We start from the raw sequence: 56,812 nt of genomic DNA, 5'->3' as shown, positions 1-56,812 counted from the left end.
CCAATAGGCTTGCAGGCCCGACCAGGTGTACGGAGTGGCTCCGGCCGGCGGCGTGTCGAACACGAACGCCAGCTCCGAGCCGTGGCGCACGGGTCCCGACCCTGGCGCGGCGGCCTTCAGTTCATAGCGCCAGACGGGTGCGCCGGTCTCGACCTGGCGCGCGGCGACCCAGATCGCCGGGCAGCGAAAGCCGGTGTCGGCGGCGATCTGGTCGGCGGTCTGGTCGGAGACCGTCTCCCCGTCCTTGATCCCATAGAGCGCCAGGGCGCGACCCGCGCCGGGGCCGTACTCGGCGTTGATCCAGCTCCGGGCGTTGGCCGCCCCACCATGGAGCGACAGCTCGTTGGCGCTGTTGCCGATGATCAGCGGCACCCGGGCCTGGCGACCGGCGGCCAGGGCCTTGGCGGGCGCCTCGCGGATCACCGCCCCGTCGACCACCGCCTGCAGCCAGATGAAGCCGTCGTCCGCGATCGGCGGCTTCAGGCCGTCGGCGGCGTCGAGCACGGCCGGACCGGTCGCCGCGCGAAGCCCGGCCAGGTCCTTGACGCCCAGCGCCCGCGCCAGGTCCTCGCCCAGCTTTTCGTTCCGCGCCAAGGATCGCGGCGGCAGGCCGAAACCCGCCGTGCCGCTCTGCTCGATGGCCTTGTGGAACAGGCCGCGCGCCTCGGGCGCCAGCATCAGCAGGCCCACGTCCTGGCCCCCGGCCGAATGGCCGAAGATCGTCACGTTGCCGGGGTCGCCGCCGAACCGGGCGACGTTGTCGCGCACCCAGCGCAGGGCGGCGATCTGGTCCATCAGGGCGTAGTTGCCGGACGCGCCGCCGCCCTCGGCGGTCAGGCCGGGATGCGACAGGAAGCCGAAGGCGCCCAGGCGGTACTGGATCGAGACCAGCACCACGCCCTGCTCGACCAGGCTGGACTCGACCGTGCCCCGCGCCGACCCGGCCCGGTTGGCCCCGCCATGGATCCAGACCATCACCGGCAGCGGCGCGGCGGGCTTCAGCGCCGGGGTGCGGATGTCGAGATAGAGGCAGTCCTCGCGGCTGTCGGCGGCGTCCCTGGCGTTCCAGCCATAGGAGCGTTGCAGGCAGGGCGCGCCCGACACCGTCGCGTCGCGGGCTCCGGTCCAGGGCTGGGCGGCCGCCGGCGCTTTCCAGCGCCGATCACCGACCGGCGGCGCGGCGAAGGGCAGGCCGCGAAACACCGCGCCGACGCCCCGCGCCTCGCCCCGGATCGTCCCTCCGGTGACCGTGACGTCGACGCGGTCATCGGCGAAGGCGGTTTCCGCCGACCCGAAGGCCAGCAGGGCGGTCCAGAGGACCAGGGGGGCGAAGGTGCGGCGGTCAGGCCGCGGCATGGCCGGCGGCCTCGGCCGGGGTCCAGAGGCGGGCGGCGCCGCGCACGCCCGAGGAATCGCCCCACTTGGCCGGGGCCAGCCGCGCCCGCCAGCCGTCGGAGAACACGTGCGGCTCGATGAAGGCCGGCAGGCGCTCGTACAGCTCGTCGACGTTCGACAGCCCGCCGCCAAACACGAAAGCGTCCGGATCGACGATGTCGCAGATCACCGCCAGGCCGCGGCCCAGACGGTCGAGATAGCGGTCGAAGCTGGCTTGGGCCTCGGCGCCGCCGGCCCGAGCGGCGGCGATGATCTCTTCGCCGGTCAGGGCTTGGCCGGTGCGTTCGGCGTGGTCGCGGCGGAAACCGGTGCCGGAAATCCAGGTCTCCAGGCAGCCGTGACGGCCGCACCAGCAGGCCGGGCCCGGCGATTCTTCCGGATTGGGCCAGGGCAGGGGCGTGTGGCCCCACTCGCCGGCCACGCCGTTGGCGCCCTCGACCAGCTTGCCGTCGATCGCCAGGCCGCCGCCGCAGCCGGTGCCGATGATCACCGCGAAGACCCCGGCCAGGCCCGCCGCCGCGCCGTCGACGGCCTCGGACAAGGCCAGGCAGTTGGCGTCGTTGGCTAGACGCACCGAGCGACCCAGGCCCGCTTCCAGGTCCTCGCGGAACCGGCGGCCGTTCAGCCAGGTGGAGTTGGCGTTGCGCATCACGCCGTTGCGCGGCGACACCGAGCCGGGCGCGCCGACGCCGATCGTGCCGCGACCGCCGGCCAGTTGCTCGGCCTGGCCGATCAGGTCGCGGACCGTGGCGATGGCGGCGTCGTAGGATCCGGGATTGGGGGCGCGTACGCGGGCCAGGAACCGACCGTCCGGCGACAGGGCGGCGGCCTCGATCTTCGTGCCGCCAAAATCCACGCCAACCTGAATCAAACCCGCAGTCCTCCAGCCGCCCATTCGCCGCTTTTCTTGTACGCGCGCCTCGGCGCGCTTCCAGCTTGCCTCATAGTCAGCAGCCTCGAATAAAGAAAGCAATTTAAATAATTCGCGGATATCGGCGCCGCTATCGCCACCACCCGCGCCGCGATGCTACTAGGGCCTCTGGCCGAAGGTTGTCGAATGCCGTCCTTGGAAGTCTCGCGGAAATCGAACCGGAAGCGCACCGCCGGCGCCAGCCTGTCGGGCGCCAATCTCGAGCGGGTCGGCGACCACAATCAGCGGGTCATCCTGCAGGCCATCCGGGTCAACGGCCCGATCACCCGCGTGACCCTGGCCCAGATCAGCGGCCTGACGCCGCCCGCCGTGGCCAACATCACCAAGCGCCTGCTGGACGACGGCCTGATCCTGGAAGCCGGACGCGTGCAGGGCGCGCGCGGCCAGCCGGCCATGAACCTGACGATAAACCCCGACGGCTGCCTGTCGATCGGCGTCAATATCGACCGCGACCACATCACGATCGTCATGCTGGACCTGCTGGGCGCCGTGCGGGCCCGGGCCAGCCAGGAGATCGAATTCCCGCTGCCCGCCGACGTGGCCAAGTTCTGCAAGACCCAGATCCGCAAGATGCTGGCCGCGTGGAAGGGCCAGCCGCCGCGCCTGTCGGGGATCGGCGTGGCCCTGCCCGACGACCTGGGCCGGGTGGACCTGCCGCATCGGCCCGAGAACTACGACGTCTGGAGCACCGCCGACATCGGCAAGCTGATGGCCGACATCCTGCCCCTGCCGGTGTTCCTGGAGAACGACGCCGCCGCCGCCGCCCTGGGCGAGCTGCAGTTCGGGCACGGCCTGCGCCGGCCCAGCTTCTTCTATGTCCTGGTCTCGTCGGGCCTGGGCGGCGGCCTGGTGGTCGAGGGCGACTATTTCCGCGGGGCCCAGGGCCGCAGCGGCGAGATCGGCTTCCTGCCGGTCAGCTCGCCCAAGACCAAGGCCCGCTCGCTGCAGGAAGTGGTGTCTCTGTCGGCGCTCTACGCCCACCTGGAGGCGGGCGGGATCGTGGTGACCCGCCCCGACCAGCTGACCGACCTGACGCCGCAGGGCCAGGCCCTGGTCGAGGACTGGATCGCGCTGAGCGCCGAGCTGCTGGTCCAGCCGTTCGTGGCGATCAGCTGCGTGGTCAATCCCGAAGCCATCTATGTCGGCGGCCGCCTCCCCGACGACCTGATCGATCGCCTGGTGGCCGCGGTCAACGCCCGGCTGGCCGGGATCGCGGACGTGCCGGCCCTGGCCAAGGTCGAGCGGGCCGCCACCTCGGCCGACGGACCGGCGGTGGGCGCGGCCCTGCTGCCGTTCATGGCCCAGTTGCTGCCGTCTCGCGCCGCCCTGATGAAGACCGGCGCGAGATAGTCGTCAGTCTGCGGATTAGATGGCCCGCTGAGCGGTCACTGGCTGGCCCTTGCGGTGCTGCGCGTCGAGCATGACGATGGCGCGGTGGGCGGCGCGGATCGCCCCCTCCTGCCAGGCGCCGACGTGGCTCAGATACTCGCCGGCGAAATGGATCGGCCCGTCCGGCTGGCCCAGCAGGTGGTAGTCCGGCTCGTCGTCGCTGGCCCAGCCGACCCCGATGCCCTGGGTGTAGGGCACCTGGGCCCACTGCACCTGCATCGGCTTTTCCAGCAGCTTGCCGCAGCCCGGGTGCATGGCCTCGATGACCTTGCGGGTGTGCTCGATCTGCTCAGCCCGGGAAAGTTTGGCCAGTTGGTCCGCCGCCCGGCCGCCGGCATAGGCGCCCAGGAGCACCCCGGTCTTGGAATGCAGGCCGTAGCTGGGATACCAGACCATGTTGCTGGGGCCCTTCACGAACGAGAGGCCGCCATAGATCTGGTACTTGGGCCCCTCCCAGAAGCGCGGGGCCTGCCAGGCGATCTTGATGCTGTCGCGATAGGGCGTGCGGGCGATGGCCGTCTTGTAGGCCGGGCTGAAATCGGCGTCGATCTTGGCCAGCACTGGCAATGGAATGGTCGAGATGCAGTAGTCCGCCTCGATGGTCAGGTCCTGGTTGGCGACCTTGTCGTGGTAGGCGATCGTCACGCCCTTCCCCGTCTTGCGGATCTGGCGCACCTCGCACTGGCGCTTGATGATCTTGGGGCCCAAGGCCTTGGCGAAGGCGTGCGGGATCATGTCCATGCCGCCCTTGGGCTGGAACATGGTGGCCTGCATGTCGATGGTCTCCTCGAACAGCACGCCGTTCCAGAGATCCTCGTCCAGCAGCGCCTTCAGGCTGATCGGATCGTAGGGCGTGGCGCGTTCGTCGCCGGCCCCGGGCTCGATCTTCAGGCCGGCCCGCTCCGAGCCCTTGTAGAAGAGGTCCGGCGACAGGTCGCCGTAGGTCTTGAGGAAGGCGACCATCCGCTGCTTGTCGTCGGCGGTCAGCTCGGCGTCGAGCGCGCCCTTGTTGATGGCCTTGGCCAGCAGTTCGGAGACGTGGCCGCGGGTGTCGTTGATCGCCGTCCGCATCTGGATCGGCTTGCCGTCATTGGCCATCGGATTGAGCAACAGGGCGCTGCGGCTGGAATTGACCTCGACCTCCAGCTCCACGCCCAGCTCGCGGCAATAACCCAGGACGATCTGGTGGTGGCTGGGCAGGCGCGCGGCGCCGGCGTTCATGTACTGACCTTCGTCCCACTGGCAGACCTGGCGCGAGCCGTCGGCCATCTCGATCTTGTCGCCCTTGCGCACCGTCCAGACCCGGCCGCCGGTGCGGGCCCGGGCCTCGAGGATCGTGCAGTCGTAGCCGGCCTTGCCCAGCTCCCACGCCGCCGCCATGCCCGCTACGCCGGCGCCCAGGATCACCACCTTGGCGCCCGCCCCGCCGCCGCCCTTGGCCAGGTCCGGCGGGGCGCCGGCGAAGGCCGTCGCGGGCGCGAGCAAGCCCAGCGCCTGCATGGCCGTGAAGGCGGCGCTGTAACCGCCCGCCGTACCGACGGCCTGAATGAAACTGCGACGGCTGACCGGCATGCGTGACCCCTCGTTGCCTGTTGTTGGGGCTATGCGAGACGGCCGCTTCCGGTGGGTCAATCAAACACGACGGCGCCGCGCGTTTGGCCGCGCGGCGCCGCTGGAGCTTGCGGACGGCGCCGCATTTCTCGGCGCTGCCCCCTGTCCGTGCGTGATCGTGCAAGCGTTCGGGCACGTGAGGACAAGCGACTCGGCCCCTCAGACGGGCGGCGGATTGACCATCTTGAAGCCGCCCTCGCGCCAGTAGGGATAGTGCGGATAGGCCGGGGTCGCGGCGCTGGCGGCGTCCAGGCGCGCCACCTGCTCCGGCGTCAGGCTCCAGCCCACCGCGCCCAGATTCTGGCGCAGCTGCTGCTCGTTGCGGGCCCCGACGATCACGCTGGACACCGTGGGCCGGCGCAGCAGCCAGTTGATGGCGATCTGCGGCAGGGTCTTGCCGGTTTCCTCGGCGATCTCGTCCAGGGCGTCGACCACGGCGTAGAGCCGCTCGTCGTCGACCGGCGGGCCGATGTCGGCGGTCTCGTGCAGGCGGCTGACCTGCGGCAGCGGTTGGCCACGACGGATCTTGCCGGTCAGTCGGCCCCAGCCCAGCGGGCTCCAGACCATGGCCCCGACCCCCTGGTCGATGCCCAGCGGCATCAACTCGTGCTCGTAGTCGCGGCCGACCAGCGAGTAGTAGACTTGGTTGGCGACGTAGCGCGGCCAGCCGTGCTGGTCGGCCAGCGCCAGCGATTTCATCAGCTGCCAGCCGGAGAAGTTGGAGACGCCGACATGCAGCACCTTGCCGGCCCGCACGAGGTCGTCGAGCGCCGACAGCACCTCCTCGATCGGGGTGAAGGCGTCGAAGGCGTGCAGTTGCAGCAGGTCGATGCGGTCGGTGCGCAGGCGCTTCAGCGCCGCCTCGACGCCCTGGACCAGGCGTGGACGCGAAGTTCCCCGATCCAGCGGCCCGTCGCCGGTCGGCAGGCCCAGCTTGGTCGAGATCAGGGCCCGGTCGCGCAGGCCTTCCAGGGCCGCGCCGAGGATCTCTTCCGAGGCGCCGTTCGAATAGACGTCGGCGGTGTCGAACAGGTTCACCCCGGCTTCCAGGCAGATCTCGATGATCCGGCGGGCCTGGGCGGCGTCGGTGTCGCCCCAGGCGCTGAACAGCGGCCCCTGGCCGCCGAAGGTGCCCGCGCCGAAGCTGAGGGCCGGGACCTTCAGGCTCGATTTTCCGAGTTGGCGGTATTCCATGATCCGACGTCCTTTTTAGATCAGAGGGCGGCGACGCGGGGGGCGCGGCGCTCAACAGAGAGGCTGAAGGCGGCCAGGGCAAGGGCCGACAGGGGCACGGCGGCGGCGATCAGGGGAACAGAAGCCAGGCCCGGGCCATGGGCGATCACCGCCCCGCCCAGCCAGGCGCCGAACGCGTTGCCCAGGTTGAAGGCGGCGATGTTCAGGCTGGAGGCCAGGCCCTGGCCCGCGCCGCCGGCTTGCGACAGCACCCGCATCTGCAGCGGCGCGACGGTGGCGAAGGCGGCCGCGCCCAGGCCGAAGGCGGCGACCACCGCCCCGATCCGGTCGTGGAAGCCGAAGGTCGAGGCGACCAGCACCACGGTGAGGATGGCCAGGGTTCCCAGCAGGGCCGGGGCCAGGGCCTTGTCCGCCCAGCGACCGCCGACCAGATTGCCGCCGACCAGGCCCGCGCCGAACACCAGCAGGATCGGCGAGACGGCTTCCTTCGAGAAGCCGGCCAGCTCGGTCAGGATCGGCTGGATATAGGTGAAGACCGCGAACACGCCGCCGAAGCCCAGCACGGTCATCAGCAAGCCCATCTGCACCTGAGGGCGGGCCAGGACGGCGAACTCCTCGCGCAGCGGGGCCGGCTCGGCGGTTTCCTTCTCGCGCGGCACGAGGGCGGCCAGCACGGCGAAGGCGACCAGGCCGATCGCGCCCACCGCCCAGAAGGTCGAGCGCCAGCCGAACGCCAGGCCCAGCCACGAGCCGAACGGCACACCCAGCAGGGTGGCCAGGGTCAGGCCGGTGAACATGACGGCGATGGCCGAGGCCTTGCGCTGGGGCGGAACCAGGCTGACGGCGACCAACGAGCCGACGCCGAAGAAGGTCCCGTGGGCCAGGGCGGTGACGATCCGCGCGGCCATCAGCAGGCCGTAGGTCGGGGCCAGGGCGGCGGCGATGTTGCCGATGGTGAAGATCGCCATCAGCACCAGCAGGGTGGTCTTGCGCGGCAGGCGGCGGGTGGCGATCGTCAGGATCGGCGCGCCGACGAACACGCCCAGGGCGTAGCCGGTCATCAGCAGGCCGGCCTGCGGGATCGAGACCCCCAGATCGGACGAGACCTGCATCAGCAGACCCATGATGACGAATTCGGTGACGCCGATCCCGAAGGCGCCGACGGTCAGGGCGTAGAGGGCGAGAGGCACGGCCAGGGCTCCGGAACGATTTCGAGCCGCTGAGGTAGTCCCTTCCCGTCCTATGAATTAGACTGGCGGAAAGACATGCATCTGTGAGTTCAAGTCAAAGATGGCCAGGCTGGAGATCAATCGCTCGGGCGAGATGGAGGTGTTCGCCCGGGCCGTCGAGCTGGGCGGTTTCTCGCCGGCGGCGCGCGAGCTGAAGATGACGCCCTCGGCGGTCAGCAAGCTGATCAGCCGGATGGAGGCGCGGCTGGGCGCGCGGCTGATCAACCGCTCGACCCGCAAGCTGACCCTGACGGCGGAGGGCCAGCTGTTCCATGAGCGGACGCTGCGCGTGCTGGCCGACCTGGACGAGGCCGAGAGCGCCGTGGCCGCCAACACCAGCCCGCGCGGCCGGGTGCGGATCAATTCCAACGTCGCGTTCGGCCTGCACCACCTGCTGCCGCTGGTCCCGAAGTTCTCGGCGCTGTATCCGAAGGTGATCCTCGACATCGTGCTCAGCGACACGGTGGTGGACCTGATGGACGCCCGCACCGACGTCGCCATACGGGTCGGGCCGATGCGGGCCTCGCAGCTGATGGCCCGAAAGCTGGGGGAAAGCGCCTCGGCCGTGGTCGCTTCGCCCGCCTATCTGGCCCGCCACGGCGTTCCGAAAACACCCCACGACCTGGCCGCCCACAACTGCATCGGCTTCAACTTCAGCCGCCACTGCGACAAGTGGCCGTTCGTCGAGGACGGCGAGCGGGTGTCGCTGCTGGTGCATGGCGACGTCACCTCGGGCGACGGCGAGACCTCGCGCCATCTGGCCCTGGTCGGCCAGGGCCTGACCCGGCTGGCCCGTTTCCACCTCGGCGACGACCTCGCCAGCGGCCGGCTGGTCCCCGTGCTGGAGGCCTACAATCCCGGTGACGTCGAGGAGGTCCACGCGGTCTATGTCGGCCATGGCGGCCAACTGCCCAGCCGGGTGCGGGCGTTGATCGACTTCCTGGTCGCGGAAGTCGATCTGCACAAACCGGCTAGGGCTTCGGTTTAGGCGCGGCCGCCGGATCGGCATAGACCGTGTCGGTCGGACCCTGGCCGAAGATGTAGACCACCACCGGCTCGTCCCGGGTCAGGGCGAAGTGATGCTCGCCCGCCGGCTCGGTGTAGAAGCTGCCCGGCGGCAGCGCCTTGACCTTGGCCTCGTCGGCCTTGTCGCCATAGCCGAAGAACCAGGTGCCCGAGACCACCACCGCCGTACGCTCGTCGCGATGGCTGTGGGCGGCGATCCGGGTGTTGGCCGGAGCCGACAACCGGATCGTGTAGGGCCCGGGCTTGGTCGGGTCGCCGGCCAGGACCGAGGTCTGGATGCCGGCCACGCCTGAGGATCCGGGACCGGCCCCGCCCTGGGCCAGGGCGGCGATCTCGGTCGGGGTCAGGCGCAGCTCGGCGCTGGGCGCGGCGGCGGCGCCCGACGCCGCCAGCAGGACCGCGATGGCGCCTAGAGCGGCCGCTCTCACAGGGGCTTGTCCAGGAACGGACGCACCAGGCCGATGGTCGCCTTGGGGTTCTCTTCCATGATCCAGTGGCCCGAGGCCGGGACCACGCCCTCGGTGACGTTGTCGGCCGCCGCGCGCATGACCGTGGCCATCATCGGGCCGAACGACTTCTCGCCGCCCAGGGCCAGCACCGGCATGGTCAGCTTGCCGTACTGGGCCAGGAAGGCTTTGTTGTCGACGGCGTCCTGGTCGAAGGCGTGGAACTGCTCGAAGCCGGCGTGCATGGCGCCCGGCCGGGCGTAGAGCGCGGCGTAGTGGACCCGGGCGTCCTCGGTGAAGTTGGCCGGCGTGGCCGAGAACTCGTTCCAGAAGCGGTCCAGATAGATGCGCTCGCGGCCGGCGACCAGGCGCTCCATGTCGGGTCCGCCGAACCGGAAGTGCCACAGCAGCGGGTTCTTGAGGATCTCTTCCCACGGCCCGACGCCGGGCACCGGGGCGTCGATCAGCACCAGGCGCGTCACGCGCTTCTGGTTCTGCACCGCGAAGGCGTAGGCGACCATGTTGCCGATGTCGTGGGCGACCACGTCGGTCTTGTCGATCTTCAGGGTGTCCAGGACGCCCGCCACGTCGCCGGCCTGGGTCTTCTTGTCGTAGCCGCCGGCCGGCTTGGTCGACAGCCCCATGCCGCGCAGGTCGGGCACGATCACCGTATGGTCGCGGGCCAGGTCGGCGGCCATCGGCGCCCACATGTCGCCGGTCTCGCCGTAGCCGTGCAGCAGCACGACGGCCGGGCCCTTGCCGCCGACCCGGACGTGGATGGTCGTGCCGTTGGTGGTGATCTCCTGGGTCTTGAACGACGCCGGGAAGGCCGGCATCTCGGCGTGGGCGACGCCGGCCAGCGCGAACAGCGCGGCGACCCAAAGGACAAGACGTTTCATGGTAGGGCTCCAGACTAGGGCGCCAACCTGGGCCGCGACCGCCTGCCGGGCTTGAACATTTCAGCCGGGACGCACGATTTCGGATCGCGGCGTTATCCGCCTCCGACCGCCCCGATATAGCCCAGCGTCGCCGCCCGGTGGACGGTCTGGGAACGGCCGGCCACACCCAGCTTGTCGGCGGCGTTGATCATGTGGAAGCGGACCGTCGGGGTGGCGATCTGGACGATGGCGGCGATCTCGCCGTCGGTCTTGCCCGCCGCGGCCCATTTCAGGCACTGGATCTCGCGCCGGGTCAGCCGGGCCATGTCCTTGCGCGCGCCCAGCGCCGCCTCCTGGTAGGCCCCGGTCAGGCGCAGGGCCAGCAGGTGGAACTCGCAGGCCCGCGTCGCGAAGACCTCGGCCACGTCGACGTTCGCGTCCGGCGAGGCCCAGACCACCGCGCCGATCACCCCGCGCGGTTGATAGGCCGGGGCGACGATCGCGGTGGCGACGCCGAACATGTCGCCCGGATCGATCGCCCCCATCGCCTGGGTCCAGCCGGTCGGCCGCCAGGTCTGCAGCCGGCCGTCCTGGAAGTAGAACGGCTCGGACGTCAGGCGGGTGGCGAAGACGAACGGCGCGCGTAGGGCGAAGGCCCGGTCGCGCCAGTATTCCAGCGTCGGGTCGATCCAGCGGAACAGGGTCTCGGCCAGGGGCCTAGCGTCAATCCCGACCATGGGTCGGGGACTAGAAATGTCGGCGCTGACGGCGATGAACGGCAGGCCGACCTCGCGGCCCAGCGCGTCGATCTCGCGCGCCAGCCGTTCGACCAGCTCCAGATCCGCAAACCCCGTGGCCCCGGGCGCGCGCTCGGCGCTCATCGTCCCACCCTTGCTCATCGCAACGCCGAGACGATGATCCCGCCCGGCGCGGGGCGCAACGATCCCCCTGGGGAAGCCCCCTATCAGTTCCGATAGCTTGCGCCGGCCGGCGCCCTTGGCGAGCTTTCCGGCGGGCGGCAGCGGCGCGCCCGCGTGGCGAGGTGCGTGGGGTGGAGCTTGAACTGTCGGCCGAGGACCTGGCCTTTCGCGACGCGGTCCGCGCCTTCCTCGCCGCCCACCTGACGCCGGAGCTGGCCCAGGCCGGGCGGCGGATGACCAGCGTCTTCTGCGACAGGACCCACAGCCTGGCCTGGCAGAAGATCCTGCACGCCCGGGGCTGGGCCGCGCCGTCCTGGCCGGAGGAACATGGCGGTCCCGGCTGGAACGAGATGCAGCGCCACGTCTTCGCCGCCGAATGCGCCCGAGCCGGCGCGCCCGCCCTGGCGCCGATGGGGCTGAAGATGGTGGCGCCGGCGATCATGGCGTTCGGCACGCCGGCTCAGAAGGCGCACTACCTGCCGCGCATCCTGTCGGGCGAGGACTACTGGTGCCAGGGCTATTCCGAACCCGGCGCGGGGTCGGACCTGGCCGCCCTGTCGCTGCGCGCGGACCGAGACGGCGACGACTATGTCCTGACCGGCTCCAAGCTGTGGACCACCCACGCCCACTGGGCCAACCGGATGTTCTGCCTGGTCCGCACCGCGACCGAGGGCCGCCCCCAGGCCGGGATCACCTTCCTGCTGATCGACATGGACAATCCCGGGATCAGCGTGAAGCCGATCGTCACCCTGGCCGGCGAGCACGAGGTCAACCAGGTGTTCTTCGACGCGGCCCGCACCCCGGTCGCCGACCGGCTGGGCGAGGAGAACCAGGGCTGGGCCGTGGCCAAGCACCTGCTGACCTTCGAGCGCGGCGGCGGCTACGCGCCCGGCCTGGAAGCGGCTCTGGAGCGCCTGCGGACCTGCGCCGAACTGGAGGCCGGCGACGAGACCGACCGCCTGCTGGACGACCCGCATCATCGCCGCCGCCTGGCCGAAGCCCAGATCGCGACCCTGGCCATCGACATCTCCGAACGACGGGTGCTGAGCGCCCTGGCCGGCGGCGGCAGTCCTGGCCCGGCCTCGTCCCTGCTCAAGCTGCAAGGGTCCGAAGCCCTGCAGCGCCTGGACGAGCTGGCGACCGACACCCTGGGTTCGTACGTGGCTCCGCATCAGCCGCAGGCGCGGGCGGCGGGCTCGAACCTGGCGCCGATCGGCCCCGAGCACGGCCTGACCACCATGGCCCGCTACCTGAACAACCGCGCGGCCTCGATCTACGGCGGCTCCAGCGAGATCCAGCGCGACATCATCGCCCGCCAGATCCTTGGCCTGTGATGTGGGGCCTCTGACCGAGCCCCCTATCATTTCCGATAGCTTGTTCGCCCAACGCCGGACCCGCACGCTCCGTCCCAAAGCCAGCGTCCCATGAAGGCGCGGCGATCAGGGAGGAACTAGGATGTCCGGACCATCGCGTTTGGCGCTGACGCTCGGTGCGTCGGCGCTCGCCTTGCTGGCGGCCGCGCCCGCCTGGGCCCAAGGGCAGGCTCAGACCCAGGGCCAGAAGGCCGAGCCCTTCACCATCGAGACCCTGGTGGTCACCGCCCAACGGCGCGAGGAGACCGCCAACAGCGTCGGCATGCCGATCCAGGCCTTCAGCGGCGAGACCCTCCAGCAGCTGCGGGTCACCGACCCCAAGGACCTCTCGGCCATCGCCCCCAGCTTCACCGTCTCGCAAAGCTATCAGGGCGTGCCGACCTATACGCTGCGCGGCATCGGCTTCAACACCATCAACCTGTCGGCCACCTCGACGGTCGGCGCCTATGTCGACGAGGTCGCCTACGCCTATCCGTTCATGAACACCGGCCCGATGTTCGACCTGGAGCGGGTCGAGGTGCTGAAGGGACCGCAGGGCACGCTCTACGGCCGCAACACCACCGCCGGCCTGATCGACTTCGTGACCAGCAAGCCCAGCGAGACCTTCGAGGGCTCGGTCACCGGCGAGGTCGGCAACTACCAGACCCACAATTTCGAGGGCCATGTCAGCGGACCGCTGGCCAAGGGGCTGCAAGCGCGGCTGGCCTTCCGTTCGGAGGACAGCGACGAGGGCTGGCAGGTCAGCAACACGCGCGGCGAACGGCAGGGCGAGAACCACCGCCTGGGCTGGCGCGGCGCCCTGGCCTTCCAGCCGGGCGACAAGGTCGAGATCGACTTCTCGTATTCCGGCTGGACCAACACCTCAGACACCGTGGCCGCCCAGGGGATCGGCTTCACCCCGGCCACGGCGGCCAGCCCGTTCAACGCCCCGGGCCTGGTCAACTACATCGCCACGCACCAGCCGACCAAGGCCAGCCAGGCCGACTGGGCCTCGCCCACCGCCCGCGGAACCGACATCGGCACGGGCCTTGGCATCGCCGGCCCGGCCCGCGAGGATGATCGGATGGACGCCCTCAAGCTGAAGGTGGTCTGGGACCTGACCGACTCGGTGCGACTGGTCTCGCTGACCAGCTACAACGAGCTGACCCGCGACGCGGTGTTCGACTGGAGCGGCGCGCCCTACGAGATCCTGGTCCAGAAGGCCCACGGCGCGATCGAGTCCGCGGCCGAGGAACTGCATTTCGAGGGCAAGACCGACAAGGGCGCCTGGCTGGTCGGCGGCTATATCGCCCACGACGAGATTCTGGACAGCAATCGCACCCTGCTGGGCCAGAACGCCAATGTCGGGCTGGTGCGCTTCGCCGGCTCGACCCTGCTGGCCACGCCGTTCAACAGCGGCGGGTATACGGCCCTGCAGATGAGCCAGGCGTTCCGCACCTATGAGGACGTCGGCAACATCCAGACCGACACCTGGAGCCTGTTCGCCAATGTCGACCACCGGCTGACCAACGATCTGAAGCTGACCCTGGGGGTCCGCTACAGCCAGGACAAGCAGGACTACGCCGGCTGCTCGCGCGACTTCAACGGCAACATGCTGCCCAACGTCAATGTCGTGAACCGGGCGCTGTTCTTCGCCGCCTACGGTCCGGTCGCGCCGATCAGCCAGGGCCAGTGCAACACCTTCGACCCGGCCAGGAAGGCCTTCGGGCTGGTCGCCTCGACGCTCGACGAAGACAATCTGGCCTGGCGCGCGGCCTTGGATTGGCACGCCTCGGAAGACGTCCTGCTGTTCGGCTCGATCTCGCGCGGGGCCAAGGCCGGCATGACGCCGATCAACGCCGCCAACATCTCAACCCAGAACGCCCCGGCCACCCAGGAGCTGCTGACCGCCTACGAGGTCGGCATGAAGGCGGCTCTGCTGGACCACAGGCTGCAGGCCAATGTCAGCGCGTTCTACTACGACTACACGGACAAGCAGCTGAGCGTCTATTTCGCCGACCCGATCTATACGGCCCTGGCCCGCCTGGCCAACGTGCCCGAGTCGATGGCCTACGGCCTGGACGGCGACATCACCTGGCGGCCGCTGCGCGACCTGACCCTGATCGCCTCGGCCACCTGGCTGCATACCGAGGTGCAGGGCTATACCGGCATCAACGCCGCCGGCCAGCCTCAGGACTTCGACGGCCGGCCGTTCCTCTACAGCCCCAAGTTCCAGGGCGGGCTGACGGCGCTGTTCGACCACGACCTTTCGAGCGGCCTGAAGCTGCGGGCGGCGCTGAACGGCCGCTGGCAGGACAAGTCGTCCGCCGATCTGGAGGGCAATCCGTTGTTCGCGATCGACAGCTACGGCCTGCTGAACGCCAGCGTCGGCCTATCGGACCCGGCCAAGGGCTGGGAGCTGTCCCTGTGGGGCCGCAACCTCACCGACGAATATTACTGGAGCGCGGTCAGCAGCAACGCCAACGTCGTGGTCCGCTTCCCTGGCAAGCCCCGCACCTATGGCGCGTCGCTCAGCCTCAGGTTCTGACGAAGCCATCGCTTCGGCGTGATGGCCGCCGAGACGACCTCCCGCTCGCCATCGACCTCGGACACTTGGAGCGTGGCGGCTCGCCGCCACGCTCCTTCTTTGTCGGTCGAACCTAGGCCAGCGCCTTCTTGTACAGGGCCAGCAGCTCGGCCCAGGCCTTTTCGGCGGCGGGCTCGTTGTAGACGGCGCTGCCCTTGACTGTCCAACCGTGGGCCGCGCCTTCGTAGACCTCGACCTTGGCCGGACGCTTGGCCTCGGCGAAGGCCGCCTTCAGCTTGTCCTTCACGGTCGGGTCCTGCTTGTCGTCGTTGTCGGCGACGCAGATCAGGTAGTCGGCGTGGGTCTTGGGGATCAGCAGGTGCGGGCTGGTCGGCTGGTCGGTGACCAGGCCGCCGCCGTGGAAGCTGGCCACGGCCCCGATGCGGCCCGACACCGCCGCGGCGGTGCGGAACGACAGCGGACCGCCCATGCAATAGCCCTGGACGCCAACCTTCTTGGCCTTGTTGGTCTGGGGCTGGGCGTCCAGGAAGGCGACATAGGCCGCCGCGTCGCGGTCGGTGCCGTCGGGCGTCACCGTGGCCCGCATCGGCGCCAGCTTGGCGCGGTCGTCGGGCTTGGAGAAGTCGAAGCTCTGCTCGATCACCGGCGCCTTCTTGACCCGGTAGTAGAGGTTGACGACCAGCACCACGTAGCCGGCGGCGGCCAGGCGCTTGCCCATGTCGCGGAACGCCGGCCGCAGGCTCAGCACATCGGGCCAGACCAGCACGGCCGGCCAGCTGCCCTTGCCTTCCGGATAGAACAGGGCGGCGTCGGCCACGCCGTCGGCCGTCTTGATCTCGACGTCCTTCTCGACCACGGGGCTCTGGGCCTGGGCGGCGGTGGCGGCGACGCCGCCCAGCGCGGCGGCGGCCAGGCCGAAGGTCCGGCGCGACAGGCGGGGGTCGTAGATCAGGCCGGGGTGGATGTCGTCGTCACACATGCGGGCAGTCTCCGTCAGGACAGGCGGGGGAGCGGGCGGGCGCGAGCCTGCGTGCGCCCTTGGGAGTGAACCCATTACCGCATGACCCAACACCGGAAATGTTTCAACGGGGAAACATCGTTCGACGAAGCGGGTCTAGAACGCGACCAACGCCTCGCCGGCCCGCGGGATCATCCGTGTTCGGCCAGATCGTAGATTCGGGTCGCCGGCGTCCATTTCTCGCCCGGGGCCGCCCAGGGCAGGGTCTTCTGGAGGCCGCCCATCAAGGCTTCCCAGGCCTGCACGTCCGGATCGGCGGCGTCCGCCGCGGCCTTGGCCTCCGGCGAGAAGTCCGGCCCGGTCTCCATGATCATGAACAGCCGCGAGCCTGTCAGCCAGATCTGCATCTCCAGGATGCCCGCCGCCCGGATCGAGCGGGTGACCGCCGCGGGCGGTCCGCCGGGCGCATGCCAGCGCACATAGGCGGCGATCGTCTCGGGGTCGTCATGCAGGTCCAGCGCCAGGCAATGCCGCATTGAATGCTCCCTTTCCCGTGCCGCTATTGTTTTCATATTTGACGCGACACATCACATGTGATGGTTTTGGTTCCAGACAAACGGGGTCGGGTCAACCGTCCTCAGGGAGGAACCATCTTGGAAAAGACCCCATCGGGAAGGACCGCGTTCGCACCGCTGGTTCTCATCGTCGCCCTGTTCTTCCTTTGGGGCGTCGCCAACAATCTCAACGACGTCCTGATCCCGCACTTGAAAAAGGCCTTCTTCCTCAACGACCTGCAGTCGGGCCTGGTGCAGATGGCCTTCTATCTGGGCTATTTCTTCCTGGCCCTGCCGGCCAGTGTCGTGATGCGACGCTACGGCTACAAGGCCGCCGTGATCGTCGGCCTGTTGCTGTTCGGCCTGGGCGCCCTGTTGTTCTATCCGGCCGCCGAAGTCCGGCAATATTCCTGGTTCCTGGCCGCCCTGTTCGTCCTGGCCTCGGGCCTGGCCTTCCTGGAGACCTCGGCCAATCCGCTGATCACCGTGCTGGGCGATCCGGCCAAGGCCGAGCAGCGCCTCAACTTCGCCCAGGCCTTCAACCCGCTGGGCGCGATCACCGCCGTGGTGGTCGGACGCCAGTTCATCCTGTCGGGCGTCGAGCCGACCAAGGCGCAGTTCGCCGCCATGACGCCGGCCCAGCTGGACGCGTTCCAGGCCGCCGAGGCTCATTCGACCCAGGGCCCGTACCTGATCATCGCCGCCGTGGTGCTGGCCTGGGCCCTGCTGGTGGCCTTCACCAAGTTCCCCCATCAGGCGGGACGCCCCGACCCCAATGAGGTCGACGCCGGCCTGCCCGCTCGCCAGGCGATCCCCGCCCTGCTGGCGCGTCCCCGCTTCCTGTTCGGCGTGGCGGCCCAGTTCTTCTATGTCGGCGCCCAGGTCGGCGTCTGGAGCTACATGATCCGCTACGCCCAGCACGAGGTGCCGGGCATGGGCGAGAAGGCGGCGGCGGCCTATCTGTCGTGGTCCCTGGTCGGCTTCATGGCCGGGCGCTTCATCGGCACGGCCGCCATGAGCCGGGTCAGCCCCTCGCTGCTGATGGGCGCGTTCGCGGCGATCAATGTCGGCCTGACGCTGGTCGCGGTCGTGGCGGGCGGAAAGGTCGGGCTCTACGCTCTGGCCGCCACCAGCTTCTTCATGTCGATCATGTTCCCCACCATCTTCGCCGGCTCGCTGAAGGGGCTGGGGCCGCTGACCAAGACCGGCTCGTCCTTCCTGGTCATGAGCATCATCGGCGGCGCGATCCTGACGACGGTGATGGGCGCGGTCTCGGACGCCAGCGCCATCAACCTCGCCATCCTGGTGCCCTGCGCCTGCTTCGCCGTGGTCGGCCTGTTCGGCTTCACGGCCGGCCGCACCACCCGCGCGGACCTCAAGACCGCCCCCGTGGGAGCCCACTAGTCATGATGGACGCCCTGATCTGCGCCGCGCCCGGCCGACTGGTCCTGGAACGTCGCCCCATCCCGACGCGGGCGGCCGACGAGGTGCTGATCCGGGTGCGGCGGGTAGGCGTGTGCGGCACCGACATGCACATCTTCCGGGGCACGCAGCCGTTCCTGGCCTATCCGCGGGTGATGGGCCACGAGCTGGCCGGCGAAGTCGTCGAGGCGCCGACGGGCGGCGACCTGGCGCCCGGCGATCCGGTCTATGTCATGCCCTACATGTCGTGCGGGACCTGCGCGGCCTGCCGCAAGGCCAAGCCGAACTGCTGCATGAACATCCAGGTGCTGGGCGTGCACCGCGACGGCGGCATGGCCGAATATCTCACGGTGCCCGCCGGCTTCGTCCGCAAGGCCGAGGGCGTCACCCTGGACGAGGCGGCGATGATCGAGTTCCTGGCCATCGGCGCCCACGCCGTGCGTCGGGCGCGGATCGTCCCCGGACAATCGGTCCTGGTGGTCGGCGCCGGCCCGATCGGCATCGCCGCCGCCCTGTTCGCCAAGCTCCAGGGCGGGATCGTCACGGCCCTGGACGGCCGCCAGGACCGCCTGGACTTCTGCCGGGACCATCTGGGGAGCGATCACATCGTCTCCTTGAGCGACGACACCCGCCAGGCCTTGTCCGATCTCACCGACGGCGACTTCTTCGACGTCGTGTTCGACGCCACCGGCAACGCCAGGGCCATGGAGGCGGGCTTCGGCTATGTCGGTCACGGCGGGACCTATGTGCTCATCTCGGTGGTCGGGGCCGACATCACCTTTTCGGATCCCGAGTTCCACAAGCGCGAAACCACCCTGCTGGGCAGCCGCAACGCCACGCCCGAGGATTTCGACGCCGTGGTCGAGGCCATGCGTGCCGGCAAGGTCCCGACCAAGGCCCTGAACACCCACGCCGCCACCCTGGCCCAACTGCCCGAGGTCCTGCCCGGCTGGATGGAGCCCCAGGCCGGCGTCATCAAGGCGATCGTGTCGTGCTGATCGACGCCCACCAGCACTTCTGGCGGGTGGCGCAGAACGGCTTTGCCTGGCCGACGCCGGACCTGGCGGCCATCCACCGCGACTTCGGCCCCGCCGATCTGGCGGCGGTCGGCGCGCCGGTCGGCCTGAGCGGCTCGGTGCTGGTGCAGTCCCAGGCCGACGACCGCGACACCGACTGGCTGCTGGAGCTCGCGACCGACACGCCGCTGGTCCTGGCCGTCGTGGGCTGGACCGACCTGTCAGCGCCCGACGCGCCGGCCCGCATCGCCGAGCTGGCGCGCAACCCCAAGCTTCGCGGCCTGCGGCCGATGCTGCAGAACCTCGACGACGACGCCTGGATCGCGTCGTCTATTCTGGATCCGGCGCTCGACGCAATGGTCGCCCACGACCTGTCGCTGGACGCCCTGGTCCTGACCCGCCACTTGCCGCATCTGCTGACCCTGGCCCGCCGGCGGCCGGACCTGGCCTTCGTCATCGACCACGGCGCCAAGCCGCCGATCGCCACCGGAGAACAGGCCGACGCCTGGGCGCGCGGCATCGAGTCCCTGGCGGAGTTTCCGCAGGTCTTCTGCAAGCTGTCGGGACTGCTGACCGAGGCCGCGCCGGGCCAGCCGACCGACGCCCTGTCGCCCTATGTCCAGCGCCTGGTTTCCGCCTTCGGACCCGACCGCCTGATGTGGGGCAGCGACTGGCCGGTGCTCGATCTGGCCGGCGATTATGGCGGCTGGCGGGCCCTGGCCGAGGCTCTGAGCGGCCTGACCGATCCCGCCGATCTGGCGGCCCTGTTCGGCGGGACATCCCGTCGCTTCTATCGGATATAGGGCCATGACCGATCCCGAAGAAACGCTCTCCAAGTACCGCGCCCCGGCCCTCGAAAAGGGCCTGGACGTCCTCGAACTGCTGGCGGCGCGCGGCGAGCCCATGGGCATGGTGCAGATCGCCGCGGCGCTGAACCGCTCGGTCAGCGAGCTTTTCCGGATGGTCCAGGTCCTGGAGCACCGGGGCTATGTCGCCAACACCCCGACAGGCGACGGCCTGGCGCTGACCAACAAGCTGTTCTCGTTGGGCATGGCGCAGGCGCCGACCAAGACCGTGCTGGAAGCCGCCCTGCCGGTGATGCGGCGGCTGTCCGAAACGATCGGCCAATCCTGCCACCTGGCCGTGGCCAGCGCCGACCAGATGGTGGTGGTGGCGCGGATCGAGGCGCCCGGCAACCAGGGCTTTTCGGTGCGGGTCGGCTATCATCGGTCCATCGTCGAGGCGACCTCGGGCCTGGTGCTCTACGCCTTCCAGCCCGAGCCGATCCGGGCCGAGTGGCGCGCCCGGCTGGAGCCGACCGTCGCCCAGGCCGTCTGGACCGTCTTCGAAGCCAGGGCCAAGAAGGCCCGCGCCGACCAGCACGTGCTGGCGCCCAGCGACGTGACCCGCCTGGTCGTCGATCTCTCGGCGCCGATCTTCGGGCCCGACGGCGTCGCCGCGGCCCTGACCTCGCCCTATGTCGAGACGCCCACGGCGATCAGCGTGGTGGACACGATCGCGGCTATCCGGGCGGCGGCCGACGAGATCTCCGTGGAACTCGGAGGCCAGGTCCAGTGACCTTGGCCGATCCTTCGCGCCCCGCCACATCCGGAAGCCGGCTGGACCTGCCGCCGCTGGGCTTCGGCGCGGGCGGGATCGGCAACCTCTACGCCGCCATGAGCGACGAGGCCGCGCGCGAGACGGTAGAGGCGGCCCTGGCCGCCGGCCTCGCCTATTTCGACACCGCGCCCCACTACGGCTTCGGCCTGAGCGAAACGCGCCTGGGCGACGCCCTGCCCCCGAACGTCAAGGTCTCCACCAAGGTCGGTCGTCTGTTGCGTCCGGCGCCCGAGGCAGACCCGACGGCCGAGCGACACGGCTTCGTCGCCGCCGCGCCGTTCGAGCCGGTGTTCGACTATTCCTATGACGGGGTCATGCGCTCGTTCGAGGCCAGCCTGCAGCGCCTGAAGCGCGACCATGTCGACGTGCTGCTGGCCCACGACCTGGGCCAACGCACCCACGGCGCCGACGACGAAGCGCGCCGGCGTCAGTTCTTCGACGGCGGCTACAAGGCGATGCGGCGCTTGCGCGACAGCGGCGCCGTCGACGCCATCGGACTGGGCGTCAACGAATGGGAGATCTGCGACGCGGCGCTGGACGAGGGCGACTTCGACGTCTTCCTGCTGGCCGGCCGCTACACCCTGCTGGAGCAGACGGCGCTGGACCGCTTCCTGCCGCGCTGCGCCGCCCGCGACGTGTCGATCATCGTCGGCGGCCCGTTCAACTCCGGCGTTCTGGTCGAGGGAGTGAAGCCCGGCGCCCACTACAACTACGGCCCGGCCTCGGCGGAGATCCTGGGCCGGGTCCGCAAGCTGGAAGCCGTCTGCCAGGCCCACGCCACGCCCCTCGCGGCGGCGGCCCTGCAATTCCCGCTGGCCCATCCGCGGGTGGTCAGCGTCATCCCCGGACTGTCCAGCCCGACCCAGGTGCGCCAGGCGCTGGCCTGGGCCGCTCACGCCATCCCAGACGCCCTGTGGGACGACCTGCGCGGCGAGGACCTGCTGCATCCGGAAGCGCCGACGCCCCTCTCCGCCAAGCTTGGGGGCGCGCGATGAGCCTGATCCTGCTCCACCCCGACGACAACGTGCTGGTGCTCAGCGCGCCCGTTCACGCCCCGCGGGGGCCCACGTCCACCTGCACAACATGAAGAGCGACTACATCGCCAGCCACACCCGGCAGGCGACGGGTTCGGAAGGATGACGACCATGGCCCAGACGCTGCAGGGCTATCTCCGGGCCGACGGCCGCAAGGGCATCCGCAACGTGGTGGCCGTGGCCTATCTGGTCGAGTGCGCCCACCACGTGGCCCGCGCCATCGTCACCAAGAGCGACGACGCCGACGTCCACCTGATCGGCTTTCCCGGCTGCTATCCCAACGCCTACGCGCTGAAGGTCATGCAGGCGATCACCACCCACCCCAATGTCGGCGGGGTGCTGCTGATCTCGCTGGGCTGCGAAAGCTTCAACCGCGAGCAGCTGCGCGCCACCATCGAGGCCAGCGGCCGGCCGGTCGAGACCCTGGTGATCCAGGAGAGCGGCGGAACCGCCAGCACCATCGAGAAGGGCCGCGCCGCCGTCGCCCGCCTGCGGGCGATCACCGCCCAGACCCCGCGCGAGCCGATGGCGATCTCGGAGCTGGTGATCGGGACGATCTGCGGCGGTTCGGACGGCACCAGCGGCATCACCGCCAACCCCGCCGTCGGCCGCGCCTTCGACCGCCTGGGCGCCGAGGGCGCGGCCTGCGTCTTCGAGGAGACCGGCGAACTGGTCGGCTGCGAGACGATCATGGCCAGCCGGGCCCTGACGCCGGAACTGGGCCTGGAGCTGGAGCGCAGCGTCCAGAAGGCCGAGGCCTACTACACCGTGATGGGCTACGGCAGCTTCGCTCCCGGCAACGCTGAAGGCGGGCTGACCACCCAGGAAGAAAAGTCGATGGGCGCCTATTCCAAGTCGGGATCCGCGCCGATCGTCGGCATCCTCAAGCCCGGCGACCAGCCGCCCAGCGGCGGGCTCTACCTGCTGGACGTGGTCCCCGACGGCGAGCCGCGCTTCGGCTTTCCCAACATCTCCGACAACGCCGAGATCGTCGAGCTGATCGCCTGCGGGGCCCACCTCACCCTGTTCACCACCGGCCGCGGCTCGGTGGTCGGCTCGGCGATCTCGCCGGTGATCAAGATCTGCGCCAATCCCGAGACCTACCGCAAGCTGGCCGGCGACATGGACGTCGACGCCGGTCGGATCATGGAAGGGCGCGGCACGCTGGACGAGGTCGGGACCGAGATCCACGACCTGGTGCTGGCCGTGGCCGGCGGCGCGCGCACCGTCTCCGAGGCCTTGGGCCACCAGGAATTCATCCTCACCTACAAGGCCTTCGACCCGATCGGTCCGGCCTGTCTTCCGCTTCGGCGGGCCAGTTAGAGAGCATCGAGATGGGAAGACTTTCCGGCAAGACCGCCCTCGTCACGGCCGCCGCCCAGGGCATCGGCAAGGCCAGCGCCGAGCTGTTCGCCCGGGAGGGCGCGCGGGTGGTCGCCACCGACATCAACGAGGCGCTGCTGGCCGAGGTGGCGGGATGCGAGACCCGACGCCTGGACGTGCTGGACCCCCAGGCCATCCTCGACCTGGCCGCCGAGTTGGGTCCGATCGACGTGCTGTTCAACTGCGCCGGCGTGGTCCACAGCGGCGCCATCCTCGACTGCGACGAGGCGGCCTGGGCGTTCTCCATCGACCTGAACGTCACCGCCCAGTACCGGATGATCCGCGCCTTCCTGCCGGCCATGCTGGCCTCGGGCGGCGGCTCGATCGTCAACATGTCGTCGGTGGCCAGCTCGATCAAAGGCGTGCCCGGCCGCTTCGCCTACGGCGCCACCAAGGCCGCGGTGATCGGCCTGACCAAGGCCGTGGCGGCCGACTTCGTGGGCCAGGGCGTGCGCTGCAACGCCATCTGCCCCGGCACCGTCGAGACCCCGTCGCTGAACCAGCGCCTGGCCGACACCGGCGACTACGAAGCCGCCCGTCAGGCCTTCACCGCCCGCCAGCCGATGGGCCGCCTGGGCAAGCCCGAGGAGCTGGCGCAGCTGGCCCTGTACCTCGCCAGCGACGAGTCGAGCTTCACCACCGGCCAGATCCACATCATCGACGGCGGCTGGATCAACTGATCCAGGCCGGGCGGAGATCTAGGGATTTTGGAGAAGCTGGCGCGCGGATACGGATGCTACGGAGAACTATGAGTGGCGCTGGCGATACCAAGAGCTGGCGGGCCCGCAATCGAATGCGAGCCCGCCCGCCGGTTATTGGAAGTTGGCGCGGAACCGCACGCCGATGGTCCGGGGCGTCGGTCCCGAGCCGCCTTCGGGGGTATTGTTGCGAATGGTCGGGCCCCGCTCGTCGGACAGGTTACTTCCGATCAGCGCCAGCTCATAGGCGCCCTTGCTCACACCCACGGTGGCGGTGAACCCGCTGTAGGGATCAGCGATCCGCCCGTTGGTCTGCAGACGGTCGCCCGAGCGGCTCCAGGCGACGTTGAAGAAGCCGTCCACGCCGTTGGCGAAGGACTTGGCGTAGGCCGCGTCCAGGCGCCAATTGTGCTCGATGGTGTTGACGATCCGGCTGCCGGGCTTGAGGTACGGCAGGGCCGCCTGGATCGCCGGATCGACGCGATCGAACTTGCCGTCGTTGAAATTGGCCACCGCGCCGATCGTCAGACCTTCCAGCGGGGTGCGCCAGCGAAGGTCGATGTCGATCCCCTTGGTCGTGGCGTCCCCGAAATTGGAGAAGCCCGAGACGTTCGGATCCAGCGTGGGCGTGGAGGTCTGCAGGTCCTTGTACTTGGTGATGTAGCCGTTGAGCCCCACCGACAGGTTGCGGTCGGGGGTGCGCCATTTCAGGCCGACCTCGTAGTTTCTCGATCGCTCGGGGTTCAGCTGCGTGCCGGCCGGGATGCCGATGTCCTCGAGCAGATCGGCTTGGATCTGCGACTGCACGATGCCGGCGCGAAAGCCTGTCGCGCTGGTGATGAACATCGTCAGGTCGTCGTTGGGCAGATACGAAAGGTTCGCGCGCCAGGTCGTGACGTTGGTGGTGTTGGTGTTGGACGTGCTGGCGTCTTCGAAGGTGCGCTTGTCGTGGTAGTAGCGCAGACCCACCAGCGGCACGAGCTTGCCGCCCAACAGGTCGTAGCTGACTTCGCCGAACACAGCCGAGTTCTTGGTGATGGTGTTGTTGTCGGCGTTGACGAGAACGGCCGGCGGGATCGCCAGCTGATTGGCTTGCGGCCCCTTGCCGTCTTGGTAGGCGCCGCCGACCAGCCAGTGGAACGGCCCGGACGTGGTCGAGTTCACCCGCACTTCCTGGCTGAACATCTTGGGATAGAACTGGCTGGAGAACTTCCCCTGGGGGGAGAGGGGAATATAGATCCCGAAGTTGCCCGACAGATCGCTCGTGGCGCTGGTCACGGTGAACGCATCGAAGTCGACGGTGGCCGTCAGGCTGTAGAGCTTGAAGTCGCCGTTGCCGAAGCTGGGCTGAGCCGCGGTGTTGGCGTAGTAGGGCGGCTGAACCGACGCCATGCCGCCCAGGAACTGCTGGCGGGGCTGGAAATGCCAGTACTGGGCGCGGATGGCCACGTTGTCGGCGGGCTTGAAGAGGCCGACCACGCGAATGTCGTCGTTACGGACGGCGTTGACGCCCTTGCGGTCGGGCGTTCCGTCGTACGCGCCGTAGTACTCGTCGGCCCAGCCTGGATTGTAGGAGTGTCCGCCGCTGACACGGATGGCCAGGACGTCCTTGATCAGGGGCACCGAAACCACGCCTGAAACGCCATAGTTCAAGCTGCCGGCGCCGCGGGTCTGGGAGGTTTCGGCCTCCGCGCCAAACTCCATGTCGCTCAGGTTGGGATCGCGGGTGTGGAAGATGAACACGCCCCCGGACGAGCCCTGGCCATAGAGGGTGCCCTGCGGGCCGCGCAGGACCTCGACCCGGTCGATGTCCAGGAAACGGATCGGCGGCGCGATGCCGAAATTGGTGACGACGAAGGGGACGTCATCCAGGTAGTAGCCGATCGGAGAGTCGCCGTTGGCGTTGCTGCCGCCGGCCCCGCGCAGGTTGTAGGAGCGCGACGCCACCGACTGGCGCTGGCCCTCGTAGGCGCCCGGGACCGTCGACACCAGATCGTCGACCGATCGGATATTTCGCTTCTTCAATTCCTCGCCGCTGAACGCCTGGATGGCGAGCGGAACCGATTGCAGGGACTGGGCGCCGGACTTCTGCGCCGTGACGAGGACCTCCTCGAGGACGGCCTCGTCGTTGGCTGGGGTCGAAGGCGCGGCGTTCTTCGCGGGCTCGGGATTGCTCTGGGCATAGACCGGCGCGCCGAGCCCGGCGGTAAGGGCCAAGACTGCGGCGGTAGCGAACAGGCGATTCATAGATTCCTCCCACTTTTTGCTTGTTAATCGATTGCCTACACGCTCCCAGCTTGGCTGCCAAGACCCCTAAATTCTGAATTGATATCGATTGCCTAACTTCGGATGCCCTCGTTTCTGGAACGTCCGGACAACGGCGCGCCGGCGCGAGCCTGCGGCCGGTCGCCGCCAAGCGGGCCGTCGACGCGCGGGATCGCCGTTGAGCCCACTCGACCGCGAGCCCGGCCCGGCGGGCGCGAACGCCTCATCGCGGACTCCTGGGCGCGCGACGTAAGACGGCCCCGCGGCGTCGCGGGGCCGTCTTGCGGACCATCGGCTTTCCAATTTCGGACATGTGAAGGCCCACGCGCCGCGGTCGAACCCTCGTCGGCGGGTCGGCGCGTCAGGCGGTGGAGCCGCGGATGGTCAGCGTCGGCGCCAGCTGGACCGAGCCGGCGGGCTCATCGCGCATCAGGCGCAAGAGCGTTTCAACCAGGACCTCGGCGCCCTTGCCCAGATCCTGACGTATCGAGGTCAGGGGCGGCAAGGTGTGGCGGGCGATCTCCAGATCGTCGAAACCGACCACCTTGACGTCGGCGGGGACCGAACGGCCATGATCGGCCAACGCCTGGATGGTCATCATCGCGATGGTGTCGGACGCGGCGAAGATACCGTCGACGCGATCGGCCACGCCCAGATAGTCGGAGATCGCGGTCAAGGCCATGTCAGCGACGAAGTGAACAGGGAGCAACGCGCCCACCGCGCCGTCGCCCGCGGCCTTCAGGGCCTCGCGGAAGCCCTTCAGCCGCTCTTCGACCTCCGGGACGGTCGCGTCGCCAAAGAAGGCGAGCTTTCGACATCCCTGCGCCAGCAGATGCTCGGTGGCCAACCGCCCGCCCAGCCGATTGTCGCTGCCGACCGTGCTGTAGGCGCACCCCTCGATCTGGGCGCCCCAGACCACCATGGGCCTGTAGTCCTGGGCCGTGCGATCCAGGACCAGCGACTGGTCCGACTGCCCCACCACGATGATCCCGTCCACGCGGCCAGACTGCACGATGCGATCGAGCCATTCGGGGTCGCTGGGCACGACCCGGCTCAACAGAACGTCGTAACCGTGGTCGGCCAACCGGTCCGCGATATGACTGATCAGCGTCATGAAGAACGGGTCGGACAGATGCTGGGTGCGCTCATGCCCCAAAGGCACCACCACCCCGATCGCGCCCGTGCGACCGGTCCGCAGGTTGCGCGCGGCGCTGCTCGGCTTGAACTGGAGGTCGGAAGCCAGCTTCTGGATCCGCTCGCGGGTTGCCGGGGAAAGATGGCCGGCGCCCGTGAGGGCTCGCGACACCGTGGCCGTCGAGACGCCCGCGATCTTCGCCAACTCCTGGATGTTCTGGGGCTTGGCGCGGATTTCCGTGGAATCCGACCGAGACTTGCGGGGCAAAAGCGACCTCGATCTTAGAAGCAAAGACGGCGCACCGGACGCCATCGACGTCAGCCCGTCAAGGTCGCCCCGCCAAACAGGCCAGGAAGTTCTTACTGGCGTTGAGCTTCCTGCTCCAGGTCCAGGAGCCCTTCTATAATAGCCGTCTCCGCGCAACCCTGCTTGAGCTTGGACGACACCACCTCGAAGGTGTTCTGCGCGTAGGCTTCGTCATTGGGAATGTAGCCCGAAGGAGCCCAGCCATTGGTGAGCGTGGCCATCATCGCGCGGCTGGAGCCCGAGCGCGCCTTGAAGCGCTGGGCGATCGGGTTGAACACCTCGGCGTTCACGCCGGCGATCTCGATGTTTCCGATCTTCAGGAAGCTCAGGCGAATCGGCACCGGCGCGCCATCGGCATAGGTTCCTGGGTATCCGGCCCGTCCCTGGTCGGTTCGCGTCCGCCCGGGGCACGACACCGTCTTGGAGGCCCCGTAGATCTGGGGATTGGCCTCGGGCCGGTCCAGGACATCGCGGCCGACGCGCAGGACCTCTTCACCGAGCATCTGCCCCATCGACACGACCATCTGCCGCTGCTGGTCCATTAGCTTGACGACCTGCGGGTCCTGCCTGTTGAGGCCATGCCCCCCGGGCGGCATCGCATTGCTGATGTCCTCGCCCCGCTTGGCGTAGTCGGCGATGCGGATGTTTCTCAGGTCGTAGGTCTGCTGGAAGAAGATCGGGTTCTGGTCGCCCGCCGCGCCCTCGCTCCAAAGGGCCACGGCCTCGCCCCCCAGGGCGCCTTCGATATAGCGCGAGGCCGAACCTGGAATGTCGCCGCTCACCTGATCGAGTTGTCCGTTGATCACCGCGTGGACCGCATAGTTGTAGTAGACCGCGATCGGCTGACCCGAGGTCGAGGTGATGTTGACCACCGCGACCGTCTTGTCGGACGGCCCCTCATAGTTGGGGCCTTCCCACCAGCGGCGGGTCTTGGGGTCGATGATGTTGCGATTGACGTTGATGTAGGAGACGCCCTGACCGTAGGCGATCGTCGCCGGCTGCAGCTTGGAGACGGCTTGGCGAAGGGCGGCCAGGATCTTCTCGTCCAGCTTGACGATCCCGCGCGGCACGCTGTGGGAATGGGTGGCTGTCAGCACCAGGTTGGCCGAGGGAATGCCCAACTGGGTCTGCGCCGCCTGCGTCACCGCGGCCCAGATTTCGTCGGGCATGCCGCCGATGTCCACGCTCACCAGGGCCGCGCGCCGCCCATCGTGCTCGAGCACGGCGGCGCGGACATAGATGGGATCGTTGACCCCGTCGAAGTCCTTGGGCAGCTGTGATTTGGAAGGCGTGATGTCGACCCGCGCCGCACCGGCGCTCAGCGGCGACCCCTGCGCGGGAGCGGCGAGCGACGGAGCGGTCTGCAACGCCAGGAACGAGGCCGCCAGGGCCGTAAGGGTGTACTTCACGCTTCTCTCCCAGATCTTTTTTATGGCGCCGAGCATAACGATCGGACAATCGATTGCAAAACTACGGTTCGGTTCAGTTCAGGCCTCCGCGGCGTGGCCGCCGAGGTCCGCGATCCCACGCGGCGACGCCGCCGAACGGCTCGCCCTGATCGCCAGGGCGATGGCGCCCAGCGGTCCGGCGTCGACGCCGAGCGCCGGCGCGGCGATCATCTCTTCCAGGCTCGCGCGGGTGACGAAGGGAAGGTACGACCCCAGGCGCTCCAGCACCTGGGCGCGGATCCGCGCCAGCAGATGCGGCCGAGCGGCGGCCACACCCCCGCCGATCAGGATGCGGTCCGTCGAGGTGGTCAGCAGCAAGGTGCCGGCCAGCTCCGCCAGGGTGTAGGCGACATGCTCCCAGCGCGGGTCGCTGTCGGCGATCCGCGCTGGGTCGCCGTTGAAGAACCGCTCGAGCGCCGGACCGGAGACCAGGCCCTCGACGCAGTCTGCGTGGAACGGGCAGGCGCCCTGGAAGGTGTCGCCAGGCGCGCGCCGCAGCTTGAGATGTCCTATTTCCGGATGCATGGCGCCGTGGACCGGGCGCCCGTCGATGAGGAGCCCTCCCCCAACGCCCGTTCCGAGCGTCAGGTACCAGAGCGATCGACGCCCCCTGCCCGCGCCCCAGTCATGCTCGGCCAGGGCCGCGCCGTTCACATCGGTGTCGATGATCCAGGGCGCGCCGATCACGCTCGTCAGGGATGGCGCGACCGGCGCATGGCTCCAGCCCGGCTTGGGGGTTGCCAGCATGAAGCCGTGGTTGCTCGCGCCGACGTCGAGTTGGATGGGGCCAAACGAGGCGATCCCAAGTCCCGCGATCGAGCGATCGCGACCCCATTGCTCCAGGACCCGCGCCAAGGCGCCCAGCGTGGCCTGCGGGGCCGTCGTCGGCACGACATGACGCTCGATGATCTCACGTCCGACGGCGAGGACCGCGATGGACTTGGTGCCCCCAAGCTCCACGCCGGCGAAGACGAGGCCTTCGTCCATGGCCTAGACCTCCAGCTCGCCGACCGCGCCCGCCAGATGCAGGCGCAGGGTCGGCGCGAAGGTGGCCCCGAAGCGACGAGGACCCGCCTCGTGGCGGCCGCGCCCCCAGTCGTCCACGAAACTGATCACGGAAAGATCCGGGAGGACGAGCCAGCTATAGGCCTGGCGCGGCGCGGCCGGCGGATTGGCGAAGACCAGTCCCGTGCCGTTCAACGGCTGCCATCCGCCCGCCAGACTCGAGGAGACCATGCCGTAGAGGCCCGTCGGCGCATGCCGCGCGTCGGGCGCGAAGACGTGGGTCTGGGTCGACCAGAACATGTAGTACAGGCCGTCGGCCTCGATCACATGCGGCCGCTCGAGTTCATTGTTGACGCCGGTCGCATCGATCAGGGGCGGCAGGAGCCGCCAATCGTCGGGCCGACCTGACGTGGAGATCGCCGCCCCGATCACGCCGTTGAATTCCGAAGCCGCGCCCGCCGCGGACCCGGCGAAGAACAGGTGGTGATGTCCGGTCACGGGATCCTGGAAGTAGGCCGGATCACGGAAAGCCTTGATGGTGCCCACCGCACCCGTGCCGCCATCGCTGGCCATGTAGTATTTCGGGTCGCGGCCGACGATCTCACGAAGGTCGCGCCAGGCCGAAAACGCCAGCCTATCGCCTGAAACCTCAAGCGTCGCGGTGGCGCTGAACAGCCTCTGCTCGAAGGTCAAGGCCTCCTCGCCACGACGCCCCGTCGCGGTGAAATAGAGCGACAGCGTGCGCCCGTCGGCGTCGAGCACCGCCGAGCCCGACCATTCGCGGCTGCCGGGCGAGAGGCCTTCGGGCATCAGCGGGCCAAGGTGCGACCATCCGCTCCGGTCGTGCTGCAGCAGGTGGATGCGCGCGTGACCATGCCGAGCGTCCGGATCGTCGAACTGGGGCGCGCCCAGCGCCATCCAAAGCGTGACGTCTTCGCCAAAATCGACCGGTTCGCCGGCGCGGTTCTGAACCGGCCAGGCATCCCAGATGTCGAGATCGTCAGACACACGGACAATGTCGGCCTCGACGATCACCGGAGCGGCGGACACGCGCTTGTCGTCGATCAACCCAACCTGGCCGGACTCCCACCTGACCGATGAGGCGCGCGGTTCGGCGGTCGCCGAGGAAGAAGGATTGGTCATGCGCTCTCCTGGTCTATCTGCAAGCAAGCCTGCTTCACACCAGCCGGGTGTAGAAGAAACTCGCCGCGCTGGCAAACGATTGCCTTATCGTTTCGCATGATGCCCTTGAGGTTCTCGGAATGGCGCCTCGGCGGCCACCGCGTCGATGCGGGCGTCCTTCGCCCAGTCACGCCGTGCGGCGTCTTGGCCAGTCACATTTCACTCCAGGTCTGTTGGGTCCTCCCGCTGAAAAAAACCCCCAGTGAGGGCCACCTTGGTGACCTTCACTGGGGAAGCACGCCTAGCAGGGGGAGGCGATCAGTCGAAAGCGGCGCGCAACCGCACGCCGATCGTTCTGGGGAACGGGCCGGCCAGAAGCGTGGGGCCGTTGGCCGCCGTCGGGCCGCGCTCGTCGGAAAGGTTCTGGCCAAACAGCGTCACTTCGTAGGCCCCGCGCTTGAGGCCGACGCTGGCGTTGAACAGGGAGTAGGCGTCCAGGGTCCCGACCGTGGCGTCCTGGACCTTGGCCTTGCCGTTGCGGGACGCCGAAGCCGCAGCCGTCAGCTTCAGGCCGGAGTCGTTGAGCTCACGCTCGTAGGTGGCGTCCAGCCGCCAGTTGTAGGGCGGGGTGTTGAACAGGCGCTCGCCGTCGGCCGCCCTGGGGATCGCCGAGGCGAACGCCGGCACGACGTTTTCGAACTCCGCGTTGTTGACGTTGCCGATGACCGACAGGGCCAGGCCGCGAACGGGCGTCTGCCAGGTCACGTCGACGTCCAGCCCGGTGGTGCTCGCATCGCCGAGGGTGGCGAAGGCGGCAAGGCCGATGGAGGTGTTGAAGGCGCTCTGGAAGCCGGTGTACTTGATGTTGTAGACACTGGCGGCGAACCGAACCGTCCCGTCCGCCAAGATCGCCTTCACACCGACCTCGAGATTGCGCAACTTGTCCGGCTCCAGGGCGGGGCCGGAGGGAACGCCGTCGGCCACGACCGCATCGGCCTGGGCCTGCGACTGGAGGATTCCGCTTCGGAACCCCGTGCCCGCGTTGAAGAACACGGTCCAGTCGTCCGACGGATAGTAGGCCAGGTTGGCGCGCCAGGTCAGGATGCTGGGATTGGATCGCGAACTGGTCGGAACACCGTTGGACACCGAGTTCGACGTCCGCTTGTCCTCGAAATAGCGCAGACCGACCAGCGGAACGAGCTTGCCCCCCATGAGATCATAGCTGATCTCCCCGAACAGGGCCTTGTTGCGGGTCTTGGTCAGCGTCGACCCGGCAAGGTTCAGGGACGGGAAGTCGATGGCGAAGCCGTAGGGCGAGGTGGCGTTCTGGTAGAAGGCGCCGGTCACCCAATGCAGCGGCCCGCCGGAATTGGACGCAAGCCGCACCTCGTTGACGAAATTTTCCGCCTCGTAGGTGTTGGTCAGCCGGCCGATGCCCAGCGGCGCGCCGAGATTGAGACCGACGGTGAAGCCGCCCGCCGTGTCCTGGTACGAGGTGGCGTTGGTCAGGGTCACCGGCCCGAAGTCATAGGCCACGGTGCTCGAATAGTATTTCGTGTTGGCCCGTTCGTTGGCCGGCACGGTGTCCTGGTAGGCCGAGTACGGCGGATCGACGGAATTGGAGACCTGCAGGTAGTCCTGGTTGAACTTGAACTGCCAGGCCTGCAGGCGCACCGAAAGCTTGTCGGTCGGCTTCCACAGCAGCACGCCGCGGATGTCGCGGTTGCGGCTGTCATTGGCGTCCTTCTTGTAGGGCGTGCCGACCGGGGCGTTCTGGTAGACGTCGATATAGCCTTCCCGGTAGTCGTAGCCGCCGCTGATCCTGAGCCCGAGCTTGTCTTCGACCAGTGGAATCGAGATCCCAAGCGAACCGGTGTAGTTGGGCGCGCCGGCGTCCTTGGTTTGCGAAACGCCCGCCTCCCCTTCCGCCGTGAACGTCGTCAGGCTCGGATTCTTGGTGTGGTAGATGATGGCGCCGCCCATCGACCCCTGACCATAGAGCGTGCCCTGCGGCCCGCGCAGGACCTCCACGCGCTCCAGGTCAAAGTACCGGATCGGCGGCGCGTTCTGGAAGTTGGGGACGCCGAACGGCGTATCGTCGAGATAGTAGCCGATCAGGCCGTCGCCGACCGAGCCGCCGGCGCCCGAACCGCGCAGGGAAAAAATGCGGAAGGCTCCGCCGACCTGGCTCTGCTGGGACGCCCCCGGAATGGTTTCGATAAGATCGGCGGTTTCGTGAACCTGCTTGCGCTGAAGCTCGGCGCCGGTGAACGCCTGGATGGCCATGGGCGCGGAGGTGAGCGTCTGATTGCCCGTCTTGCTCGCCGTCACGACGACTTCCTCGACCGTCTCGGTCGCCGACGAGGCCTTGTGATCGACCGCGCCGGCGTCCTGCGCCAGCGCCTGGCCGGCGCCGCACGCCGCGATCGTCATGGCGCTCGCGGCGGCATACTTCCAATGTCGCATCTTTCCCTCCCTTGAACGCGGCGCGTTGGCCGCCGACTTCCGAGTGCTGACCCGTGCGCCGGGTTGCACTTCTCGCGATCTCGCGGCGCCTCCCTTGCTGGGATGAGCGACCGATTCGACATTTTCATGCAATCGTTTGCCTGTCAACGCAGCTAGGCCGTGAACAGCTTCACTTGCGCCTTCGTCGCTTCCGCGAGACTTGACTCTCGCCACACGACGCCAAGGGTTACGCAACCGATTGCGAACCGGATGATGACCGTCGTAGGGTCAACGGCAGGCGCAACCAATCGCCCAGCCGGCCCGCGGGGGGACCGGCGCGCCGCATTTGGAAAGGAAACGATGAGAGACACCCTCACGCGCCGCGGCCTGGCGGGCCTGACGCTCGCCCTGGCCGCGCTGGCGCCGCGCGCGATCGCCCAGACCCTGCGGGCTTCGCGGACCGGCGCCGGGCTGGACCTGGTGGACCCCGAACTTCGCGGCCCGCTGACCCACCCGGAGCGGGTCAGGATCCCTTCGATGACCGAGGCGGACATTCTGGCGTTTCGAGGACGCACGCCCCCGCCGTCGCCGCCCCAGCGCGCCGGCCCGCCCGTGTCGGTGCGCCAGATCGCCGGGCCGACGGGGGCGCCCCTCAGGATCTTCGTCATCAACGCCGTCGGCAAGCGCGGCCGGCCGGCCATCCTGCATATCCACGGCGGCGGCTACATCCTCGGCTCTCCCACCACCGAAATTCCTAATCTCCAGCGGATCGCGGCGGCGCGGGATTGCGTGATCGTCAGCGTCGACTACCGCCTCGCGCCAGAAACGAGATTTCCCGGCGCCCTCGAGGACAACTACGCCGGCCTGGCCTGGCTCTTCGCCCACGCCGAGGACCTGGGCGTGGACCGGCGGCGTATCATCGTCATGGGCGAGAGCGCCGGCGGCGGCCACGCCGCTGGCCTGGCGATCGCCGCGCGCGACCGCGGCCAGTTCAGCCTGGCCGGGCAGGTCCTGGTCTATCCCATGCTCGACGACAGGACGGGCAGCGTGCGCCAACCGCCGGACCACCAGGGCGGCTACGTCTGGACGCCCGAGCAGAACCGCCTGGGCTGGAGCGCCTTGCTCGGGATGAAGGCCGGGTCGGCCGACCCGCCGTACGGAGCGGCGCCGGCGCGGGTGGAGAACCTGAAAGGCCTGCCGCCGACGTTCATTGGCGTCGGCGGCCTGGATCTCTTCCTGCAGGAGGACATCGACTATGCGCGCCGACTGCTCGACAGCGGCGTATCGACCGAACTCCTGGTCGTCCCGGGCGCCTATCACGCCTTCCCGTTCATCGTCCCCGAGGCCAAGGTCTCGCGCCAGTTCCTCGGCGCGATCGACGACGCGATCGCCAGGCTGCTGGCGCCGCCGCCCTAGCGGCGACGGCCAGAGGCCAGGCGCTCACCGCTCGGGGGGCGCCTGCGGCGCGGCGTAGTCTTCGCTGTCGCGCTCGGCCAGCCGAACCCGGGTCGGCTCGACAAGGGCGTTGACCCCCGCCAGCACCGCGAGCAGGGCGGCGAAGGCCGTGGCGAGATAGAGGCTGTATCGGGCGTCGCCCATCAGGTCGCTGAGCGCGCCCATCGCCAGCGGCGCCAGCACCGCGCTCGCGCAGGTGAAGAACAGCAGCAGCCCGGCGATCTCGCCGTGCTGGGACTTGGCGAAGCAACTGATCCCCTTGGAGTTGATGGTGGGATAGAGCACGGACATGAACAGGCCCGACAGCGGCAGGGCGACCGCGGCGACGCCGCGCGGGCCGATCGCGCTGGCCAGGAAACAGACCAGCACTCCGCCCGTGCACAGGGCCAGAACCAGCGACCAGCGCAGACGGGAGAGCAGCCAGGCCCCCAGGAACCGTCCCGCCGCGCGCAGGACAAAGAAGATCGACACCACATAGAGGGCGAACCAGGCCGCGCCGCCCTCATATCCGCTCAGATAGGTCGGCGCCCAGACGTACACAGCCGCCTCCGCCGCGACGTAGAGCATCAGCGCGGCGCTGAACCCCAGGGCGAAGGGATCGCGCAGTAGGCCGAGGGTCTGACTCAGCCGAGGCTGGCGATCCTTGGCCTGGACCGGCGCGCGGGGATATCGGGCCACCGACGCGGCCAGCACCAGCAGGCCGCAAAGCCCCGCGGCGATGACGTAGAGCCACTTCCACTCCGCGCCCGAGGCCAGCAGCTTGGCGACGATGAACGGCCCGATGATCGCCCCGACGCCGAAGAAACCCTCGACCGTATTCATCGTCGCCGCGTGCTCGCGCGTGGATCCGGAGATGTCGCCGATCAGCGCCAGGGCTCCGGCCTTGAACACGCCGATCCCCACGCCGGAGACGAACAGCAGACCCACGAAGAACAGGAAGTCATGGCCCGCGGCAAACAAGGCCGAAGACGCTCCGAAAAGCACGAGCCCAGCGATGATCGTCCATTTGCGCCCAAAGCGATCGGCCAGGAAGCCCAGCGCCAGCGCCGAGATGGAGATGCCCGACATCGTGGCGTATTGGAACGCGCCGCCGGCCGTCATCCCCAGCGAGAACTGCTTGATCACCTGGGGAATGATCACGCCGACCGAGTCGGTCGTCATCGCGAACATCGCGAACATCAAATAGGTCAGAAGCTTTAGGAGCCGCTTGTCCCTGGAAGCCGGCCCGCTCATGACCCGGCCTTCCAACGATCTTGGCCGAGTTGGCCGATCGCCAACATCTGGTCAGGCGCGCGCCTGCGCTCGCAATGTTCCACGGTATCCTCCTTGGCCGGCGCCCGCGCTGCCGGCCGAACAAATCACCTGGCGCGACGCCAGTCGCCGTCAGTGCTCGAAGGGCGCCAGATCAATCGACGCACCCATGGCCTCAGTGCCCGCGTCGTTGGGATGGATGTGATCGCCAGGATCGAACGCGGACCGCAGGCGGCCCGGCTGGGCCGGATCGCGCACCGCCGCGTCGAAGTCGGTCACCGCGTCGAAGCGGCCGCTGGTGCGGATCCAGCGGTTGACCGCCTGGCGCATCGCCTCGGCCTGCGGCGTGTACAGCCACAGTCCCTCGAAGGGCGTGATGGTCATGCCCATCACCTTGACGCCGTGCAGGTGCGCCTTGTCGATGAACTGGTTGTAGCCGTCGATGATCTGCTCGGCGGTGGTGTGTTCGGCGGGAGGCGAGCCTGGGATCACCGTCATGTTGATGTCGTTGACGCCTTCCAGCAGCGCCACCCAGCGCACGCCGGGCCGGCTGAGGACATCACGATCGAACCGAGCCAGGGCGCTGGAGCCCGCGCCGTCGCGGAGAACGCGGTTGCCCGAGATCCCGACATTGATGACGCCCCATCCCTGGGTTCTGGGATCGGCGCGAAGACGGCGGTCCAGAACCTCCGGCCAGGTCCTGTGCGCGCCCGGCGTCGTGGCGAACCCATCGGTGATCGAGTCGCCGAAGGCGACGATCACGCCTTTTGGGTTGTCGGCCAGGACTTCCACGCCGGCGAGCCAGAAGTAGGATCGCACGGTGTTGGGCGCGTTCAGCGTGAGCGCGGCCGTGGCGTCGCCGCCGACGATATAGGTCGGGTTCAATCCGACCGGGTGCACGGTCAGGCCTTCGGTCTTGCCGGGCACGTACAGCGACACGGCCAGTTCCTGGCCCGCGTCGACGGCGAGGGGCGCGGGATCGCTGACGAGCATCGCGCCGGGCGGGATCGTCACCGACGTCTTGCCGCCGAAGGTGACGGACCGGTCGCTGCCCGGGACAATGCCGGACCCCGCACCCCTGAGCGCGACGTGGGTCGCCCCGATGACCAGAGGCGGACGGCCCTGGGCGTTGGAGAGCTGAAGGCGAACGGCCTTGCCGCCCAGGCTGGTCCGCACGACCATGCGAACGGTCTGGTCCGCCAGGTTGTCAGGATAGGGGATGATCGGCGGCGGCGTCTTGGCCATCGCCTTCAGGACGCTTTCGGGGGGCGGGGGCAACTTGACGACGGGCATGGGCGCCAGCTCCAAGGCCGTGCCCCAGCTGCTGACCCAGCGCTCCGCGCTCCGGGTCTCGGCGGCCCGGCCGGCGGTCGCGCTCAGGAGCGTTGCGACGACGGCGGCGGTGACTAGCGGTTTCCACATGTCTTGCACCCTGATTCAACCTAGCGGGAGAGCATCTTGTCGAAGAAATCGGCGATGACGTCGTAGGCTTCGCGGGACTCCGGCAATTCTGAATTATAGATAAAGCCATGAAAGAGCCCGTCCCAGACATGCAGTCGGGCGTCCACCTTGGCCTTCACCAATTGATTGTGAGAATAGGTCGCCGCGCTGAACTCCATGGATCGCGTACCGGTGATCAATAGGGTCGGCGGAAAGCTTGCGAGAAGTTCTGGAGATACTTCGGGATAGGCTCGCGCATCGGTGTCGGTCACCTCGCTGAGATAGGCGAAGTCCATGCCGCCGCGGGGCCGTCCATCGCTCGAGGCGGGCGGGGCTGGAAACCCGTTCAGCGGACCGGCCAGAAAGGCGGCGTCACCGCTGACCAGCTTTCCCAAAGAGGCGCAAAGGACGCCGATGGCGCCGGGGCGCGGCAGGCCGTGGGTTCGAAACCAGCCGATCGACTGACCGGTCAGCATGCCGCCGGCCGAGCAGCCGTAGACGCCGATCTGCGAGGGTTTGTAGGTTTTGAGCACCTCGGCGTAGACGGCGGCGATATCCTCGGTCGCGGCGGGAAACTTGGCCTCGGGGCTCATCCGGTAGTCGATGCTGATCACCTTGACGCCCATCCTGGCGGCGATGGGGATCGACTCCGCGAGCGCGGCGGTATGGGCGCCCGACAGGAAGCCGCCGCCATGGATGTTCAGCAGAACCCTGTGCGCGTTGCCCGGCGCCACGCCCTTGGCCGGCGTGACCACGTCCGTGAGGATTCCACCGATGCGCCGCGCCTCGACCTTCACGGCGTAGCGCCGCCGCATCGGCTCCAGAAACGTCTCCATGATCTGGTCCTGGTGGCGACGATAGCCGCCGATGTCGGCGGTGGCGCTGGGGCCGCCGGCGAACGGTCGATCGACCAGAAGGTGGCGAACATAGGCTTGCGCCTCGGGGCTGGTGCGGTCCGAGAGCGGAACCGTGACGCCGTCCAGCCTCACCGATCCCTGAGCGTCGGGGGCCCCGGCGAAGGCGACGCCGGCCAGGGGGAAGGCCAGCATCGCCCCGACGGCGGCGGCCACGGCTTTTCCGATCATTGGGCGATTTCCAGTGCACGCTTCGGCGAAAGGGACGGCGTCGGCGTTCGGGTCGCGGCGACCCGCGGACGGCGTCGCGGACGACGATGTTGGAACGACGCTTTCTAGGCGGGGCGGGCGGTTTCGCCCGGCGTTCGGCGCACGGGATGCGCCGGTGTCGAGCGCGCGGCGCGGCGTGGTGATCCATGAATTTTCGATGCCGCCCTCCCCTCGCGCGCCCTGGCGCCTGGACGCCTTCCTCTGTGAGAAGGCTGTCCTGCCAGGACTGCATAATCCTATTTGGCGGACCTGTGCAATCGTTTGCTTAAAATGACCCGGTCGGGCTACATCTCGCCCAAAGGGCAGGGAGGAAGCCTCATGAACGATGCGCGCATGCCGGAAGAGCTGTTGGCCAGGGTGCTGAGCGACCCTCAGTTTCAGTCGCTCGTTCAGCGACGCGGCCGGTTCCGCTGGCTGCTGACGGCTTTGATGCTGACGGCCTATTTCGGCTACATCGGCCTGATCGCCTTCGACAAGTCGGTCCTGGCGCGCAAGGTCGGCGGCGGCGTGATGTCGGTGGGCATCCCCGTAGGTCTGGCCCTGATTGCCTTCACGGTCGCGCTGACGGGCATCTATGTCGTCCGCGCCAATGGCCAGTTCGACCGCCTGACCCGCGAGATCGTCGAAAGGGTCTCGCGATGAGCCGCCGCGGAATGTGCGCGGGACTGGCGGGCCTCGCCGGCCTGGCCGTCGCCGGCGCGGCGGCCGCCGCGGGCCTTGAGGGTCAGGCCGAGCGCCAGCCGCTGAACTGGACGGCGATCGCCATCTTCGCCGGCTTTGTCGCCCTGACCCTGTGGATCACCGGGTGGGCGGCGAGCAGAACCAAGACCGCCTCGGATTTCTACACCGCCGGCGGCAAGGTCACCGGCTTCCAGAACGGCCTGGCGATCGCCGGAGACTTCATGTCGGCCGCGTCGTTCCTCGGCATCTCGGCCCAGATCTTCACCGACGGCTATGATGGGCTGATCTACTCGATCGGGTTCCTGGTGGGCTGGCCGATCCTGATGTTCCTGATGGCCGAGAAGCTGAGAAACCTCGGCCGCTTCACATTTGGCGACGTGGCGTCCTACCGCTTCGCCCAGGCCCCAGTGCGCGCCTTCGCCGCCTCCAGCACGCTGATCGTGGTGATCTTCTACCTCATTGCCCAGATGGTCGGCGCCGGGCAATTGATCCAGCTGCTCTTTGGCCTGCCCTATCGATACGCGGTGGCGGTCGTTGGCGTGCTGATGATCCTCTACGTCCTGTTCGGCGGCATGACCGCCACGACGTGGGTGCAGATCACCAAGGCGGTTCTGTTGCTCGGCGGCGCGAGCTTCATGGCCTTCATGGTCATGGCCTCCGTGGGCTTTTCGCCTGACGCGCTGTTCGCCCAGGCCGTCGAGGTGAAGACCCAGCTCGCCGCCAGGGCGGGAGCCGATCCCCAGGAGGCCGCCCGGCTCGGCGGCGCGATCATGGGTCCAGGCGGGTTCTTGAAGGACCCGGTCTCGGCCATTTCCTTTGGCATGGCCTTGATGTTCGGCACGGCCGGCCTGCCGCACATCCTGATGCGCTTCTTCACCGTTCCCGACGCGCGCGAAGCGCGCAAGTCCATCCTCTGGGCAACGACCTGGATCGGCTATTTCTACGTGTTGACCTTCATCATCGGCTTTGGCGCCATCGTCCTGGTGGCCAGCGACCCGGCCTTCCTCACCCCGGCGGGCGGGTTGCGCGGCGGCGGCAACATGGCCGCCATCCATCTGGCCCAAGCGGTCGGCGGCAACCTTTTCCTGGGGTTCATCTCGGCGGTGGCCTTCGCGACCATTCTGGCCGTCGTGGCGGGCTTGGCGCTGTCTGGCGCCTCGGCCGTCTCCCACGATCTCTACGCCACGGTGTTCAAGCGCGGCGCGGCCGCCTCGCGCGACGAACTTCGCGTTTCGCGGGCCACCACCCTCGTCCTGGGCGTCGTCGCCGTCCTGATGGGGATCGTCTTCGAAAAGCAGAACGTCGCGTTCATGGTTTCGTTGGCGTTCGCGCTGGCGGCGTCCGGCAACTTCCCGGTCTTGCTGCTGGGCTTGTTGTGGCAGGGATGCACCACGCGCGGCGCCGTCATCGGAGGGTTTGTCGGCCTGACGACCGCGCTGGTGCTGATGGTCTTGTCCCCGTCGATCTGGGTCACGGCCTTGGGCCATGCAAAGCCGATCTTTCCCTTCACCTCGCCGGCCCTGTTCTCGATGACCGCCGGGTTCGTGAGCATCTGGCTGTTCTCGATCCTGGATCGCAGTCCTCGCTCGGTCCTCGATCGCGCCGGCTTCGACGAACAGCTGGTTCGCTCAGAAACCGGCATCGGCGTCAGCGCCGCGGTCGACCACTAGGCCTTGCCGCATCGACCTTTCGGCCGGGTCGGATTCCAGGGCGTCGCCGACGGGGTGCTGCAGGCGGCAAGCGCCGTCGAGCGGTCGCCGGCGCAGAAGGGGCGGCCCCGCAGGAGCCGCGGAACGCGGCGGGACCAAACACGGCCGGCGGCTCTCAATAACGGGGGCGTTGCGGGGGCCGCCCTGCTCGAAGGGGTCGAGCCAGACGCCAGCGGCTCGCGCGCAAGGGAAGGACTCCCCCTCGCCATCACATCGACCAGCCTCGGGATCAAAATTCCCGCAACCCCTCAGGCGGACGTCACCCCGTCTTCCGAGGTGATCACCACCATGTAACCCAGCCCGCGCAAGGCTCGGATGGAAACGTGCGCGCCGATATCCGTCAGCTTCCGGCGCACCCTGTGAACGTGAACCTGGATGGAATTGTCGGTGAAGTCCGCTTCCAGCGAGTGGAGACTTTCGCCGAGTTGGGCCTTGGTGATCACCCGGTCTGGCGCACGCAGGAACCGCTCCAGGACGACGCTTTCGCATCGCGACAGGCTGGCTTGCCCGCCGCCGACCGAGAGTTCCCGGGCCGCGCTGTCGTAAACGACGTCACCATACCGGATCACCGCATCGGCCAAGGGAAGCGGTCGCCGTCCCAAGGCCCTCAACCGCGCCACAAGCTCCTCGATCGCGAAGGGCTTGACCAGGTAGTCATCCGCGCCGGCGTCCAAGCCGCGCACGCGCTCGCCGATGGTCCCCAGGGCGGTGAGCAGGAGCACGGGCGTGGATAATCCCGAAGCGCGCGCGCGAGTCAGCAGGTCGAGTCCGTTTTCCTCCGCCAGCATGATGTCGAGGATGACGACGTCATAGGGCGCCACCTGCAAGGCATGCCACCCGTCCTCCGGTGTTTCGAAGAGATCGACCGCGAACCCCATTCGGGTCAGCGACTTCCGGGTCGCCTCGCCGAGCTTGGCGTTGTCCTCGATGAAGAGCACCTTCATGCGTGTCCAACCTGGTGGACGGCGGTCAGCGCCACGGCTGGCGACGTCGAACGGGGCCATAGGCCCGAGGCGCGCAGCCTGTATGCGTTCGCATGCGCCGCATTCCCACGCTCGGAGAAGTCCAGGACGAACCGCGCCCCGACGGGCGAGGGCGCCAGTCGCACCTCGCCGCCATGGAGCATCATCACGCGGTCGACAATGGAGAGCCCGAGGCCCGCCCCGAAACCCTGGGCGTCGGCCTTGCTGAACCTTCGAAAGAGCCGGTCCTGAAAACCTGGCGGCACGCCGGGTCCGTCGTCGCTGACGACGAGTTGGCCGGAGGGATCGATCGAAACCGTGACTTCGCTGCCGGGCGGGGTGTGGCGCATGGCGTTCTCGAGCAGATTGCGGAGCGCAACTTCCACTAGGCCCGACGATCCATAGCAGTCCCAGCGCTCGTGAGCGCTTTCGAAGGCGACGTCTCGACCGCTCGCCAGGATGGCGCCGGCCATCTCGCTGGTGAGGATCCGGGCCATTTCGACCAGGTCGAAGGGACCCTTGCTTGCCTCCTCGCCGCTGTCCGCCTCCGCCAGGGTCAGCAACTGGGCGATCAGGCGCGAGAGGCGGTCGAACTCCTCGATGGCGTCCTTCCGCTCTTCCGGCTCGAGCAAGCTTTCGACCTGCGCGCGCAAGGTCGCCAAGGGCGTCCGTAGTTCGTGCGCGGCGTTTGCCGAGAATTCCTGTTGAGCGCGCCATCCGGCCTCCAAACGGTCGAGAGCGGCGTTGAAGGCGGTCACGAGGGGCGCGATTTCCCTGGGGGCCGAACCCAAGGGCAACCTTTGGCTGATCGTGGCGGGCCCGATGCTGGCGGCGCGCTCGGATATCTTCCGCAGCGGCTGTAAGCCAAGATGCAACGCGGCCAGGACGCCCACCATCATCAGCAACACAATAAAGGCGAGCACGGACAGGATTTCGTTCGCCTCGCGGGCCAGTCGACCCACGTCCAAACGCTCCGCGAGCGGCAGTTTTCCCCCGTCTGGATCGATGCCCAGCACCTGGACCGCAATGAACGCCGCCGCCATGACCAGGACGACCGAGGGCAACAAGGCCCAGATCAGAGAACGTCCGCTTCTCTGACGGCCCGGCCTGTGGTCCAGAATCTCCAAGCGGATGGACATGATGCGTCTCCTGACAACGGGACCTGCGATGGATCGCCGCCCCGCACGCCGTCCTGACCGACCAAACTTTCACGAACCTTTCGCCCTGGTCCATGCGTAGGGCGACAGCAAGTTGGCGAGCTGATCGCGACATTTGCGGGACGACGCGAGGATGAGCGGTCGTTTGGCTTGGTTACGGCTCCGCGACATAGCCCGGAGTTCCCTTGGGCCGCACTGGTCCTAGGGCGCCAACTGTCTCGGTACGTCACCCTCTTGGGGCCTTCCCGGCGCGACGATACGACGGCGCCAGGAAGACCGGCCCTCCTATCTTGGACGAGCGAGATAGCGTCGCCWGCAAGGCGAGGCGCGCTGACGCGGCGGTTATTTGTGACCTGAAAGGTTGGCGAAAGATTGGGGCTCAAGGTTGCGGTCGGGGCCAAACGGAGACCGACATGCATCTTAAGTCTAGCGATAGCGCTCAATCGCTAAAATCCCCGATCCCGGCAGGTAACCCGCTGGGCTATTGTGTGATTTACAGCTTCCACAGGGAAAAATTTATTGGGCGAAGCGGTCGCGTCGAGGGGGGGCGGCCCCTGGTGGCGGCCTGCGCCTTGGTCCCGTTGGTGCTCTTGGCGGCCTGCGCTTCGGCGCCGACGACCCGCAGCGGATCGCTAACGTCGTATGAAGGCCTCGCGCCCTCGGACGGCGTTCAAACAAAATCGCAGCTCCTGGTGAACAAGGACAACGTCCTGGCCGCGAAGACCGTGCGAATTGCGCCCACGCGCTTCGCGCACGACATTGGGTCGGGTCTTTGGGAGAAGGATCGCGAGCTGGTCGCCAATCGGGTCGATCGCGCTCTGTGCGAGGGGTTGAGCAAGCGACTTGATGTGGTTGACCCGGTTGGCCCCGCCGATCTGAGCGTGCAGGCGACAATCACCCACCTCGGAACGACGAACAGGCTGGCGGCGGGCGCCTCTCTCGTCGTGGGTTTTGTTCCCTCGGCGCTGAGCAGTGTTCCGGGGCTCAGTCCACGCGTCCCGTTTGGGGTGGGCAGCCTCACGATCGAGGCCGAGGCGCTGAACCCGGCGGGCACGCAAGAAGCGGCGATCATTTGGTCGCGCGGCGCCAGCTACGTCTTGAGTTCCTCGACCATATCCGAGGTTGGGGACGCCTATCAGCTGGCCTCGGATTTCGGCGGCAATTTCAGCGAACTCCTCACGACCGGGGAAACGCCCTTCGGCGGCATGCCGCGCATGGCGCTCCCCAAGTTTGGCGGCAAGAAGGACGTCGACTGTGACGCCTATGGCCGCGGCTCGGGGGTGGTCGGCTTCGTCGGGGGCAATCTTGGAATGCCTCCGGGCTGGACCGACAAGGGCGCTCAAAAAGGCGCCAAGCCGAAGGGCAAGCCCGCGGAGTCGATCAACCCTTAGCCCGACATCCGCTCGCGGCTGGTCGACTCAATGTCACTAGGCGACGAGGGCTCGCGGCGCGCGGGGGCAAGGGCTCGGCTTGCCGCTCATCAATGACGACAGCCGGGCCCCCTCGATGGGCGTCCCAGGCGAGTAGGACCCTGAAATGCCAAGATGTGTTGCGAGGTTCGCGCTCGCGCCCCTCGCGTTGCTCGGCGCGTGCGCCACCCAGCCTGCATATCAAAGCCCGCCGCTCGTGACGCCCGGCGCCTGGGCGAACGCCGCGGCCGGACCGCCGCTGACGGCTACGCCCACGATTGTTGATCGTGATGGGTGGTGGACCCTGCTCCAGGACCCGGCGATCGACGACCTGGTGGCGGCTGGGCTGCGCGACAACCCAACCCTTGGCGAGGTGGCGGCCCGAGTCGATCAGGCGCGAGCCGCGCTGACGCTTGAACGTGCGCGGCGCCAGCCCAAGGTCGACCTGAACGCCAGCGGCTCGCGGTCGCGGGACGGCGCCGGTTCGGGTGGCGACACCGTACGCCAAACCTCGGCGGGTATCGGGCCGAGCCTGTCGTGGGAACTCGACCTCTGGGGCAGGGTCCGCGAGACGACCCTGGCGGCCCACAGCCGGCTGGATGCGCGCACCGCCGAGGCCGAGGACGCCCGCCTGTCGATGGTCGCGCAAATCGCCGACGCCGTGCTGCGGCTTCGCAGATGCGACTACTCACTCGCCGTCCGCGACCGCGACATCGCCTCGCGCGAGGTGGAATTGTCGATCACCCGCGCCCGCTTGGCCTATGGCGCCGTGGCTCCGGTTGCGGCGGCGGCGGCGCTGAGCAATCTGGCCTCCGCCCGAACGGAGCGAATTGCGCAGCATGAGTCTTGCCTGCGCCTCGTCGATGCGCTCGTCGCCTTGAGCGGCCTAGACGCCGCCGCGATCAGAACCCTGCTGCCGCCCAATCCGACAACGCCGGCCGCTGGCCGGGGGGCGGCGGCCAGCCCCGATTTCGCCGCTCTGACGCCCTCCGCTCCGCCATTTACCCCAACTCTGCCTGCCTCCGTCCTCGCCGTGCATCCCGGCGTCGTGGCGGCCGAGCGCGAAGTGGCCGCGCGATGGTCGCAGATCGGCGTCGCGCGCGCCGAACGGCTTCCCCGTATCAATCTCGCAGCGGCGCTAAGCGGCCAATGGCTGCGGGTCCTCGGCGCCAGCTCGTCCTATGAATCCAACTCCCTCGGGACCGACCTCACCCTTCCGCTGTTCGACGGCGGCGCCGGCGCGGCCAACGTCAAAGGCGCGGAGGCCGGCTACCGCGAAGCCGTCGCGACGCTCGCCTTGACCCTGCGCGCCGCCGCCCGGGATATCGAGGACGCCCTGGCGGCGCAGCAGTCAGCGGCCGCGAGAGTCGAAACCTCGCGAGAGGCGGTCGAGGCGGCGCGGTTCACCTTCAGCGCCAACGAAGCCCGCTGGCGAGCCGGCTCGATCGCCCTCTTCGAACTGGAGGACTCGCGCCGCCAACTCAACCGAGCCCAGGAAGACGCCATCACCGCGGCCACGGACCGGGCTCGAGCCTGGGTCGAACTCGTGCGTCGAACCGGACCGGCGTGGAGGGCTCCTCCAACCCAGCTCGACTCGATCGTCGCCCCAGCGCGGTCGTCGCCAACAAAGACCAGGAACCGACACGGATGACCTTCGCGAAAACCCAGATCGTGGCGATCCGGCGCGCCCCGCGCCACGCCTCCGCGCCGTACCCGCCCCCGCGGAAGACGCGACGCAACCTTATCGGGGCGCTCGCCTTGGCGGCCGTGCTCGGCGTGGCTGGCGCCGCTCTGCTTTTGAAGTCCGGCGGCGCCCCGGCTGCACCGAAGGGCGCTGTCCCGGCGCTGACGGTCACCGTCGGCACACCGCAACGATCGATCTGGCCGATATCCGTGTCGGCATCCGGCGCGATCGCGCCGTGGCAGGAAGCCATCGTTGGAACGCAGATCGGCGCCTATCAGCTGGTCGAGGTGCGGGCCAATGTCGGCGACCAGGTCAGGCGGGGACAGGTGCTCGCCCGGCTCAATCCCGCCTTGCTGCGCGCCGAGGAAGGACAGTTGGTCGCCGCCTACGAGCAGGCCGAGGCCAATCGCAAGCGTGGGCTCGAGCTTCAAGCCAGCGGCGGGATCAGCGAGCAGGACCTGCTGCAACTGGTGACGGACGCCAAGACCTCGGCGGCGCGATTGGCCGCCAAGCGGCTCGAGCTCCAATACACCGCCATCGTGGCGCCCGATGATGGCGTGATCAGCGCAAGGAGCGCAACGCTCGGCGCCGTGGCGCCCGCCGGCGAAGAGCTGTTCCGCCTGATCCTGCGGAACCGGCTGGAGTGGCGCGGTGAGTTGACCGCCGAACAACTCGCCAGGGTGAGCCCGGGACAATCGGCGGTCCTTGAGCTTCCCGACGGCTCCCATGCCGAAGCGATGATCCGCCAGACCGCGCCGTCGCTGAGCGGCTCGTCGCGCATGGGCCTCGTCTATGCCGACATCCGAGCCGCCGGTCCGGCGCGGGCGGGGATGTACGCCAAGGGCGACATCGTCGTCGGCCAGGGCTCAGCCCTGATCGTCCCGGCCGAATGCGTCGTCATCCACGACGGCCGCAGCTACGTCGTGGAGATGACCGACACCACGGAAACCCAGAAGGTCGCCCTGCGCCGGGTGACGGTGGGCCGTCGGCGCGGCGACGCGGTCGAGATCATCGAGGGCCTGAGCGGCGCGGAAAGGCTGGTCCTCCAGGGCGCGGGCTTCCTGGACGACGGCGACATTGTACGCGTCTCCGTGCAGCGGAAGGCTCGGTCATGAACTTCGCCGTCTGGTCGATCCGCAACCCGATCCCCGCCATCCTCCTGTTCGTCCTGCTGACGCTGGCAGGCATTCGCGGCTTCCTCATCCTGCCGATCCAGAACTTCCCGGACTTCGCCCTGCCCACGGTCAGCATCTCGGCCGCGCTGCCGGGCGCGGCGCCGGCCCAGCTCGAGACGGAGGTGGCGCGCCCGATCGAGGACTCGCTCGCCGCGCTCGACGGGCTTGAGCACGTGACCACGTCGATCACCGACGGTCTCGTCAGTATCCAGGCCTCCTTCGACCTGAAGAAGCCGCTGTCTGACGCCCTGATCCAGACCAAGGACGCCGTCGACGGTGTACGATCCGACCTGCCCGATGACCTGCTGGCGCCGACCGTCACCGCCGGGACCGAGTTCGCGGCGGAGCCGACGCTGGTCTATTCGGTGGCCTCGTCGCGGATGAGCGACGAGGAGCTCTCCTGGTTCATCGACGACAAGCTTGCCAAGGCGGTGCGCGCCGTCCCCGGCGTCGGCCGGATCGATCGGGCCGGCGGGGTGCAGCGCGAGGTGCGCGTCGAGGTCGACCCTGCCCGCCTCGATAGCCTGGGCGTGACCGCGGGCGATGTCTCGCGCGCCCTACGGCAGGTCCAGCAGCAGTCGTCCGGCGGGCGCGGGCAACTTGGCGGCGCGGAACAGTCGATCCGAACCGTCGCCCTTGTCGAGCAGGCGTCGGCGCTGGAGACCCTGCCCATACCCCTGTCGGGAGGGCGCCACGTGCTGCTAGGTCAGGTGGCGAGTGTGCGCGACGGCGCCGGCGAGCGCACTCAGGCGGCGTTGCTCGACGGCAAGCCCGCCATCGGCTTCTCGGTCTACCGCGCCAAGGGGGCCGACGACACCAAGGTGGCGCGCGAGGTGGTGGCGGCGTTGAAGCAGCTCGAGGCGCGCGATCCTGCGCTGAAGCTGACCCGGATATCGGGCTCCGTCGAATATACCCGCGAGCAGTACGAGGGATCGATGTCGATGCTCTACGAGGGCGCGATCCTCGCGGTGCTGGTCGTCTGGCTGTTCCTACGGGACTGGCGCGCGACCCTGGTCGCCGCCGCCGCCTTGCCGCTGTCCATCCTGCCCACCTTCGCCGCCATGCAGGTGTTCGGCTTCTCGCTCAACACCCTGACGCTGCTCGCCCTGGCGGTCATCGTCGGCATCCTGGTCGATGACGCGATCGTCGAGGTCGAGAATATCGAGCGGCATCGACGCATGGGAAAACCGATCGTCAAGGCGACCGAGGAAGCCGTTACCGAGATCGCCCTGGCGGTGATGGCGACCACAATGAGCCTCGTGGTCGTCTTCCTGCCGACCGCGCTGATGACCGGCGTCGCAGGCCTGCTGTTCAGGCAGTTCGGGTGGACGGCCGTGATCGCGGTGCTCGCCTCGCTGCTCGTGGCCCGGGTGCTGACGCCGATGATGGCGGTCTACATGCTGACGGGCGACCCACCGCCTGAACGGGCCGATGGAGGGGTGATGCGGTGGTATCTGTCCGCCGTCCGCTGGGGACTCGCCCATCGCAAGATCACGATCGGCGCGGCGACCGCCTTTCTCGTCGGCTCGTTCGCCCTTGTGCCCCTCATTTCAGCCGGGTTCCTGCCCGTCGACAATCGCGGGGAAACCTCGCTGTCGATCGAGCTTCCGCCGGGGACGCCGCTGAGGACGACCCTAGCGGTCGCCGAGGAGACCCGCGCCACCCTGAAGGAGATCGCGGGGATCAAGAGCGTCTTCACGACGGTTGGCGAAGGCTCGCAGGGGATGGACGCCGACGCGGCGGGTGAAGTCCGCCGCGCGTCCCTGACCCTCATCCTCGCGCCAGCCATGGAACGACCGTCGAAATCGCAGATCGAGACCGCCGTCCGATCCGGGTTGGCGACTATTCCAGGCGCACGCTTCACCGTAGGCGGCGACGGCGATGGCAAGCTCGCACTGGTGCTCGCCGGCGACGACGCAAGAGCGCTGAAAGCGACCGCCCAGACCTTCGAGCGTGAACTTCGCAACGTCGGCAGCCTGTCGAACGTCCAATCGACCGCCAGTCTCCAGCGGCCCGAGATCATCATTCGCCCGGACCCGCAGCGGGCCGCTGAGCAAGGCGTCACGGCCGGCGACATCGGCGATGTCGTCCGCATAGCCACAAGCGGCGACTTCGACGCCCAAGTGGCGCGCCTCAACCTCGACAACCGCCAAGTCTATATCCGGACCAGGCTTCCCGACGAGGCGCGCCGCGACCCGAACACCCTCGCTAACTTGCGCGTGCCTGGCCGCGAGGGACCGGTTCCGTTGGCAAGCGTAGCTCATGTGTCGGTCGAGAGCGGACCTTCGAAGATCGACCGGTACGACCGTCAACGCTACGTCACGGTGTCGGCCGACCTGAACGGCATGGCCCTGGGAGACGCCGTGGCGGCGGCGAACGCGCTCCCCTCGATTCGCACCATGCCGTCGAGCGTCGCGCTGAGTCCGGCGGGCGAAGCGGAGTTCGCCGGGGACCTGATCTCCGGCTTCGTCACCGCGCTGGTGGTCGGATTGCTCTGCGTGTTTTGCGTGCTGGTCCTGCTGTTCAAGGACTTCATGCAACCCCTCACCATCCTGTCGGCCATACCGCTGGCGGTCGGGGGCGCCGTCGTCGCCTTGCTGGTGGCCCGCAGCCAACTCAACGTGCCATCGATGATCGGCCTCGTGATGCTGATGGGCGTCGTCAGCAAGAATTCGATCCTGCTGGTCGAGTACGCCATCGTCGGGAGGACGCAGCGAGGCCTGACGCGCTTCGATGCGTTGATGGACGCCTGTCACAAGCGCGCCCGGCCGATCGTGATGACCACCGTGGCGATGATCGCGGGCATGGCGCCGATCGCTCTGGGCTTCGGCGCCGACGCCAGCTTTCGCCAACCGATGGCGATCGCGGTGATAGGCGGGTTGCTGACCTCGACCGCGCTCAGCCTGCTCGTCGTGCCGGTCGTATTCACCCTGATCGACGACTTGGAGCAGCGCCTTCGGAGCACGTTCGGCAGGCATAAGCACGCCGCGGCGCACGCGTGACCAACACGCACATCGGGTTCCTCTTCAACCACGCCCGGATCCATCAGGTCGCGCACAGCCTGCCGATCGCAATCGCCCTGGCGCGCGGCGCGCCTGATGCGGACATCGTGGTCGCGACCACCAAGCCCCGGCTGAGCGCCGAGGTGATCCGCCTGGGCGAGGGACCGATCGGCTCGCGCATCCGTTTCGTCGAGCTTGGCCTGACGCGCTGGTCGAGCCGCGTCCTGGAGGGCGGCTTAGCTATCACTCGCTTGCGCGGGACGAGCGCCGGCGGTGTGGAGCACCGATGTGGAGCAGTTGGGACGGGGCGCGAAAGCCCGGCCAATCCAGCGTTTGATTTATAAGGAGAAATGCCAAAATTTGGCGCACCCGACACGATTCGAACGTGTGACCTTTGCCTTCGGAGGGCAACGCTCTATCCAGCTGAGCTACGGGTGCTTCCGCCTTGCGGAAGCGCGGTCTTAGCCGAAAGGCCGCGCTGGCGCAAACGGGTCTTTGTTGGTTCTGGTCAGCCTTTCGCCAGATAGACGAAGCGGACCACGAACAGCGCCGCCAGGATCAGCAGCAGCCAGTCGCCCTTGCCGATCTTGCCGGTCAGCAGGCGCAGCACCGCGTAGCTGGTGATGCCGAAGGCCAGGCCGTTGGCGATCGAGAAGGTCAGCGGAATGGTGATCAGGGTCAGGAAGGCCGGGATCGCCACGGTCGGATCGGCCCAGTCGACGTCGACCAGCGAGCCGACCATCAGCGCGCCCACCAGGATCAGGGCCGGGGCCGTGGCGGCGGCCGGGATGGCCTGGACGAGGGGCGCGAAGAACAGGGTGACCAGGAACAGGATCCCGACCACCACCGCCGTCAGGCCGGTGCGGCCGCCGGCGGTGACGCCCGAGGCGCTCTCGATATAGCTGACCACGGTGGAGGTGCCGGCGGCCGCGCCCACCATGGTGGCGGCGGAATCGGCCAGCAGGATGCGGTTGAGGCGCGGGATCGAGCCGTCGGGGGCCTGCAGGCCGGCCTTCTTGGTCACCGCGACCAGGGTGCCGACATTGTCGAACAGGTCGACGAACAGGAAGACGAAGATGATCTCCAGCAGGGCCAGGCCAAGGCCGCCCTGCAGGTTGAAGGCGCCCGGCACGTCCATCTTGAAGGCCGTGGCGGTCAGGTCGGCGAGGCTGGAGGTGGCCGGCGCGATCTTGGCCAGGCCCAGGGCCCAGCCGGCGGCGGTGGCCAGCAGGATGCCGATCAGGATCGCGCCCTTTACCCGCCAGGCCTGCAGCACGGCGATCAGGATCAGGCCCATGATCGCCACGGCGGCGGTCGGGGTGGTCAGGTCGCCCAGGGCCACGGTGGTGGCCGGGTTGGCGACGATGATCCCCGCTTCCTTCAGGCCGATGAAGGCGATGAACAGCCCCACCCCGGCCGCGACGGCCGAGAACAAGGGCTTGGGGATGGCCGCGACGATCATCTGGCGCACGCCCACCAGGGTCAGGACCAGGAAGGCCACGCCCGACAGGAACACGCAGCCCAGGGCCACTTCCCATGGCACGCCCATGCCCTTGACCACGGTGTAGGTGAAATAGGCGTTCAGCCCCATGCCGGGCGCCAGGGCCAGGGGGTAGTTGGCGATCAGCCCCATCAGGATCGAGCCGAAGCCGGCGGCCAGGCAGGTGGCGGCGGCCACGGCGGCCACCGGCATGCCGGCCTCGCCCAGGATCGCCGGATTGACCACCACGATATAGGCCATGGTCATGAAGGTGGTGACGCCGGCCAGCACCTCGGTGCGGACGTTGGTTCCGTTGGCCTTCAGGCCGAAGAGGCGTTCGAGCATGGCTTAGCGGCTCCGGCCGGACTTGGAGGCAAGGGGGGCGGCGGTGGGGATTTCGGACGCGTAGCGGTCCCAGTGGTCGGTCAGTTCGCGCACCACGACGCCGCCGACCCGGAACGCGGAGTCGAAACTGGCCTTCAGGCTGTCCTCGTGGAACACGTGGGGCAGGCTGGTCCGCCCCTGCGGCGCGCGCGAATAGTTGCTGCCGGTGCGCAGGACCAGGACGCGCTTGCGGTCGATCTTTCCGGACGCGGCGTAGACGTCGAGCACGTCGAGGATTCCCTGGTCTTCGCAGTCGGTCATGGTGAAGGTTCCGGCCCCGTCGGTCCAGAGCTTGACCCAGTCCCGCGCCCACTGGGTGCGCTTGTGGCCGTGCCAGAAGCGCACCGTGCCCAGGGCGTCGCCCTGCAGCACGAACGGCGGCCGCTGGCCTTCCGGGTCGCCCACATAGGGCGCGCGCACCGCTTGCAGAGCCGGAGAGTCAGGCAGCTTGACGTCGCGGGTCAGGGCGTAGGCCCAGTCGACCAGGCCCCGGTCCAGGGTCCAGACCATGGCGCTGGAGCCCTCGGCCTTGCCCTTCACGTTGGGGCGCTCGGCGTCGTTCGAATAGAGGCCGTAGGGCCAGCCGTCCGGGATCTCGCGGTCGTCGACCTCGTAGATCGGATCGGCGTCGACCACGTAGCGGGCCCAGGCGGCGCTGCCGACCGAGGCGGCGGCGGGATCGACCCCGGCGATGCCGCTGACAATCCAGTAGGCCTTAGAGAGGTCGAACTGGTCCGACAGGATCAGGGCCGCGACGCTCTCGCGCGTGCGGCCGCGCATGTCGCTGACGATGGCCAGGACGCCGTCGTCGGAATAGCGGGCCACGTGGCGGACGCCGGGAATGCGGATCTCGTGCTTCAGCGGCCAGGCCTCGACCCAGGGCTGGAACTCGCCGGCGAAGTCGCCGGTGTCGGCCCCGATCTCGAAGGTGGTGACGACCACCACCTTGATCGGCAGGGGTTTGCCGAGCGAGGGGGCGGCATGGGCCGAGGTCAGGCCAAGGCCGAGCGCGAAGCTCAGCGCCAGGACGATCCGAAACCACAAAGCGCGCATGCCAGGCCCCACCAGAAATCCGGCGGTGAACCTCCACCGATGCGGCCCGCGACGCAATCGGGGATCGCCACGAGCACCGAAGCGGGTTCGCGGTGCGCCCGCACGAGGCGGCGGCGCCCGATCCTTGCCTTTCGCACGGCGAAGACGGCTCGAAGCCTCGCCTCCGGGCTGGGACCGCGGCTAGGGTGCCGGCGAATCGCCCCTGTTCGAAAGCCGCCCATGCGCCTCCTTCTATCTCTGCTGATCCTGGCCTGCGCCCCGCTCCCCGCCCTGGCCGCCGACCTGCTGGACGCCAAGCCGCGCACGGCGGTGATCAGCGCGTTTCCGCCGGAGATGGCGGCGCTGGAGGCGGCGACCTCCGACAAACACGCCTACACGGCCGCCGGCACGCGGTTCGTCACCGGCACGCTGGAGGGCAAGCCGGTGGTGCTGTTCCTCAGCGGCATCAGCATGGTCAACGCCGCCATGACCACCCAGAGCGCCCTGGACCGCTTCAAGATCGAACGGATCGTGTTCTCCGGCGTGGCCGGCGGGGCCGATCCGGCGCTGGAGGTCGGCGACGTGGTCGCCCCCGAGCGCTGGGTGCAATCGTCCGAGATGGCCTATGCCCGCGAGGTCCCCGGCGGCTTCGCCCCGACGCCGGGCCTGACCGACGGCCGCGCGAACTTCGGCATGATGCATCCGCGCGCCGTGACGGTGACCCGCGATCCCGCCAAGCCGGAAGATTTGAAGGAATTCCCAGTCGACCCGGCCCTGCTGGACCTGGCCCGCCGCAGCGTCGAGGGGCTGACCCTGAAGCGCTGCGCCGCCGACCAGTGCCTGACCAAGCCGCCCAAGGTGGTGGTCGGCGGGGTGGGCGGCTCGGGCCCGGTGTTCGTCGACAACGCCGCCTTCCGGCAATACGCCCACGACGTGTTCGGGGCTCGGGTGCTCGACATGGAAAGCGCCGCCGTCGCCCAGGTGGCCTATGTGAACAACACCCCGTTCATCGCCTTCCGCAGCCTGTCGGACCTGGCCGGCGGCGATCCGGCGGGCAACCAGTTCCCGGTGTTCCTGAAGTTCGCGGCGGAGAACTCGGCGACGGTGGTCCGGGCGTTCGTGAAGGCTCTGCCTTAGCGGCGACCACTTGCCCCCTACGGGCCTTCGGCCGTCTTCCCCCAGAGGGGGAAGAGGACGGTGCGCGCGTCCTCCGCCCCCTATGGGGGCGGACAGACCGCGAAGCGGTCAGGTGGGGGCAAGGGGGTGAGCCACGACTACGTCTTCAGCGGATCCTTGGCGTTCGGATCGCCGTAGGTCAGCGACACGAAGACGTCCTCCAGGTCCGGGTCCTCGGTGGCGATGTCCTTGATCTTCAGGCCCTCGGCGCGGACCGCCGCCAGCACCTGCTCCACGCTGGACTGGCCCGTCCTGTACGAGACAGAGAACGCCCCGGCCCCACGCAGCTTGGTCTCGAAGCCCGGCAGCAGCGGCGCGGCCGTCACCGGCTCCTCCGGCGTGACCACCACGTTGCGGATGTCCATGCGGCTCAGCAGCTTGGCCGTCGGCTCGTTCACGACCACCTCGCCGCGATTGACGATGGCGATCTGGTCGCAGAGTTCCTGGGCCTCTTCCAGGTAGTGGGTGGTCAGGACGATGGTCACGCCCAGCTGGTTCAGGCCGGTGACATAGCTCCACAGCTGGCGGCGCAGCTCGACGTCGACCCCGGCGGTCGGCTCGTCGAGGATCAGCACCGGCGGCTGGTGGACCATGGCTTTCGCCACCATCAGGCGACGCTTCATGCCGCCCGACAGCTGGCGGACATAGGCGTCGGCCTTGTCGCCCAGGCCCAGGGCGTTGAGCAGCTCCGCGGTCCGGCGCTCGTTCTTGGGCACGCCGTAGAAGCCGGCCTGCACCTCCAGCGACTCGCGCGGGGTGAAGAAGACGTCGGCGGCCAGCTCCTGCGGCACCACGCCGATGGCGGCGCGGGCGTCACGCGGCCGCTCGTCGATGTCGCGGCCCCAGATCCGCACCGTGCCGCTCGACTTGCGGGTCAGGCCGGCCAGGATGTTGATGAAGGTCGACTTGCCCGCCCCGTTCGGCCCCAGGAGCCCGAAGATCGAGCCGCGCGGCACCTTCAGGTCGATGCCGTTGAGCGCCCGCTTCTCGGGCGCGGTCTTGCTGGCGGGATAGGTCTTGAACAGGCCTTCGGCTTCGATCGCGTACGCGGGCAGGTCCATGGAGCGTCCAGATGTGGAAAAGGAACACGCCGCGCGAATTGACGGCGCCGCGACAGGTCGCATAGGTATGCCTGCATCGCCGCCACGCCAAGGCCGCGTCTGGATTTCAAGGGTTTTCGAACATGGCGCGCAAGGCCAAGACCACCGCTCCCACCGCGATGGAGCCGACTGTCCTGGACGTCGGCGCCGGTCCCGCGCCCGAAACGATCATGGTCCGCTCGCACCGCATCGCTTGCGACGGCGTCGGCGGCGCCCTGGGCCACCCGCGCGTCTGGCTGGAGATGGGCGCGGCCGGCTTCGTCGACTGCTCCTATTGCGACCGCCGCTTCGTGGCCTCGACCGCCGCCGGCCACGACGAGGACGAGCAACTGGCCCCGGGGGTCTACGAAGGCTCCGGCGGCCACTAAGCGGTCCGCGTCTCCATGACTGAAACCGTTCCGACGGCCCAGCGCGCCGAATCCCTGGCCAAGGCCTGGGAGGCCGCCGAGTGGCCGCACGAGGCCCCGGTGCTGCGGGCCATCGCCATGCCGTCCGACACCAACCCCGAAGGCGACATCTTCGGCGGCTGGCTGTTGTCGCAGATGGACCTGGCGGCGGCCTCGATCGCCTTCCACCGCGCGGCCGGCCGCTGCGCCACCATCGCCATCGACGGCATGACCTTCATCAGCCCGGTGTTCGTCGGCGACGAGGTCAGCCTGTTCGCCAAGGTCGTCCACGTGGGCCGCACCTCGCTGAAGGTCGAGGTCGAGGCCTGGCGCCGCCGCCGCGACGGCGAGCAGGCCCACAAGGTGACCCAGGGCGTCTTCACCTTCGTGGCCATCGGCGAGGACCGGAAGCCGCGGCCCCTGCCATAGGCGACGGCTCGGCGCGAAAGCTCCGCCCCCTATGGGGGGCGGACAGGCGGCGAAGCCGCCAGGTGGGGGCAAGTGTTAGCGGGCACGATCTCTCGCTCTCACGCGGAAATCCGCTGAGGTGATGGAAAGGGTCGCGGAGCGCCGGACGACGTCCGGAGATCTTTGAATGAATACCGTTTCGACGAAGCCGACCGCTCCGCGCCATCGTTATCCGCCAGCATCCGGTGGGCAGCCCTGTTGAGGCTTAGCCGGACCCGGTCCCGGTCGTTTCCRACCAGTCCCAGCCGCCGAGGGCGCGGGCCAATGGGCAATACACGCGCTTTRTCCCCGTTCGACGCCGACGGCGGGCGGGCTCCCCAACGACAGGAGTCCCCGGACACGCTGAAGTAACCCCCTCCAGCCCAGTCCCGCTCGATCGCCCCCCGCCGCCGCATCGGTCGCTGGCC

46 protein-coding genes and 1 tRNA gene (1 of these 47 cut by a window edge) are annotated in these 56,812 nt (G+C 68.7%); 22 read left to right on the top strand and 25 right to left on the bottom strand.

Annotated features, from left to right (window positions below; translation table 11 throughout):
* On the bottom strand, positions 1-1,356 hold the 5' portion of the coding sequence (locus AC1DYP_RS15415; protein WP_477047066.1) for a carboxylesterase/lipase family protein. 156 nt of this gene lie to the left of the window's left edge; the window shows 1,356 of its 1,512 coding nt (coding positions 1-1,356); its start codon is at positions 1,354-1,356; its stop codon lies off the left edge, out of view.
* Complete coding sequence (locus AC1DYP_RS15410; RefSeq protein WP_477047065.1) at positions 1,343-2,266, bottom strand: ROK family protein; 924 nt, start codon at positions 2,264-2,266, stop codon at positions 1,343-1,345. Before AC1DYP_RS15410 ends, AC1DYP_RS15415 begins: the two co-directional genes overlap by 14 nt.
* 186 nt (positions 2,267-2,452) lie before the next feature.
* On the opposite strand from AC1DYP_RS15410, the gene AC1DYP_RS15405 reads away from it, so the two are divergent.
* Complete coding sequence (locus AC1DYP_RS15405; protein WP_477047064.1) at positions 2,453-3,676, top strand: ROK family transcriptional regulator; 1,224 nt, start codon at positions 2,453-2,455, stop codon at positions 3,674-3,676.
* A gap of 15 nt (positions 3,677-3,691) precedes the next feature.
* Here the strand turns inward: AC1DYP_RS15405 and AC1DYP_RS15400 are convergent, their stop codons facing one another.
* The 3 genes from AC1DYP_RS15400 to AC1DYP_RS15390 form a co-directional block, all read right to left on the bottom strand.
* Positions 3,692-5,287: a flavin monoamine oxidase family protein gene (locus AC1DYP_RS15400; RefSeq protein WP_477047063.1), complete on the bottom strand. Its 1,596-nt coding sequence runs from the start codon at positions 5,285-5,287 to the stop codon at positions 3,692-3,694.
* 198 nt (positions 5,288-5,485) lie between these two features.
* Positions 5,486-6,520 (bottom strand): aldo/keto reductase, encoded by a 1,035-nt coding sequence (locus AC1DYP_RS15395; protein ID WP_477047062.1) that lies wholly within the window; start codon positions 6,518-6,520, stop codon positions 5,486-5,488.
* 20 nt (positions 6,521-6,540) lie between these two features.
* A complete protein-coding gene (locus AC1DYP_RS15390) occupies positions 6,541-7,710 on the bottom strand; it encodes an MFS transporter (protein ID WP_477047061.1) in 1,170 nt (389 codons plus the stop codon).
* Between the two features lie 100 nt (positions 7,711-7,810).
* On the opposite strand from AC1DYP_RS15390, the gene AC1DYP_RS15385 reads away from it, so the two are divergent.
* Positions 7,811-8,737 carry a LysR family transcriptional regulator gene (locus AC1DYP_RS15385; RefSeq protein ID WP_477047060.1) on the top strand — a complete coding sequence of 309 codons (927 nt, stop codon included), beginning with the start codon at positions 7,811-7,813 and terminating at the stop codon, positions 8,735-8,737.
* Here the strand turns inward: AC1DYP_RS15385 and AC1DYP_RS15380 are convergent.
* The 3 genes from AC1DYP_RS15380 to AC1DYP_RS15370 form a co-directional block, all read right to left on the bottom strand.
* Positions 8,721-9,203: a cupin domain-containing protein gene (locus tag AC1DYP_RS15380; protein ID WP_477047059.1), complete on the bottom strand. Its 483-nt coding sequence runs from the start codon at positions 9,201-9,203 to the stop codon at positions 8,721-8,723. The two genes, AC1DYP_RS15385 and AC1DYP_RS15380, sit on opposite strands and share 17 nt — an antisense overlap.
* Complete coding sequence (locus AC1DYP_RS15375; RefSeq protein ID WP_477034594.1) at positions 9,200-10,120, bottom strand: alpha/beta fold hydrolase; 921 nt, start codon at positions 10,118-10,120, stop codon at positions 9,200-9,202. The genes AC1DYP_RS15380 and AC1DYP_RS15375 overlap by 4 nt, the downstream gene beginning before the upstream one ends.
* Positions 10,121-10,212: 92 nt before the next feature.
* Positions 10,213-10,980 (bottom strand): helix-turn-helix transcriptional regulator, encoded by a 768-nt coding sequence (locus tag AC1DYP_RS15370; protein WP_477047058.1) that lies wholly within the window; start codon positions 10,978-10,980, stop codon positions 10,213-10,215.
* Between the two features lie 170 nt (positions 10,981-11,150).
* On the opposite strand from AC1DYP_RS15370, the gene AC1DYP_RS15365 reads away from it, so the two are divergent.
* Positions 11,151-12,353: an acyl-CoA dehydrogenase family protein gene (locus AC1DYP_RS15365; RefSeq protein ID WP_477047057.1), complete on the top strand. Its 1,203-nt coding sequence runs from the start codon at positions 11,151-11,153 to the stop codon at positions 12,351-12,353.
* A 121-nt stretch (positions 12,354-12,474) separates the two neighbouring features.
* A complete protein-coding gene (locus AC1DYP_RS15360; RefSeq protein WP_477047056.1) occupies positions 12,475-14,919 on the top strand; it encodes a TonB-dependent receptor in 2,445 nt (814 codons plus the stop codon).
* A gap of 112 nt (positions 14,920-15,031) precedes the next feature.
* Here AC1DYP_RS15360 and AC1DYP_RS15355 read toward each other — a convergent pair whose 3' ends face one another.
* Positions 15,032-15,898: a dienelactone hydrolase family protein gene (locus AC1DYP_RS15355; protein ID WP_477047055.1), complete on the bottom strand. Its 867-nt coding sequence runs from the start codon at positions 15,896-15,898 to the stop codon at positions 15,032-15,034.
* Between the two features lie 170 nt (positions 15,899-16,068).
* A complete protein-coding gene (locus AC1DYP_RS15350) occupies positions 16,069-16,413 on the bottom strand; it encodes an L-rhamnose mutarotase (RefSeq protein ID WP_477047054.1) in 345 nt (114 codons plus the stop codon).
* A gap of 117 nt (positions 16,414-16,530) precedes the next feature.
* On the opposite strand from AC1DYP_RS15350, the gene fucP reads away from it, so the two are divergent.
* The 7 genes from fucP to AC1DYP_RS15315 all read left to right on the top strand — a co-directional run bounded on the left by fucP (position 16,531) and on the right by AC1DYP_RS15315 (position 23,586).
* Entirely contained in the window at positions 16,531-17,835 is a 1,305-nt protein-coding gene (gene fucP, locus AC1DYP_RS15345; protein WP_477047053.1) for an L-fucose:H+ symporter permease, read from the top strand.
* Positions 17,836-17,837: 2 nt separating this feature from the next.
* Complete coding sequence (locus AC1DYP_RS15340) at positions 17,838-18,851, top strand: zinc-binding alcohol dehydrogenase family protein (protein WP_477047052.1); 1,014 nt, start codon at positions 17,838-17,840, stop codon at positions 18,849-18,851.
* Positions 18,845-19,672 carry an amidohydrolase family protein gene (locus AC1DYP_RS15335; protein WP_477047051.1) on the top strand — a complete coding sequence of 276 codons (828 nt, stop codon included), beginning with the start codon at positions 18,845-18,847 and terminating at the stop codon, positions 19,670-19,672. Before AC1DYP_RS15340 ends, AC1DYP_RS15335 begins: the two co-directional genes overlap by 7 nt.
* A 4-nt stretch (positions 19,673-19,676) precedes the next feature.
* On the top strand, positions 19,677-20,447 hold the full coding sequence (locus tag AC1DYP_RS15330) for an IclR family transcriptional regulator (protein WP_477047050.1): 771 nt from the start codon (positions 19,677-19,679) through the stop codon (positions 20,445-20,447).
* On the top strand, positions 20,444-21,484 hold the full coding sequence (locus AC1DYP_RS15325; protein ID WP_477047049.1) for an aldo/keto reductase: 1,041 nt from the start codon (positions 20,444-20,446) through the stop codon (positions 21,482-21,484). The genes AC1DYP_RS15330 and AC1DYP_RS15325 overlap by 4 nt, the downstream gene beginning before the upstream one ends.
* 150 nt (positions 21,485-21,634) lie before the next feature.
* Complete coding sequence (locus AC1DYP_RS15320; RefSeq protein ID WP_477047048.1) at positions 21,635-22,846, top strand: UxaA family hydrolase; 1,212 nt, start codon at positions 21,635-21,637, stop codon at positions 22,844-22,846.
* Positions 22,847-22,857: 11 nt separating this feature from the next.
* Positions 22,858-23,586, top strand: a complete 729-nt coding sequence (locus AC1DYP_RS15315; RefSeq protein WP_477047047.1) for an SDR family oxidoreductase — start codon at positions 22,858-22,860, stop codon at positions 23,584-23,586.
* Between the two features lie 132 nt (positions 23,587-23,718).
* Here the strand turns inward: AC1DYP_RS15315 and AC1DYP_RS15310 are convergent, their stop codons facing one another.
* From AC1DYP_RS15310 to AC1DYP_RS15285, 6 genes are all read right to left on the bottom strand, one after another.
* A complete protein-coding gene (locus tag AC1DYP_RS15310; protein WP_477047046.1) occupies positions 23,719-25,851 on the bottom strand; it encodes a TonB-dependent receptor in 2,133 nt (710 codons plus the stop codon).
* Positions 25,852-26,230: 379 nt separating this feature from the next.
* Positions 26,231-27,208, bottom strand: coding sequence for a LacI family DNA-binding transcriptional regulator (locus AC1DYP_RS15305; protein ID WP_477047045.1), 978 nt, complete (start codon positions 27,206-27,208; stop codon positions 26,231-26,233).
* Between the two features lie 155 nt (positions 27,209-27,363).
* Positions 27,364-28,719, bottom strand: coding sequence for a neutral/alkaline non-lysosomal ceramidase N-terminal domain-containing protein (locus AC1DYP_RS15300; RefSeq protein WP_477047044.1), 1,356 nt, complete (start codon positions 28,717-28,719; stop codon positions 27,364-27,366).
* Between the two features lie 78 nt (positions 28,720-28,797).
* Complete coding sequence (locus AC1DYP_RS15295) at positions 28,798-29,745, bottom strand: ROK family protein (protein ID WP_477047043.1); 948 nt, start codon at positions 29,743-29,745, stop codon at positions 28,798-28,800.
* Between the two features lie 3 nt (positions 29,746-29,748).
* Entirely contained in the window at positions 29,749-30,906 is a 1,158-nt protein-coding gene (locus tag AC1DYP_RS15290; RefSeq protein ID WP_477047042.1) for a glycoside hydrolase family 68 protein, read from the bottom strand.
* A 297-nt stretch (positions 30,907-31,203) separates the two neighbouring features.
* A complete protein-coding gene (locus AC1DYP_RS15285) occupies positions 31,204-33,351 on the bottom strand; it encodes a TonB-dependent receptor (protein ID WP_477047041.1) in 2,148 nt (715 codons plus the stop codon).
* 339 nt (positions 33,352-33,690) lie between these two features.
* Here AC1DYP_RS15285 and AC1DYP_RS15280 point away from each other — a divergent pair, with 339 nt between their 5' ends.
* Positions 33,691-34,746 (top strand): alpha/beta hydrolase, encoded by a 1,056-nt coding sequence (locus AC1DYP_RS15280; RefSeq protein ID WP_477047040.1) that lies wholly within the window; start codon positions 33,691-33,693, stop codon positions 34,744-34,746.
* Positions 34,747-34,770: 24 nt separating this feature from the next.
* Here AC1DYP_RS15280 and AC1DYP_RS15275 read toward each other — a convergent pair whose 3' ends face one another.
* The 3 genes from AC1DYP_RS15275 to AC1DYP_RS15265 form a co-directional block, all read right to left on the bottom strand.
* Entirely contained in the window at positions 34,771-36,018 is a 1,248-nt protein-coding gene (locus tag AC1DYP_RS15275; protein ID WP_477047039.1) for an MFS transporter, read from the bottom strand.
* 150 nt (positions 36,019-36,168) lie between these two features.
* Positions 36,169-37,458 (bottom strand): SGNH/GDSL hydrolase family protein, encoded by a 1,290-nt coding sequence (locus tag AC1DYP_RS15270; RefSeq protein WP_477047038.1) that lies wholly within the window; start codon positions 37,456-37,458, stop codon positions 36,169-36,171.
* 20 nt (positions 37,459-37,478) lie between these two features.
* Positions 37,479-38,561 (bottom strand): alpha/beta hydrolase, encoded by a 1,083-nt coding sequence (locus AC1DYP_RS15265; protein ID WP_477047037.1) that lies wholly within the window; start codon positions 38,559-38,561, stop codon positions 37,479-37,481.
* 357 nt (positions 38,562-38,918) lie between these two features.
* On the opposite strand from AC1DYP_RS15265, the gene AC1DYP_RS15260 reads away from it, so the two are divergent.
* Both AC1DYP_RS15260 and AC1DYP_RS15255 read left to right on the top strand, forming a co-directional pair.
* Positions 38,919-39,242, top strand: coding sequence for a DUF485 domain-containing protein (locus AC1DYP_RS15260; RefSeq protein ID WP_477047036.1), 324 nt, complete (start codon positions 38,919-38,921; stop codon positions 39,240-39,242).
* Positions 39,239-40,951: a cation acetate symporter gene (locus tag AC1DYP_RS15255; protein WP_477047035.1), complete on the top strand. Its 1,713-nt coding sequence runs from the start codon at positions 39,239-39,241 to the stop codon at positions 40,949-40,951. Before AC1DYP_RS15260 ends, AC1DYP_RS15255 begins: the two co-directional genes overlap by 4 nt.
* A gap of 287 nt (positions 40,952-41,238) precedes the next feature.
* Here AC1DYP_RS15255 and AC1DYP_RS15250 read toward each other — a convergent pair whose 3' ends face one another.
* Together AC1DYP_RS15250 and AC1DYP_RS15245 are read right to left on the bottom strand one after the other, a co-directional pair.
* Positions 41,239-41,934 (bottom strand): response regulator transcription factor, encoded by a 696-nt coding sequence (locus AC1DYP_RS15250; RefSeq protein ID WP_477047034.1) that lies wholly within the window; start codon positions 41,932-41,934, stop codon positions 41,239-41,241.
* Complete coding sequence (locus AC1DYP_RS15245) at positions 41,931-43,091, bottom strand: sensor histidine kinase (RefSeq protein ID WP_477047033.1); 1,161 nt, start codon at positions 43,089-43,091, stop codon at positions 41,931-41,933. Before AC1DYP_RS15245 ends, AC1DYP_RS15250 begins: the two co-directional genes overlap by 4 nt.
* A gap of 431 nt (positions 43,092-43,522) precedes the next feature.
* Here AC1DYP_RS15245 and AC1DYP_RS15240 point away from each other — a divergent pair, with 431 nt between their 5' ends.
* The 5 genes from AC1DYP_RS15240 (at position 43,523) to AC1DYP_RS15220 (ending at position 50,723) form a co-directional block, all read left to right on the top strand.
* Positions 43,523-44,500, top strand: a complete 978-nt coding sequence (locus AC1DYP_RS15240; RefSeq protein WP_477047032.1) for a DUF3313 domain-containing protein — start codon at positions 43,523-43,525, stop codon at positions 44,498-44,500.
* Positions 44,501-44,645: 145 nt separating this feature from the next.
* Positions 44,646-46,169 (top strand): efflux transporter outer membrane subunit, encoded by a 1,524-nt coding sequence (locus AC1DYP_RS15235; RefSeq protein WP_477047031.1) that lies wholly within the window; start codon positions 44,646-44,648, stop codon positions 46,167-46,169.
* Positions 46,166-47,317, top strand: a complete 1,152-nt coding sequence (locus AC1DYP_RS15230) for an efflux RND transporter periplasmic adaptor subunit (RefSeq protein WP_477047030.1) — start codon at positions 46,166-46,168, stop codon at positions 47,315-47,317. Before AC1DYP_RS15235 ends, AC1DYP_RS15230 begins: the two co-directional genes overlap by 4 nt.
* Positions 47,314-50,379 (top strand): efflux RND transporter permease subunit, encoded by a 3,066-nt coding sequence (locus AC1DYP_RS15225; RefSeq protein WP_477047029.1) that lies wholly within the window; start codon positions 47,314-47,316, stop codon positions 50,377-50,379. Before AC1DYP_RS15230 ends, AC1DYP_RS15225 begins: the two co-directional genes overlap by 4 nt.
* Complete coding sequence (locus tag AC1DYP_RS15220; protein ID WP_477047028.1) at positions 50,376-50,723, top strand: hypothetical protein; 348 nt, start codon at positions 50,376-50,378, stop codon at positions 50,721-50,723. Before AC1DYP_RS15225 ends, AC1DYP_RS15220 begins: the two co-directional genes overlap by 4 nt.
* A gap of 17 nt (positions 50,724-50,740) precedes the next feature.
* On the opposite strand, the gene AC1DYP_RS15215 is transcribed toward AC1DYP_RS15220, so the two are convergent.
* From AC1DYP_RS15215 to AC1DYP_RS15205, 3 genes are all read right to left on the bottom strand, one after another.
* Positions 50,741-50,817: transfer RNA gene (locus AC1DYP_RS15215), tRNA-Arg, on the bottom strand.
* Positions 50,818-50,887: 70 nt separating this feature from the next.
* Entirely contained in the window at positions 50,888-52,204 is a 1,317-nt protein-coding gene (locus AC1DYP_RS15210; protein ID WP_477034580.1) for an NCS2 family permease, read from the bottom strand.
* Positions 52,205-52,207: 3 nt separating this feature from the next.
* Complete coding sequence (locus tag AC1DYP_RS15205) at positions 52,208-53,296, bottom strand: purine nucleoside permease (protein ID WP_477047027.1); 1,089 nt, start codon at positions 53,294-53,296, stop codon at positions 52,208-52,210.
* A gap of 219 nt (positions 53,297-53,515) precedes the next feature.
* Between AC1DYP_RS15205 and AC1DYP_RS15200 the strand changes: the two genes are divergently transcribed.
* Positions 53,516-54,412 carry a 5'-methylthioadenosine/S-adenosylhomocysteine nucleosidase gene (locus tag AC1DYP_RS15200; protein WP_477047026.1) on the top strand — a complete coding sequence of 299 codons (897 nt, stop codon included), beginning with the start codon at positions 53,516-53,518 and terminating at the stop codon, positions 54,410-54,412.
* Positions 54,413-54,549: 137 nt separating this feature from the next.
* Here the strand turns inward: AC1DYP_RS15200 and AC1DYP_RS15195 are convergent, their stop codons facing one another.
* Positions 54,550-55,512 carry an ABC transporter ATP-binding protein gene (locus AC1DYP_RS15195; protein WP_477034577.1) on the bottom strand — a complete coding sequence of 321 codons (963 nt, stop codon included), beginning with the start codon at positions 55,510-55,512 and terminating at the stop codon, positions 54,550-54,552.
* Positions 55,513-55,634: 122 nt separating this feature from the next.
* On the opposite strand from AC1DYP_RS15195, the gene AC1DYP_RS15190 reads away from it, so the two are divergent.
* Positions 55,635-55,919 (top strand): zinc-finger domain-containing protein, encoded by a 285-nt coding sequence (locus tag AC1DYP_RS15190; protein WP_477047025.1) that lies wholly within the window; start codon positions 55,635-55,637, stop codon positions 55,917-55,919.
* Positions 55,920-55,934: 15 nt separating this feature from the next.
* On the top strand, positions 55,935-56,366 hold the full coding sequence (locus AC1DYP_RS15185; protein WP_477047024.1) for an acyl-CoA thioesterase: 432 nt from the start codon (positions 55,935-55,937) through the stop codon (positions 56,364-56,366).
* Positions 56,367-56,812: the final 446 nt, after the last annotated feature.

It is taken from the genome of Caulobacter sp. P1_D6, from assembly GCF_056406095.1.
Note: the sequence above shows the minus strand (reverse complement) of the source record. Positions and strands in the feature narration are given on the sequence as shown.

Bases quoted from the DNA above. Each gene is read 5' to 3' on its own strand.
- AC1DYP_RS15405 (WP_477047064.1), top strand. From the start codon at position 2,453: ATGCCGTCCTTGGAAGTCTCGCGGAAATCGAACCGGAAGCGCACCGCC.
- AC1DYP_RS15400 (WP_477047063.1), bottom strand. From the start codon at position 5,287: ATGCCGGTCAGCCGTCGCAGTTTCATTCAGGCCGTCGGTACGGCGGGC.
- AC1DYP_RS15395 (WP_477047062.1), bottom strand. From the start codon at position 6,520: ATGGAATACCGCCAACTCGGAAAATCGAGCCTGAAGGTCCCGGCCCTC.
- AC1DYP_RS15385 (WP_477047060.1), top strand. From the start codon at position 7,811: ATGGCCAGGCTGGAGATCAATCGCTCGGGCGAGATGGAGGTGTTCGCC.
- AC1DYP_RS15375 (WP_477034594.1), bottom strand. From the start codon at position 10,120: ATGAAACGTCTTGTCCTTTGGGTCGCCGCGCTGTTCGCGCTGGCCGGC.
- AC1DYP_RS15370 (WP_477047058.1), bottom strand. From the start codon at position 10,980: ATGAGCGCCGAGCGCGCGCCCGGGGCCACGGGGTTTGCGGATCTGGAG.
- AC1DYP_RS15360 (WP_477047056.1), top strand. From the start codon at position 12,475: ATGTCCGGACCATCGCGTTTGGCGCTGACGCTCGGTGCGTCGGCGCTC.
- AC1DYP_RS15355 (WP_477047055.1), bottom strand. From the start codon at position 15,898: ATGTGTGACGACGACATCCACCCCGGCCTGATCTACGACCCCCGCCTG.
- AC1DYP_RS15350 (WP_477047054.1), bottom strand. From the start codon at position 16,413: ATGCGGCATTGCCTGGCGCTGGACCTGCATGACGACCCCGAGACGATC.
- AC1DYP_RS15340 (WP_477047052.1), top strand. From the start codon at position 17,838: ATGATGGACGCCCTGATCTGCGCCGCGCCCGGCCGACTGGTCCTGGAA.
- AC1DYP_RS15330 (WP_477047050.1), top strand. From the start codon at position 19,677: ATGACCGATCCCGAAGAAACGCTCTCCAAGTACCGCGCCCCGGCCCTC.
- AC1DYP_RS15320 (WP_477047048.1), top strand. From the start codon at position 21,635: ATGGCCCAGACGCTGCAGGGCTATCTCCGGGCCGACGGCCGCAAGGGC.
- AC1DYP_RS15315 (WP_477047047.1), top strand. From the start codon at position 22,858: ATGGGAAGACTTTCCGGCAAGACCGCCCTCGTCACGGCCGCCGCCCAG.
- AC1DYP_RS15310 (WP_477047046.1), bottom strand. From the start codon at position 25,851: ATGAATCGCCTGTTCGCTACCGCCGCAGTCTTGGCCCTTACCGCCGGG.
- AC1DYP_RS15295 (WP_477047043.1), bottom strand. From the start codon at position 29,745: ATGGACGAAGGCCTCGTCTTCGCCGGCGTGGAGCTTGGGGGCACCAAG.
- AC1DYP_RS15290 (WP_477047042.1), bottom strand. From the start codon at position 30,906: ATGACCAATCCTTCTTCCTCGGCGACCGCCGAACCGCGCGCCTCATCG.
- AC1DYP_RS15285 (WP_477047041.1), bottom strand. From the start codon at position 33,351: ATGCGACATTGGAAGTATGCCGCCGCGAGCGCCATGACGATCGCGGCG.
- AC1DYP_RS15280 (WP_477047040.1), top strand. From the start codon at position 33,691: ATGAGAGACACCCTCACGCGCCGCGGCCTGGCGGGCCTGACGCTCGCC.
- AC1DYP_RS15275 (WP_477047039.1), bottom strand. From the start codon at position 36,018: ATGAGCGGGCCGGCTTCCAGGGACAAGCGGCTCCTAAAGCTTCTGACC.
- AC1DYP_RS15270 (WP_477047038.1), bottom strand. From the start codon at position 37,458: ATGTGGAAACCGCTAGTCACCGCCGCCGTCGTCGCAACGCTCCTGAGC.
- AC1DYP_RS15265 (WP_477047037.1), bottom strand. From the start codon at position 38,561: ATGATCGGAAAAGCCGTGGCCGCCGCCGTCGGGGCGATGCTGGCCTTC.
- AC1DYP_RS15260 (WP_477047036.1), top strand. From the start codon at position 38,919: ATGAACGATGCGCGCATGCCGGAAGAGCTGTTGGCCAGGGTGCTGAGC.
- AC1DYP_RS15255 (WP_477047035.1), top strand. From the start codon at position 39,239: ATGAGCCGCCGCGGAATGTGCGCGGGACTGGCGGGCCTCGCCGGCCTG.
- AC1DYP_RS15250 (WP_477047034.1), bottom strand. From the start codon at position 41,934: ATGAAGGTGCTCTTCATCGAGGACAACGCCAAGCTCGGCGAGGCGACC.
- AC1DYP_RS15245 (WP_477047033.1), bottom strand. From the start codon at position 43,091: ATGTCCATCCGCTTGGAGATTCTGGACCACAGGCCGGGCCGTCAGAGA.
- AC1DYP_RS15240 (WP_477047032.1), top strand. From the start codon at position 43,523: ATGCATCTTAAGTCTAGCGATAGCGCTCAATCGCTAAAATCCCCGATC.
- AC1DYP_RS15235 (WP_477047031.1), top strand. From the start codon at position 44,646: ATGCCAAGATGTGTTGCGAGGTTCGCGCTCGCGCCCCTCGCGTTGCTC.
- AC1DYP_RS15230 (WP_477047030.1), top strand. From the start codon at position 46,166: ATGACCTTCGCGAAAACCCAGATCGTGGCGATCCGGCGCGCCCCGCGC.
- AC1DYP_RS15225 (WP_477047029.1), top strand. From the start codon at position 47,314: ATGAACTTCGCCGTCTGGTCGATCCGCAACCCGATCCCCGCCATCCTC.
- AC1DYP_RS15210 (WP_477034580.1), bottom strand. From the start codon at position 52,204: ATGCTCGAACGCCTCTTCGGCCTGAAGGCCAACGGAACCAACGTCCGC.
- AC1DYP_RS15205 (WP_477047027.1), bottom strand. From the start codon at position 53,296: ATGCGCGCTTTGTGGTTTCGGATCGTCCTGGCGCTGAGCTTCGCGCTC.
- AC1DYP_RS15200 (WP_477047026.1), top strand. From the start codon at position 53,516: ATGCGCCTCCTTCTATCTCTGCTGATCCTGGCCTGCGCCCCGCTCCCC.
- AC1DYP_RS15195 (WP_477034577.1), bottom strand. From the start codon at position 55,512: ATGGACCTGCCCGCGTACGCGATCGAAGCCGAAGGCCTGTTCAAGACC.
- AC1DYP_RS15190 (WP_477047025.1), top strand. From the start codon at position 55,635: ATGGCGCGCAAGGCCAAGACCACCGCTCCCACCGCGATGGAGCCGACT.
- AC1DYP_RS15185 (WP_477047024.1), top strand. From the start codon at position 55,935: ATGACTGAAACCGTTCCGACGGCCCAGCGCGCCGAATCCCTGGCCAAG.